This window comes from Bacillus basilensis (assembly GCF_050630465.1).
In the GTDB taxonomy this organism is placed as follows: Bacteria; Bacillota; Bacilli; order Bacillales; family Bacillaceae_G; genus Bacillus_A; species Bacillus_A basilensis.
Map to the genome: position 1 here is coordinate 1 of NZ_JBNTQO010000027.1, position 55,752 is coordinate 55,752.

Sequence of the window (55,752 nt, forward strand, 5' to 3'; positions counted from 1 at the left end):
CCCACAGAAAAATCCCCTCCATAGTAAACAGGTTAATGTGCTTTCTTTTTCCTGTCTACTATAAGGGGATCATATCAAAACAGTAGGCTCTTTCTTATGTTTATTTATTTCACTTCAACCCGCTGTCCTACAGTAAGTGTTTTCGGCTTTATATTTACGAAACAAATACTCACTACAATAAATAATAGTCCGATGAATAGGCTAATAGTAATGGCCTCATGTAAGAAAATTGAACTTACAATTATAGCGATTAGAGGAATGAGAAATGTATAAGCCCCAACTTTACTTGCTTCACCAGCTCCAACGAGTGTGAAGTATGCAAGCCACCCCATTGCAATAACAAAGAATGAAATAAATAGTAGTACACTAACAAATGGCATACTCCAAGCGATACTAGACCAACTTTCAAATTCTGAGCCAAATCCGACTAAACAAAGACCGCCGATCAGAAGCTGAAGTGTTACCATCCAAATGGCATTCACACGGTGACCAGTTTTCTTAATAAATACTGTTCCAAGTGCCCAGCCAATAGCACATCCTAATGCAAGAAGGATTCCAATGACAGAAATATGTCCAGTTAAACTACTAGAGCTAATAACTCCTACACCAATAAATCCGAGTACAAGCCCGAAAATTTTTAAACCGTACATTGATTCTTCAAGCCATATCCACGAGAAAATACCAAGTAAAACAGGTTGTAGAAATACGATGGCGGAAAATAGACCAGCAGGCATATATTGAAGACCAACAGTTTGTAACCCGTAAAATATAATGATGTTAAGTAAAGAAGAAATAACGTATAAATGCCAAGTTTCTTTTAAATGTAATTCTTTATATTTTGGTAGAGCGAAAAGGAGTAAAATGAATCCTCCAATTAAAGTTCGAATGCCTGCAAATAAAACGGGTGGTGTATAATGCAGGGCAAACTTAGATAAAGGCCAATTGATTCCCCACATAAAAACGAGGAAGGTAAGGATTATGGCCGTCTTAGTTCGAGAAAGCTGTGTCACTGTAAGACCTCCTTGATGTTATTCATTTCATTATGATATGATATCGGCTGTGATAAATAAAATGAATCTTTTTTATGAGGAGTATAAGTGATTAGTTATGACCATTACACAACTTCAAGTGTTAATAAAAACTGTTGAGTTAGGTAGTTTTACGAAGGCTGCCAGAGTGTTAAATATGACGCAGCCCGCGGTTAGCCATGCGATTTCAAGTATTGAGTTAGAATTAGGGGTTACGATTCTTATACGGGATAAACGAAAAGGGCTAATCGTTACCGATGTTGGAAATAGAATTCTTGTACATATTAGAGAAATTTTGAACGGTGTTGAGAAGATTGAACAAGAAGTTGCGATGGAGAAGGGGCACGAAGTTGGGACGATTCGAATTGGGAGTTTTCCGAGTGCTTCTGCCCATTTTTTACCCAAAATGATAAACCTTTTTAAGGAGAAGTATCCGAACTTAGAAGTCGTTCTTTGTGAAGGAACAATTAAAGAAGTTGAAGATTGGTTAGTATCGAGAGTTGTTGATATAGGAATTGTTATTTTGCCTAATAAAGATATGGAGATTGTCCCATTAACAAAGGGGAAAATGGTTGTTATCTTAAGAGAGGATCATCCTCTTTGTAAGAAGGACTCTATTGCAATTAATGATTTAGAGAATGAACCGATCATATTATGTAAGGGCGGATATGAACCACCCATTATCGATATGTTTAAACAAGCCAACGTACCACTTCGAGCTGAGTATATAATTTCGACAGTTACTACAGCTTTAAATATGATTCAAGAAGGATTAGGCATTGCAATATTAGCTGAATTATCTTTAACGAATTTACCCAAAAATGTGCAAACAAGAGAATTGGAACCACAAGTATGGAGAGAAATTGCTTTAGCTGTTCCTTCATTAAAGGATTCTTCAATCGCTGTGCAGCTATTTATTGAAGAATTTCAAGCGCTATTTGCAGAATAAAAAGAGGTGTCTCATATATCATAATGGGACACTTTTTAATTTGTTTATAAAAAATCTATGAAAAGGATTGACTTATCTTCTTGTTGTAACTATAATGATTACATCGAGGTGGTGATCATGATGAAAATTAGTAGCCGCTTTTCTATAGCTGTTCATATTTTATCTATTTTGAAAAACAATCCATCTTCAGTTTGTACTTCAGACTATATAGCTGAAAGTGTAAATACGAATCCAGTAGTCATTCGTAAAATTATGTCGTACTTGAAGCAAGTTGGTTTTGTTTACGTAAACCGAGGTCCAGGTGGCGCAGGGTTATTAAAGGATTTACATGAAATCACGTTGTTAGATGTGTATCATGCGGTAAATGTAGTGGAAGAGGATAAATTATTTCATATTCATGAGCAACCAAATCCAGATTGTCCAATTGGAGCAAATATTCAAGCTGTATTAGAAGTTATATTAATACAAGCGCAATCCGCGATGGAAGAAGTTTTGAGAAATATTACGATGGAGCAGCTGTTTGAAACTTTGCAAGAAAAAATGAATGCTTAAATAATATTTATATTTTTTTAATATAAATGTAACCTATACGGTTACAACTATAAAGGTAAGGTGTAAAAGTTATGACTGTAAAAATGAAAGTATACTCAGATTTTATATGTCCATTTTGTTTTTTAGCAAAAGGTCCATTAGATGAAGTAGCGAAAGAGAAAGATGTAGAAATTGAATGGATGCCATTTGAGTTGCGCCCAAGTCCCTATTCAAAAATAGATCCATGGAATGAGCCAGAAAAATTAGGTTCATGGGATGCTTTCATTCTTCCAACTGCGAAGAAATTAGGAATCGATATGCGTTTGCCACGTGTTTCTCCGCATCCATATACACATTTAGCTTTTGAAGGGTGTCAATTTGCGAAAGAACGTGGACTAGGAAATGAATATCATCACCGCGTATTCACAGCATTTTTCCAAGAAGAGCAAAACATTGAAGATATTGATGTGTTAACAAAATTAGCAGTAGAAGTAGGACTTCCTGAAGCTGAATTTAAAGATGCTTTAGTAACTCGCAAATATAAAGAAAAGCATCAAGAAGCAATACAGCATGCATATGATGAAGCGAATATTATGGCTGTTCCAACTGTCATGATTGGGGATGAAGTCATTCAAGGTCTTGCTAGTAAAGAAACGTTACAAAGAGTTATTGATAAAGAAATTGAAAAGGATAAAACAAATTCATTTGAAGGCATGCAATGTAGTACAGATGGATATTGCTAATTCGCTTGTTATGAAATAACAAAATAAATAATAAAACAAATATTTGGAGGAATTATTATGTCAGCAACTACAACAAACTTAAAAGAAGCAATCGTGAACCGTCGTTCCATTCGTAAAGTAACAAAAAATGATGCAATTACGAAAGAAAGAATTGAAGAAGTATTAAAAACAGCTTTACACGCACCAACATCTTTCAATATGCAAAGTGGTCGTATGGTTGTATTAATGGATGGAGAGCATGAAAAGTTTTGGGATATTGTTAAAGAAACACTAAGAGCCCGCGTACCAGCAGAAAACTTTGAAGCGACTGTAGAGAGATTAAAAGGTTTCCATGCAGGTGTTGGGACTGTGTTATTCTTTGAAGATCAAGCTACTGTAGAAAAAATGCAAGAAAATGCACCATTATATAAAGATCAGTTCCCATTCTGGTCTCATCAAGGAAATGCGATGTTACAACATACTGTGTGGATGCTATTATCTGCTGAAGGAATTGGGGCGTCATTACAACATTACAACCCAATCGTAGATGCTGAAGTGAAAGAAACTTGGAACATTCCGGCAGAGTGGAGCTTAGTAGGACAAATGCCATTTGGTGAACCAAACGAACAACCAGGAGAAAGAACGTTCTTGCCTACTGAAGATGTAGTGAGATTTTATTAAGAAATACAATATGTAACGAGAAGGAAGCTGTGCTTAAAAACAGCTTCCTTTTTTGTAGTGGTGTTAATTTATGCGCATTTAGGGAAGAAATATAAGAAATAATCCGGTGAGAAGGGAATTAGAAAAATGAATGATGAGAAAAAATATACAGTGGTAGGTACTGATGTTGAGGAAGTAAAGCGTTTAAATAAAAATTCAGGGTTAACGTATAATCAAGTGAAAGAAATGTTAGCGAAGCAAATGCAAAAAAAGAAGTAATTAGATTGAAATCTTTCATTTTTTCATTTAGCATTTTGATTGGAGAGAGTTAAGTAAAAGGTAACTCTCTTTTTCGTATAGCTAAGCATCTTATAGAGTGGAGGAAGCAACATGAAGAAATGGGTAAAGGTAACGCTGTCTATCGCTGGAGGCATTGTCTTATTAGTGTGTGCCGGCGGATATTACGTGTATAAAATTTTTTTTCCAAAGGAACCTGAGCGTATTGTATATGATAAAGAAAGAGTGTTGAAACCGATACATAATCAGCTTAAAGGAATCAATATAGAAAATGTAAAGATAAAAGAAAAAGAAGTCGTAAATGCGACTGTAGATGAGCTTCAAAAAATGATTGATGATGGAAAGTTGTCATATGAAGAATTAACGAGTATTTATCTCTTTAGAATACAAGAACATGATCAAAATGGAATATCATTAAATTCTGTTACAGAGATAAACCCTAATGCGATGGAAGAAGCAAGAAAGTTAGATCAAGAGCGAGGTAGAAACAAAAAGTCGAATTTATATGGTATTCCTGTCGTTGTAAAAGATAATGTACAGACGGAAAAAGTGATGCCGACTAGTGCAGGAACGTATGTATTAAAAGATTGGATTGCAGATGAGGATGCGACGATTGTGAAGAAGTTGAAAGAAGAAGGTGCTTTTGTTTTAGGAAAAGCGAATATGTCTGAATGGGCAAATTATTTATCCTTTACAATGCCTAGCGGATATAGCGGGAAAAAAGGACAAAATTTGAATCCGTACGGTCCGATTACGTTTGATACATCAGGATCAAGCTCTGGATCTGCTACAGTAGTTGCGGCAGATTTTGCGCCGCTTGCAATCGGGACAGAAACGACTGGATCAATTGTAGCACCAGCGACGCAGCAATCAGTAGTTGGATTACGTCCATCACTAGGTATGGTGAGTAGATCAGGCATTATTCCGTTAGCTGAAACGCTTGATACAGCAGGGCCGATGGCAAGAACGGTAAAGGATGCGGCAACGTTATTTAACGCAATGGTAAGTTATGATGAAAAAGATACTATGACAGAAAAAATGAAAGAAAAAGAAAGAATTGATTATACGAAGGATTTATCAATAGATGGATTGAAAGGGAAAAAAATAGGGGTTCTTTTTTCAATAGATCAACAAGATGAGAATAGAAAGAAAGTAGCAGAAAAGATTAGAAAAGACCTTCAAGATGCAGGTGCGATATTGACTGATGATATTCAGTTAAACAGCGAGGGTGTAGATAATCTGCAAACATTAGAATATGAATTCAAACATAATGTTAACGATTATTTTTCACAGCAAAAAAATGTACCGGTAAAATCGTTAGAAGAGATTATAGCGTTTAATAAAAAGGATAGTAATAGACGAATAAAATATGGACAAACATTAATTGAGGCGTCTGAAAAATCTGTTATAACGAAAGATGAGTTTGAAAAAGTAGTGCAAACGAGTCAAGAAAATGCAAGAAAAGAGCTAGATAGATATTTAGTAGAAAAAGGTTTGGATGCTTTAGTTATGATTAACAACGATGAAGTTCTTCTATCAGCTGTAGCTGGCTATCCAGAATTAGCGGTGTCAGCAGGATATGATAACAATGGAGAGCCAGTAGGTGCAGTGTTTGTCGGGAAGCAATTCGGTGAGAAGGAACTGTTCAATATTGGTTATGCGTATGAACAGCAGTCTAAAAATAGAAAACCACCTGAATTGTAAAAGGGTAAACGAAAAAAAGAGCTCCATTGAAGTAAGTAGGTGGCTAATGTAAATAGAATCTAACAATATAAAAAGAAAAAAAGGATTCTTTCTAATTAGTAAGAAAGATTGTCTATAGAAGTTCATAAAATGTAATATATTCAATTTCCATCCACTGAAGGGGGAGGTTAAATCTTAATGAATGAAGTGAAAAATTTCTTTCGAAGTAGAGGGTTTCAACGGTTTCTCGTTTTAATAATAGTAGCGTTAGTATTATATGGATTAAAAAGTATGATCAATTTAATATTAATTACGTTTATACTGACATTTTTAATGGATCGTTTTCAACGTTTTATTTCAAAGAAATTGAAAGTGAATCGGAAAATTGTTATCGCCTGTTTGTATATCATATTAGTTTCCTTTATTGGCACGACATTGTATAAATATTTACCTGTGTTAACGATACAAATTTCACAATTGATTTATCAATTTAAATTGTTTTTTCAAAACCCACCTGATAATGAAATCATTAAATATGCACTTTCGACAATTAACGGAATGGAAGTATCAAAATATATAGAACAAGGTGTAGATGTCATATATCAATCGATTGCAAATATAGGAAAAGTCAGTTTGCAAATATTACTCTCACTTATTTTAAGTTTATTTTTCTTGTTAGAAAAAGAACGCATAATATCATTTACTTCGAAATTTAAAGATAGTAGTCTGAAGGTTTTTTATGAGGAGATTGCATATTTTGGTGAAAGGTTTGCAAGATCGTTCGGTAAAGTAATTGAAGCGCAGTTTTTAATTGCAGTTGTAAATTGTATTCTTACTGTCATTGCATTAATTGTTTTAGGATTTCCGCAGCTTCTCGTATTAGCTGTCATGATTTTCTTACTTGGATTAATCCCTGTTGCCGGGGTAATCATTTCCTTGTTTCCACTTTGTATTATTGCATATAACGTAGGCGGAGTTATGTACGTTGTATACATACTTGTGTTCATTACAGTAATCCATGCTCTTGAAAGTTATTTTTTAAACCCGAAGTTTATGTCTGCGAAAACGAATTTACCAATCTTTTATACATTTATGATTCTCATCTTTTCAGAACATTTCCTCGGAATCTGGGGGCTTATTATCGGGATACCAATCTTCATCTTTTTCTTAGATGTACTTGATGTAAATAATGAGGAATCGATTAAAAAATAGAAAATAAACAAAAAAGCAATCCAAAATAAATTGGATTGCTTTTTATTATGCATATTAAAGAACTGGAGCCATTGTTTCTTTCAGCACTTGAACAGAGTGATCGAATTTTAATTCTTCTTCTTCGCTTAATTCTACTTCTAAAATTTCACGAACACCGCTGCGATTTAATACAGCAGGTACACCGATATACACATCTTTTTGACCGTATTGACCTTCCAAATATGCTGAGACAGTTAATACACTATTTTCGTCGTTTAAAATCGCTTTAGTAACACGTAAAAGTGACATACCAATACCATAGTAAGTTGCGCCTTTTCGCTCGATAATATGGTAAGCTGCATCACGAACGTTTATGAAGATTTTGTCTAAATCTTCTTGTGTGTATGTGTTGTCTTTATCAAGAAGCGTTTGTAGTTTTTGAATACCAACTGATACGTGACTCCAAACAGGAAGTTCGGTATCACCATGTTCACCGATTATATAAGCATGAATGTTGTGTGGACCAATATTGAAGTACTCACCTAACATATAGCGGAAACGAGCAGAATCAAGTGTTGTACCAGAACCAATTACGCGTTCTTTCGGTAAACCAGATTCTTTCCAAGTTACGTAAGTTAAAATATCGACAGGGTTAGTTGCGATTAAGAAAATACCATCAAATCCGCTATCCATAATGCTACGAACGATTTGTTTGAAGATTTTCGCGTTTTTCTCAACTAAATCTAAACGTGTTTCGCCTGGTTTTTGTGGTAATCCAGCCGTAATGACTACAAGATCAGCATCTTTACAATCTTCGTAGCTGCCTTTCCATACTCTAGTTGGAGCTGGAGCAAATGGAACTGCATGACTTAAATCCATTGCTTCTCCTTCAGCTTTTGCCTCGTTTACATCAACTAAAACAAATTCTTCAGCTACAGCTTGGTTAATCATGCAGTAAGCATAACTACATCCAACTGCTCCTGTTCCTACTAATACAACACGGTTAATACCTTTTTTCATTTCAAAATTCCTCGCAATTTCATTGATTTTATTATGTAAGATAATACGTCTTACTTCTATAGATTTATATCTAGTTTATTACATTTTATAAAAGATATTCAAGTATTTGAAAATGTATCCGTGCAATTTCTTGCATAAAACATAGGAAGTAAGTTAACCGAATATAATGCAATAAAATCCTTTATTGAAGGGGAAAAGGCCATGATGCAGCCATTAACGATGGAAAGAATGCTTCATATTATTAATGTGGGGCTCGTTAAAACGAAGAATCCAAAGCAGATTATTATTGTTGGTGCAGGAATTTCAGGATTAGTTGCAGCATCGTTATTGAAAGAAGCAGGGCATAAAGTAACAATTTTAGAAGCGAATAATCGAATAGGCGGAAGAATATATACGATCCGTGAACCGTTTAGCAGAGGTTTATATTTTAATGCAGGACCAATGCGAATTCCTGATACACACAAGTTAACTTTAGCTTACATTCGTAAATTCAAATTACCGTTAAATCTTTTTATAAATAAAACCGCTTCAGATATTATTTATACGAATAATATTAAAACGAGATTAAGCATATTCGAAAAAAATCCAAGTATACTTGGATATCCTATTTTAGAGAGCGAAAAAGGTAAAACGGCAGAAGAGTTAATGTTAGAGGTATTAGAACCGATTCTAAATTATATTAAGAAAGATCCTAATAAGAATTGGAGTATTGTTGAGAAAAAGTATAAAGCATATTCGCTCGGCACATTTTTAACTGAATATTATTCAGACGGTGCAATAGATATGATTGGTGTACTTCTTGATATGGAAGCGTATATGGGAATGTCTTTAATTGAAGTATTACGAGAAATGGTCTTCTTTACTTCAACGACGAAATATTATGAGATAACGGGCGGGATAGATGCATTACCAAAAGCATTTTTATCGCAGTTAAATGAGAATATATTTATGCGGTATAAGGTTGAAAAAATTATACAAGAAAATAGCAAAGTGATGATGCAAGTAAACCATGAACAAACTATTGAGAGATTTATGGTTACAGGTGATGTTGCAATTGTTACGATCCCATTTTCAGCTTTACGTTTTGTTGAAATTCAGCCTTACAATCTATTCTCTTATTATAAAAGACGAGCAATTCGTGAATTAAATTATATTGCTGCAACTAAAATTGCGATAGAGTTTAAAAGTAGATTTTGGGAAAGAGTGGGGCAATGTGGCGGTAAATCTATTACAGATTTACCTATACGGTTTACATATTATCCGAGTTATGGCATTCATACACCAGGGGCAGCTACCGTTTTAGCGAGTTATACGTGGGCAGATGAGGCGTTAACATGGGATAGTTTACCGAATAGTAAACGCATTCGTTATGTATTAAAAAATTTAGCGGAAATATACGGTGACATCGTTTATAGTGAGTTTGTTACAGGGGCATCTTTTAGCTGGAGTCAAAATCCGTATTCTTGCGGCGCATTTACAGCTTTCGAACCGGGCCAAGAACTCGAGTTATTTCCGTATATTACACCACCATCTGGGAAAGTGCATTTTGCCGGAGAGCATACGACATTAACACATGGGTGGATGCAAGGAGCAATAGAGTCTGGAATTCGAGTTGCATATGAAGTAAATGAACAGTGAAGATATATTTACAAATCACCACTCTTTTAATAAAATAATAAATATAAATCGTAATTATTACGCTTTGAATACGTTTTGAAATAAAGAAATGGATGGTTGATCAAATGAATAAAGTAGAAATTCATATATTAGGTGGCTTTTTAGGTAGTGGAAAATCAACATTATTACAAAATTTATTGTTAGCGGAGAAAAAGAAGAATAGAAAAGTTGCAGTGTTGATGAATGAGATTGGTGAGTACTCAGTAGATACAGATATTATTGGAAAAGAGAATGTTTTAAGGGAGCTTCTTAAAGGGTGTATTTGTTGTACGCTAAAAGAAGAGCTTGAAATACAATTACATTCGTTATATCAGCAAGAAAGACCAGATGTCATTTATATAGAAACGACAGGTGTTGCGCATCCAATTGAAGTGTTAGATGCATGTGTATCACCAATTTTAGCACCTTTCCTAGAAGTGAAATCAATAGTAGTCGTTTTAGATGCAGTAAGGTGGTTAAATCGAAGTGTATTAAGTGCAAACGTTCAGCAATTATTACATGAGCAATTGAAGTTTGGTAGCCATATTTTAATTAATAAATCAGATTTACTAACATTTGCGGATAAGAACAAAGTAATTGAAGAAGTGAAAGCAATAAATAATCATGCGAAATTGTTTGAAACAAAGTATTGTAATATATCTTTAGAGGATATAGAAGAAGTTGAATTTACGAATGATGGGGAACATGAGACACTACATGTAAAACAGCATTTACATATACAAACGATGACATATCAATTTACGAAATCAATTGATCAAGATAAATTATACGAATGGCTTTCGAATTTACCAGATAGTATTTATCGTGTGAAAGGTTTTGTGAAATTTCATGGGGACAAATATCCTCACTTATTCCAATACTCGTTCGGGGTACCGACTTTACTGGAACAAGACTTCGGTTTCCCAACGAACCTGGTAGTAATAGGGGAAGGGCTAGATAAGAAACAATTGGCTGAAGGGTTAGAGAAAGTGGAACTTAATTCTAATTAAGGTTAAAGGAGCTGCTCCACAAGTCGGTGAAACCGACTTGTGGGCAGCCTTTTTATTTCTTATGAGTAACCATTTAGCTACTTGTATTCATGTTAAATAGTCACTCTTTTAGTATTTTCGTTTTCCAAGATAAACATTTACACTAGTACTAGAGTCTCTTCTAAATTCAATTTTGCGACCATCTAATTCTATTGTTCGAGAGCTTGCAGTAGGATTTTTAATTAGACTATACAGATAATCTGCTTTAGTTGGTAGTAGTGTATTTAGGATTTTTTTCACCGGCTCGTTTAATACAGGATCATCACTATGAATAGACATTCTATATGCACTGTCATCATAGGGAGAAAAATTAAAATGCATAATGCCATCATATGTTTGACCAGTTTTACTGAATACATAGCTATAATCGGTTTTTAAAAACCCAGAATCAATCAGTATATTCTCAATTTCTTTATACTTATCCTCATCTTTCGCAGGAATAGAATCAGGAACAAAATGAGGACTTACATTAATTGTGCTATACATAAACTTTGCAAATTGTTCTCTTGTTACATTCAGTTTCCCGCCATATTGATAGTTTCCAATTCCGTTTGTAATACCATTACTATACAATGAACGAACAGAGTTTGTTGCCCAATGATTATTTGGAACATCATAGAAAAGATCGTTTGTTTTTACAGGTAAATGAAACGCTTTTTGTAAGATAACAGCCATTTCATATCGAGTTAATGTATCATCAGGTCTAAACTTGTCAGTGTTATTGTCCCCTGTCATGATTCCTTTTTGAGCAACTGCTTTAATATTGTTTTCAAACATATGCCCATGAATATCAGAGAAATGTTTACTTATAGATCCGGTATTTTCTAGTTTTAAGTATCTTGAAATAATCGCAGCTACTTGCCCACGAGTTACATTGTCCCCAAATCCAAATTTTCCGTTACCATAACCATTCATGACCTTTTGTTCAGTTAAATGGTCAATCGAATCTTCAGACCAATGCCCTTTTGGTACATCGATGAAACGTTCAGTTTGTGCATGAGCATTCGTTGCGCCGAATAATGTGGCGGTAATTAAGCCTGTTGCAAGTACATGTTTAAAATTCATTATGATTCCTCCTAAGTATATAAAACAATAGTTTCTCACTCATATCCGATGCTTATAAGTGATAATCAATTATATATTATATTACTATATTACGGTTTTGTAAAATACGGATTTACTTTCATAATATTGCTTAAATGTATATGTTGTTATGAGAGGGCGGGAAGTGTAAAAAAGTCAACTGACGAGGCATTTATATGTTCTGATTAGGAATGCGTTATAAAATTCTCACTAATTAATAGCTAGTCAAAAAAGCCAATCTTTATTGGGTTATAGAAAAACAGTTGCAGATTTTGTCTAACGATAATAATTGTAAAATTCAGAAATATATTTATAATCAAATCTAAGAGGTGATTCAGGTGTCAGAAAAAACAATAATGGATGTAAAAAACTTAACAACAAAAGGGTTAGAAACGAGAGAGAAGTTATTGTGTGCTGCAGAAGAGGTGTTTGGTAGTAAAGGGTATTACGAGGCTTCTATCGTGAATATTACACAAGAAGCAAAGGTAGCGCACGGAACTTTCTATAATTACTTTCCATCTAAAAAAGATATATTTGATGAATTAATTCGCAGATTGAACCGTGAGTTACGCTTAATTATTAAAGAAGAAATGAAGGGGATATCAAGTTACGAAGAGGCACAAAGAAGAGGTTTTCAAGCATTTTTTCGATGGGTGAAAGATCGTCCTAATCTATATAACATTGTACAACAGGCGGTAGTTGTTGATGATAACTTATATAGATGGTACTATGCAAAGCTCGCAAATGGATTTTTAAAAAGTTTATCAGCTGGTATGGAAGCGGGAGAGTTTAAACAACTTGATAAAGAAACAATTGCGTATTGTCTTATGTCAATTGGTCAATTTCTAGGAATGCGATGGGGTTATTGGGAAGAGAAAGATGTTCCGGAAGATGTATTTGAAGCAGCGATGTCATTAATATTTGAAGGATTGAGAAAGAGATAAGGGAGTGGGGAAAATATGCAAGGCATTGCTTATTGGATTGAAAAACGGGCCTATTTACATCCAGATCGCATTGCCATTATTACAGATGAGGAGGAAATGACATATAAACAGTTACATGAGTATGTAAATAAAGTAGCCGCATATTTAATTTACGATTTACATGTGCAAAAAGGAGAAAGGATAGCTATTTTATCGCAAAATAGCTTGGAATATATTGTGCTTTTGTTTGCTATTGCAAAGGTAGAATGTATTGCTGTTCCACTAAATATACGGTTAACAGAAAATGAGCTTATATTTCAGTTGAAAGATAGTGGAACAACAGTTTTATTTGTAGAGGAAACATTTCAAAATATGGCATTGTCAATGCAGAAGGTATCGTATGTACAAAGAGTTATTTCGATTACAAGTTTAAAAGAAATAGAAGATAGAAAAATTGATAACTTTGAAGAGATAAATGAAAGCGCATCCTTTATTATATGTTATACCTCAGGGACAACTGGAAAACCGAAAGGAGCTGTACTTACACAAGAAAATATGTTTTGGAATGCGCTAAATAATACATTTGCGATTGATCTAACTATTCACGATCGCTCCATTGTATTACTGCCTTTATTTCATATTGGTGGGATTGGCTTATTCGCATTTCCAACTTTATTTGCAGGTGGTGTAATCATTGTTCCGAGAAAATTTGAGCCAACTACAGCTCTTTCCATGATAGAAAAACATAAAGTGACTGTAGTGATGGGAGTACCTACAATTCATCAAGCATTAATGAATTGTGAGAATTTTGAAACTGTAAATTTGCAATCAGTTCGCTGGTTTTATAACGGTGGTGCTCCGTGTCCAGAAGAGTTGATGAGAGAATTTATAGATAGAGGATTTTTATTTGGTCAAGGCTTTGGTATGACTGAAACATCACCAACCGTATTTATGCTTTCAGAAGAAGATGCAAGACGTAAAGTAGGCTCAATTGGAAAACCAGTTTTGTTTTGTGATTATGTACTTATTGATGAAAACAAAAATAAAGTTGAGATTGGTGAAGTTGGAGAGTTACTTATAAGAGGGCCAAATGTAATGAAAGAGTATTGGAATCGGCCAGATGCAACAAAAGAAACGATTCAAGATGGTTGGTTATATACGGGAGATTTAGCTAGAGTTGATGAAGATGGTTTTGTATACATTGTCGGTAGAAAAAAAGAAATGATAATTTCCGGTGGTGAAAATATTTATCCACTTGAAGTAGAGCAAGTCATTAATAAGCTTTCGGACGTATATGAGGTAGCGGTCGTTGGTAGGCAACATGTAAAGTGGGGAGAGACTCCAATCGCCTTTATTGTGAAAAAGAGTAGCAGTGTATTAACTGAAAAGGAAGTCATTGAACATTGTCGTTTATTTCTAGCAAAATATAAAATACCGAAAGAGATTATTTTTCTAAAAGAATTGCCTAAAAATGCAACTGGTAAAATTCAAAAAGCACAGTTAGCAAATCAATTGAAAAGTAGGTGAAGAGATGACGATGTACAGCACGGGTCAAAAGGCGTCATGTAGTAAAACAATAACAGAAACGGATTTTGTATTATTTGCAGGTTTAAGTGGGGATTTTAATCCAATCCATATTGATCATGAGTATGCGAAGCAAACTAGATTTAATCAAAGAATAGCACATGGTTTACTAACTTCTAGTCTATTATCGCAATTGCTTGGTATTCATTTACCTGGAAAAGGATCCGTTTATATGGAGCAAACTATTAAATTTACAGCGCCAGTTTTTATAGGAGATACAATTACAGCAACGGCTACAGTACAAGAATTTATGATAGAAAAGAGAGTTTTGAAATTGTTAACGGAGTGTCATAACCAAAAAGGAGATTTAGTATTAACAGGTGTAGCTACTATGATGGTGCCAAAAGAAGGAGGAGTAGTCTAATGAATATTGGGATTGAAGCGACTGGTGTTTTCTTCCCCAAAGACGTAGAGACGGCTGCAGACCTATCTAAAAAAACAGGTATCCCTGAGCACATTATTATAGAAAAGTTTGGATTATATGAAAAACATGTGGCAGATGAAACGATGCATGCATCAGATTTAGCTATTGCTGCTGCAAAGCCAATATTATTACAAGTAGATCCTCAATCTATTGATGTAGTCATTTATTTTGGCAGTCCACATAAAGATTACCACGTATGGTCTTGTGCCCCAAAAATTCAGCATGAACTTGGATTGAAAAATGCTTATGCTTTTGAAATTATGAATGTTAGTTCTTGCTTTCCAATCGCTCTCAAAGTCGCAAAAGACATGCTTTACTCCGATAACTCAATTGAAAATATATTATTAGTAGGTGGATGCAAAGAATCTCAAATTGTAGATTATGATAACCCACGCTCGCGTTTTATGTTTAATTTCGCTGATGGCGGAAGCGCAGCTTTAGTGAAAAAAGACGCTAAAAACGGTGGAATATTAGAAAGTGCGATTATAACGGATGGTTCATTTCATGAAGATGTTCGTATCCCAGCTGGTGGATCGAAGCAGGTTGCGAGCTATGATACAGTTGAGAATCGACAACATTATATTGATGTAATAGATCCTATTAATATGAAAGAACGTTTAGACCGGGTTTCAACTCCTAATTTCGACAAGGTGATTCGGGAGGCGTTAAGAAAAAGTGGATATACTCTTAAAGATATTAAAGTATTGTTACCATTGCATACAAAACGTTCTATGTTAATAGAATTGATACAGGGGCTAGGGCTAGCGGAAGAACAAGTCGTATATTTAGATCATTATGGGCATATGTCAGCGCTTGATCCGTGTATTGGCTTACACTTTGCAAATGAACAAGGAAAATTACAGGCCGGAGATATTGCAGTAGTAGTTAGTGCAGGGACTGGGTATACGTGGGCAGCTACTGTGATTAGGTGGTAGTAAAGATGAATTTTATCAAAAAAATTATATGTTGTTTTTTCATTGTTACTGTGAGTCTAGGGATATTTGCTTCTTTAGGAAGTGCCTCTGCTGTAAAATATGTGAAATCATGGGGGAGTGAGCTAGATACTTTTAAGTTATTAAGGACACCAGTGGCGATGGCAAGGGATGCAAAAGGATTTTTGTATGTTGTTGATATGGGGAATAATAGAATTTTGAAAATAGATAAGAATGGAGAAGTTGTTGATGCTATAGGAACTTTAGGTGAAGGTCCGGGACAGTTTAATATGCCATTTGGTATTGCTGTTGATAAAGAAAGTAATATTTTAGTTGCGGATACAGCGAATTATCGTATTCAAAAATTTAATGAGGAGTTTCAATTTATTAAAAGTTGGGGTAGGAAAGGTAAAGGAAGTGAGCAGTTCTCGTTTCCTAGGGAAATTGCAGTAGATAGCGATAACAATTACTATATTACGGATGAATACAATCATCGTATTCAAAAATATAGCCCAGATGGGCAGTTTATTCAAACAATAGGGAGTTATGGAAAGGCGAATGGAAAAATGGCTTTACCACAAGGAATCGCGATAAATAAACAAGACGAGGTCTATATTGCAGACACATATAACAATCGTATTCAAGTGTTTGATAAAAAAGGAGAGTTTCAGCGAGTAATTGGAACAGGAATTGCAGGATTAGGTCCATATCAATTCTACCATCCAAGAGGAATAAATTTTGACTCAACATCTGGATCGCTATATGTAGCAGATACGTATAACAATCGGATAATGAAATTTACAAATAAAGATCAATTTTTATATACAGTAGGTAACTTTCCACAGTTTGTTTATCCTAATCAAGTTCTTCCGGATGGTAAAGGGAATATCTATATAACGGATACGGGAAATAATCGTGTGCTTTTATATAATGAGGTAGGCCTAACAGCGGTAATGAAGAAAACCATAGGTAATGAAAGGAATGGAAATACACAATATGCAGGACCTTATGATGTTGAAAGAGACACGAATGGAAATGTTTTTGTATCTGATTCCTTTAATCATCGAATATTGAAATATAATATATCTGGGAAGATTGTTGGGAAGTGGGGAAGTTTATTTGGTATTGGTGGGCCACTTGGGTTTGGAAGTCTTCCAGGGCAATTTTTTGTTCCAAGACAAATTGCAACGGATCGTTACAATAATGTGTATGTATCTGATTCTGTAAATCATCGCATCCAAAAATTCACTAATTCAGGAATAGTGCTTGCTTCATATGGCTCATTTGGAGTATTACCAGGTTTTTTTCAATTTCCATCTGGAATAGCAATTGATAGTAAAGGAAACATATTTATAGCTGATGCAGAAAATCATCGTATTCAAAAATTCAATCCATTCTTTGTATATATGAAAGAATGGGGGAGAAAGGGAAGTGGAGAGGCAGAGTTTTTTCAACCTATGCAATTAGCAATTGATTCAAAAGATAATGTTTATGTTGTTGATCGGATTAATAATAGGATTCAAAAATTTGATAATGAGGGTAAATTTATTACAAAATGGGGTACAAATCATGGGGCTGGAAACTTAGATCCACTAGAAAATTGGAGAGAGGGTCCAGGAGATCTTTTTTTGCCAATAGGGATTGAAATCGATATAAATAATACGGTTTATGTCACAGATGCTTCTAATAATCGTGTGAATATTTATAATGAAAATGGGGATTTTTTAGAGTCTTTTGGAAGTTTTAATGGTATGTCAGGACAGTTTTTCTCACCACAAGGAATAGATGTAGATAGCCAAGGAAATATAATTATTACAGATGGTTTACTCCAAAGAATTCAATTTTTTAAGAAAGCTAATTAATATTGGAGACTCAAAACACTTGTTAGAAAGGATAGAAGTTTAATAGAGTGGGAGTGCGGAATATGTAGGAATAAAATATTTATATCAAATTGTAAAGGGGTTTAATGGAAAGCGGAGAAGATACATTTATGCTAACAATCTTGTCTATATTATTTGAAGAAAAAGTCATAATTACGGGTGGATAACTTTGGCGTGTTTGACTCTATCAGAAAGAAAAGTATGGGGAGGATCACAATGTCGATGAAAAAACGTAAATGGCTAAGAATGATGGCTACTGGTTGTGTTTTAAGTTCGTTATTCATAACGGCAGCTTGTTCAGGAAAGAAAACAAGTACAGAGGATGAAAAGACGATTAAGGTAGGAGTTCTTGCTTCATTAACAGGTCCATTAGAATCATATGGAAAACAAACAGTGAACGGATTTGAATTAGGGTTGGACTATGCCACGGGCGGCACTGGGAAAGTGGAAGGGAAGAAGATTAAGTTTGTTGTAGAAGATACGGAAACGAAAGCAGAGGTAGCGGTTAAAAAAGCTACGAAGTTATTAGAAGAAGAGAAAGTCGATTTTTTAGTCGGATCGTCTAGCTCAAGTGATACATTAGCAGTTTTACCATTAGCTGAAGAATATGAAAAAATAATGGTCGTAGAACCGGCAGTTGCTGATAGTATTACCGGAAAGAATTGGAATAAGTATGTTTTTAGAACAGGAAGAAGCTCTTCGCAAGATGCGATTGGAGGAGCAGCTGCAATTGCAAAAAAAGATGTAAAGATTGCGACGTTTGCCCCGGATAATGCATTTGGCCGTGAAGGAATTGCGGCATTTAAAGCTGGAGCGAAGAAATTAGGGGCAAATATTGTAAACGAGCAATACGCAGATACAAATTCGACTGACTTCACTGCAAATATTCAAAATATCATTAGCTCAAAACCAGATTATTTATTTATCGTTTGGGCAGGGGCAAACTCACCTTGGAAACAGTTAAAAGATATGAATGTGGAAGCGCAAGGTATTAAAATTTCTACAGGTGCACCAGATATACCGGCATTAAAAACGATGGATGCGTTAGTAGGAATGCAAGGTTTTTCTGTTTATTATCATACACTCCCGAAAAATAAGGTGAATGATTGGTTAGTGGAAGAACATAAAAAACGATTTAATGGTGCGGTGCCAGATTTATTTACAGCAGGAGGAATGTCAGCGGCAATTTCAATTGTAGAAGCTTTAAAGAAAACAAAAGGTGATACAGATGTAGATACATTAATTAAGAAAATGGAAGGAATGGCATTTGATACACCGAAAGGAAAGATGAAGTTTAGAGAAAAAGATCACCAAGCGATGCAGACACTGTATTCTATCACATTGAAAAAGCAGGATGGTGTTGATTATCCAGTGCCAGTATTAGAGCGAGAATTAACGATGAAAGAGACAGAACCACCAGTTCAAAATAAATAGACTGAATTTTCTGTTGTTTTTGTATAAAGAGGGGCACACCCTCTTTATACGTATTTCTTTCATACTTAAAGCTTTATAGGGAGGGATTTCGTGACACATTTGCTAGAAACGAAAAATCTTAGCGTATCTTTTGGTGAGCATCATGTTATTAAAAATGTGAATGTAACAGTACAAAAAGGAAAGCTCATTTCCATTATTGGACCAAATGGTGCAGGAAAGACAACGTTATTTAATTTACTAAGTGGACAAATTTCTCCAACAAAGGGTGAAGTATATTTTAAAGGACAAGAGATTACAAAGTTATCAATTTCAGATCGAACTCGATTAGGAATGGGTCGTTCTTTTCAACTTACAAATATATTCCCGGAGTTAACGGTACTTGAAAATGTTCGTTTAAGTGTTCAATCATTCGTGCAAGATTACTATAGTTTTTTTCCGAGTTCGGCAAAATTTAAGCAACAAGTTGGAGAGGCGAGACGTTTCTTAAAAACAGTATTACTTCAGGAGAAAGAACATGTATTAGCGAAAGATTTAGCGCATGGAGAAAAACGAAAGTTAGAGCTTGCGATGTTATTAGCTTTGAAAACGGATGTGTTACTACTTGATGAGCCGACGGCAGGTATATCAGTTGAAGAGGTACCGGCTATTTTACAAGTGATTGAAAACATTAAGAAACATCCAGAGAGTACAATTGTACTTATTGAACACAAAATGGATATGGTACTAGGTTTGTCAGACCATCTTATCGTTTTATTCCATGGAGAGTTATTGGCTGAAGGTTTGCCCGAAGAAATTATGAAAGATGAGCGTGTACAAAGTGCTTATTTAGGAGGATTATATAGTGGCACTATTACAAGTGAATAATATAGAGACGTATTTAGATCAGTTTCATATTTTACAAGGGGTATCTCTTGCTGTTGAAAAAGGAACGATTACTGTACTGTTTGGAAGAAATGGGGCAGGGAAGACTACGACATTACGTTCGGTTATGGGATTTCATCATATCGCACAGGGTGAAATTTATTATGATAGTGCACAAGTAAATGGACTATCTACACATTTAATTTCAAGAAAAGGAATAGGGTATGTACCAGAAAATCAAGGTATTTTTCACGATCTGACAGTAGAAGAAACATTCGCTCTTGCCAGAGGGAAGGGCAAAGAAGCGGAAGAGAAAATTGAGTGGATGCTTGAACTATTTTCAGATTTAAAGCAGTTTTGGCATAAAAAAAGCGGACTATTAAGCGGAGGACAAAAGCAAATGCTAGCAATTTCAAGAGCATTTATTAATAGTGATGGTTTATTACTTATTGATGAGCCGAGTAAAGGCTTGTCCCCCATTATGATAGAAAAGTTAATGATAGCTATTTTGAAAATGAAGGAGAAAACAACAGTTTTACTCGTTGAACAAAATTTTATGATGGCTAGTCAAATTGGTGATTACTTTTATATTATGGATAACGGAAGAATTGTTCATAACGGTTTTATGCATGAATTAAAAGAGGATAAGGAAATGTGTCACAAATATTTAGGAATCTCTTAACATGAATCCGGGGTGAGAAGGATGGATGTGTTAATCAATTTATTTGTAAATGGGATTTCAACAGGGATGCTCATTTTTTTATTAGCATCAGGTCTTTCACTTATTTTCGGTTTAATGAGTGTTCTAAACTTTGCACATGGTGGTTTATTTGCATGGGGAGCGTTTACAGGTGTTTGGCTATTTAATATGACAGGTAGTTACGTATTAGCGTTAATTGGAGCAATTGCTATGGGGATGTTTCTTGGATTCATTTTAGAAAGATTCCTTATTAGACCAGTATATGGAAATCATGTTCGCCAGCTTCTTGTGACGCTTGGAGGAATGCTTGTACTTAGTGAATGTATTAAAGTATTTTGGGGACCAAATCCAATTGGGGCAAAGTTACCGTTATGGCTACAAGGAAGTTTTACATTCGAAGGCGTTATATTAATTAAATATCGTCTATTTGTTATTTTAATTGGGATTATTATTTACGTTGCCTTACTAATATTGCTCAAAAAAACAAAGATAGGTCTTATGATACGCGCAGGTGTAATAGATAAAGAGATGGTTCAAGCGCTCGGTATTAACGTAAAAGCGATATTTTCTTTCGTCTTTTTATTAGGAGCAGGGATGGCAGCGTTGGGAGGTTTCTTATTAGCACCGTATTCAGGTGTTATTTTCGCCGAAATGGGTATGCAGTATGCGATTTTAGCTTTCATAGTAGTAATCATTGGAGGATTAGGAAGCGTACAAGGTTCAGCAATCGCTTCTTTAATTGTCGGATTAGCTGGTGCTTTTACAGCGTATTTTATACCGGATTTATCACTTGCAATCAATATGTTAATGTTACTATTTTTCTTAATAGTGAAGCCAAATGGACTTGTTGGTGAAAAGGGGTGAAATGGTGAACAGCACATCAAATCGAATTAAAGTATACTTCGGAGTATGTATGCTCATTTGTTTAAGTGTATTTCCATTCGTAAATGATTCACGGAGCTTGTTAATTTTGTTCACTCAAATCTTCATCTTTGCTATTTTTGCAATGAGTTTTGATGTATTGCTTGGATATACCGGAATTGTATCGTTCGGCCATTGTATGTTCTTTGGTATAGGAGCATATGGAGTAGCACTTTTATTTGATCGGCAAGGAGTATCCATAACGAACTTTTTAATAGGGATAGTAGCTGCAATTATCATTTCAGCAATTGTTAGTTATATAATCGGTTTGCTTTCTTTACGGCTGAAAAGTCATTTTTATGCAATGTTAACACTTGCTATTTCACAGTTGTTTTTCGTACTTGCTGAAAAATGGCGTGGGCTCACTCACGGAGGGGATGGTTTTACATTTGGTGTACCAGACTTATTCCGTGATCGTTTTACGTTTTATTATGTAACACTTATATGTTTAATTGTCATTTTTATTCTGTTACGTCTTTTCACAAAATCTTCTATTGGAAAAGTATTAAAGGCAATTTCGCAAAATGAGCAACGTGTTGAAGCATTAGGATATAAAGTTCTTCATTATAAAATTATTGCTAGTATTGTTGCAGGAGTAGTAGCTGCAATTAGCGGTGGTTTATTTGTTATTACACTGCGCTTTGTTAATACAACTGTATTTTCAATTGAAATGACATTAAATGCATTATTGATGACAATGATTGGAGGTGTGGGAACGTTAATAGGGGCAATTGCTGGGGCTGGAATTATTGAATCACTGAAATATTATTTATCAGAACTAGCTACAGAGTATCCGATTTTTGAACGATGGACGATTATTCTTGGTTTATTGTACATTATCGTATTGCTAGCTTTTCCGAAAGGATTAGTTGGCTCGGTTAAGCGGTTGAAGAATATGAAACGGAGTAAGAAGGAGAAAAGTGCAGAAGTGGAGCAAAACGTTTGAAAAATCGATTGCATAAAATATGAAAATCCCTCTTTTAGATTCGTAAAGGAGGGATTTTTATTGGTGTATGTAATTAGTTAGTTTGATAGCTATTCTATTAATCAAATAGTTCATCAGGGATTTGTTTTAAAGAGTTTTGATTCGTAAAGAAATGAACAGCTAATTTCTCAACTGGAACATCTTCAATTGGTTCCAATTTATCATTTCTAATCGGTAAAAAGGCTATTCCGTTGCCATCGTTTATAAAATCTTCAATGAGTGAATAAGAATCTAATTGTTGAAGTTGATGCTGAGATAGATTATTTTCTTTTAGAAATTGTATAGTCTTATTTCTAAAAGGGCACTTTTTGTCATTGCTAACGAAGAAGAGTTCCTTTGAATAGTCAACTGTACACTTTTCTTTCGCTTTTAATAAACCTATAGAAATTGAAGTGGAAAATACTTTTTTAAACGCTGTGTCCGAGTAATCCTCATAAGTAATGACCATATCAACTTTTTGTTGCTGCAGTAATTTTTGCAAATGACTACTATTTTCTACATATATTTGATAATTCCTGAAATTTTCTTTAATGCGCTTACTTAAATAATTAGTCAAAATCGATTGTGACGTCGCGATTATATAAGAAGAACCACACATTTTAATTTTATCTTTCGCTTCTTCTACTAGCGTTAATATTTGATTTGTGTAGTCTAGTAAAATGTCACCAGAAGGTAACAACGAAACGCCTTTGTTATCTCTATGTAGTAAAGGTGTTTCTAATTCTAGTTCTAATTTTTTGATTCGCTCAGTTACGTTTGGTTGAACATATCCTAACTCTTTCGCAGCTTTACTAATAGAACCTTCGCTAGCTACAGTTTTGAATATAATAAGATCATTTATTTCCATTTATCACAGCTCCTTATACGATATCATTATAAATGATACCAAGCATAAGTTATACCTATTTTACGTTAGTCAGTCATCGCTTTATCATTATGTATATAGGATAGAAAGTGAGTGATAAACATGATTGGAATGCAATATAAGGTCATTTTGCCGAAAGATTATGATATGGAGATTATTAGAAATAGGGTAAAGGAAAATGGGCATAAAACTGATGGTTTTCAAGACCTAAATTTTAAAGCCTATTTAATTACTGAGGCAGGTAAGGACGGGAATTTCTATAACTGTTATGCACCTTTATATATTTGGAATGGTCATGAAGGGATGAATAAATTCATATTTGAAGGGTATTACGATAATATTTTACAATCGTTTGGGTGGCAACAAATAAATATAGGTGTTCCATTAGTTGTCAATGTAAAGGATGATTTTAAGAAATGTAGATATGTTGTTGAATATGAAGGAAGTATTTCTCAAAGTAAATCATTGATTGGGACTCAATCTACCATTATGGATCAAAATGTAGAAAATTGTTTAGGTAATTTAAAAGTATATAATCCAGATAAGTGGGGATATAGTCAGTTTAATTTTTATGAAGAGAAGCCTAACATTACAGCGAATAAGGGTGTTACAATATATGAGATTTTACACATTTCACGATAAAATTTGGTTCCAAATTAAAAATAAGAAAAGGAATGAAAATCTATGCCCTTTGTGAATATTCATTATCCTGAAAACATATTAAATAAAGAAGGGTTGAAAAAGATAGGTGAATGTATCCATCTTTCATTAATTGAACATTTTAACATCCCTGAAAATGATTACTTTCAAATGTTTTTACCTTATCAAAAAAATCAATTTTTATATAATCCATATTATTTGTTGGAAAGAGGAGAAAAGAGAACAGAGAATATGATTTATGTTTCTATTACATGTGGACCTGGAAGAACAGTGCAACAGAAAAAAAGTTTGTATCAATCTGTATCCTTAAAGATTTCGGAATGTTCCGACGTAAGGGGGTCAGACGTTTTTATTACACTAAATGAGACAGTTGCTGAAAATTGGTCATTTGGTCAAGGGATGGCACAACTGGTAAAAATGAAGGGAGCAAAATGATGAATGAACCAATTGAATTTTATATTCAAAAGAAAATGAGAGAAATAGCACCTGCATTTGCTCAGTATAGTGAAAAGATATTGTTTGAGGAAGTGTGGCGTGATGCTACTTTAACATTAAGAGAAAGAAGTTTATGTACTGTGTCGGCACTAATCAGTCTCGGTAATACAGAACAATTACCATTTCACTTGAAGTTAGCTAAACAAAATGGGATTATGGAGAATGAATTGGTTACATTAATAACACATATGGCTTTTTACGTTGGTTGGCCAAAAGCTGTGGCAGCTTTAAATCTAGCAATGAATGAAATGAAAAGTTAAGAATAAAGATAAGAAAGAATTCATGTTTATATGAATTCTTTCTTATCTTTATTTATGCAAAACTCTATTGCAATATTTTTTTGCATTTTTCCTTGCTTTTTTATCACTTGCGTAGTAAATTGATAATAAGATTCACGATAGGAAGTGATCAAAGATGCGTGATAATACGATTGGATCATTAATATGGTTACGTTTAATACGATTTACGAACCAAAGTAATCAGATGTCAAATGAGTTTTTAAAACGTTTTGATTTAACGACAGCTCAATTTGATGTGCTTTTGCAAATACGTACGTATCAGCCGCTAACACAAATGGAGTTAGCTGAAAAGGTAACTGTTACACAAGGCGGTATTTCTAGAATGTTAACTCGTCTTGAAAAAGAAGGATATATTGTACGAAAACAAGATTGGAAAACGAAAACAATTAGTCTTACAGAGCAAGGAGAAGCGGCCTTAGAGAAAGCATTGCCAGAGCAACTTGCATTTCAATCTTCGTTTTTTGATGATGTATTAAATGAAGAAGAGCAGAAAATATTATACGAGCTAATGACGAAAGTTCATAAGCATAGTGAAAAAAAAGAATTACCGCAAGAGTAATTTTTTTTACAACATCAATTGACTAATCAAGTGATGTTGTAAGTAATAGAGAAACATTTGAATTACCAACGTTTTTAGAAGAGAAACTAATAGGGCATCATTAAAGGAGAGAGTAATTATGGAAAAATACCGTATGGATACAAGTAAAGGAATGGAGTTTGGATTATATTCAATTGGGGATCACGTTTTAAATCCGCATAATGGAGAGAAAATTAGTGCAGAACAAAGAATTCATGAATTAATTGAAACAGCTAAGTTAGCGGATGAAGCTGGACTTGATGTATTTGCTGTCGGTGAAAGTCATCAAACGCATTTTACAACGCAAGCTCATACAGTTATTTTAGGAGCTATTGCACAAGCTACGAAAAATATAAAAATTGCAAGTTCAGCAACGATAATAAGTACTTCTGATCCGGTACGAGTATATGAGGACTTTGCTACAATTGACTTGATTTCTAATGGACGTGCAGAAATCGTAGCTGGTCGTGGATCGCGTATTGGGGGATATAGTTTACTTGGTTATGATGTAAATGATTATGAAGAGTTATTTGAAGAGAAGATGGATCTTTTATTAAAAATTAATAAAGAGGAACATGTAACATGGAATGGACAGTTCAGAGCACCGCTTGCACACGCATCGGTTATTCCAAGAGCTAAAAATAATAACTTACCAATTTGGCGTGCAGTTGGTGGCCCGCCAGCTAGTGCAATTAAAGCAGGACGCGCGGGTGTACCAATGATGATAACAACACTAGGTGGTCCAGCTATTAACTTTAAAGGATCAGTAGATGCTTACCGTGAGGCTGCTGAGCAAAGTGGATTTGATCCAGCAAGCTTACCAGTTGCAACTACAAGTTTATTTTATACAGCAAAAAATTCACAAGATGCATTTAGCGAATACTATCCTCATATTAATGCTGGTATGCTTACACTACGCGGTGGTGGGTATCCGAAAGAACAATTTACAAATGCAGTAGATTACCGTGACGCATTAATGGTTGGTAGCCCGCAACAAATTATTGAGAAAATGCTTTACCAATATGAATTGTTTGGGCAACAACGTTTTATGGCACAAATTGATTTTGGTGGTGTACCACTTAATCAAATTGAGAAAAATATCGAATTAATTGCTACTGAAATTTTACCGGCTGTTAGAAAACATACAGCAAAATAATATAAAAAATACCGAGAGTCTAATCGATTCTCGGTATTTTTTTATGTATTAATTTAGTTTGGAAAAATGACAAAAAAATGAATTTTCAGGTCTAGGAAGAGGGGAGGGTTTTCTATTTTTGAATAACATTATATTGTATTTGAATTTTGGGAATACATTTTTCTCTTGACAAAAAACAATTGATTTTCTATTTGTTTCAGAGGACATTTTTTAGGGTGAAAGTCAAGCGCATGAAGAGAAATATGATTATTTTATTGATATGAAAGTAAGTCTTATATTAAAAAAACACATTTTATTAATGAGAAAAATCTAATTCAAAAAAATACCAAAAGACATATTTCAGACAAAATGATGTCAATAATACGTCAAAAATCAGCTGAATTTACTATGCAGGTATATTATACAATTCGATTAACGGATAAAACACTACTGAAATAGTGAAAAGGTAAATTTTATGAAAAAGTTCTTTTGTAATTATCTCAAAAACTGAAAATTTATATTTTCTAAAAGTACATAAACAAATTTATCTTTCTATATTTCTAAGATTTGGGTTGTTTTATTCATACAACTCAATTGAAATTACGATATAAAAAATTATGAAGGAAGTGATTGTAGTATGGAAACGCTTGAATTGGCACGAATACAATTCGCATCAACAACGATTTTCCATTACTTTTTTGTTCCGCTGTCTATTGGTTTAGCTTTTATCATTGCGTTAATGCAAACTTTGTATGTGGTAAAGGGACAAGAAATTTATAAGAAGATGACGAAATTTTGGACACAAATATTCCTTGTAAATTTTGCGGTAGGTGTAGTAACTGGTATTTTACAAGAATTCCAGTTTGGAATGAACTGGTCAACCTATTCACGTTTCGTAGGTGATGTGTTTGGTCCATCACTTGCTATTGAAGGTTTATTAGCATTTTTCATTGAGTCTACATTCTTAGGTTTATGGGTATTCGGTGAGGATAAATTACCGAAGCGCATTCACCTATTATGTATTTGGCTCCTTTCAATTGGAACAATGTTATCAGCGTTTTGGATTTTAACTGCAAGTGCATTTATGCAATCGCCAGTAGGATATGAAATGGCAGCAGATGGACGTGCACAAATGAATGATTTCTTAGCAATTATCCAAAACCCACAATTATGGGTACAATTCCCGCATACAATTACAGCGGCGATTGCAACTGGTGCATTCTTTATTGCAGGTGTGAGTGCATGGAAAATAACGAAAGCGCAAGAAACTGAAGTGTTTAAAAAATCGTTCCGCATTTCTATCATTGTTGGAACACTTACAACTGCGCTAGTATTATTCTTCGGTCATGCGCAAGCACAACAATTAATTAAGACACATCCAATGAAAATGGCAGCAGCTGAAGCGTTATGGAATACGAGTGAAGATCCAGCGCCATTTACAGTATTTGCGAAAATTGATGCAGAGAAGCAAGAAAACTCGTTTGAAATTCAAATCCCTTATATGCTAAGTCTATTATCATTTGATAAATTTAGCGGTCAAGTAGAAGGGATGAATCAAATTCAAAAGCAATATGAAGAGAAATATGGGCCTGGAGACTATATTCCACCAGTACACACTATGTTCTGGAGTTTTAGAGCGATGGTAATGAGTGGAACATTTATGCTTCTTCTAGGAGCGTACGGATGGTTCTTATCAAGAAAAGATCGTTTAGCTGAAAAAACGTGGTATTTAAAATTAATGGTGTATGCAATTTCACTACCGTTTATCGGTAATACAGTAGGATGGATTATGACTGAAATGGGACGTCAGCCTTGGGTAGTTTTCGGTGTTATGAAAACGGAAGATGCTGTATCTCCAAATGTTACGTTCGGAGAAGTATTATTCTCTTTAGTTTCGTTCACATCACTATATTTAATTATAGGAGGAATCACTGTTTACTTATTCGTTCGTATCATTAAAGGACATGAGAATAAGAAAACGAAACAGGATTCTCAAAGCCATGATCCATTTGATAAGGAGGAAGAGTATGTTATCTCTTAATGAGTTGTGGTTTATCATTATTGCAATTTTATTCGTAGGCTTCTTTGTACTTGAAGGTTTCGATTTCGGTGTAGGTATAGTTTCAAGGTTTTTAGGGGAAAACGATTTAGAGAAAAGAATATACTTAAATACAATTGGTCCATTTTGGCACGCGAATGAAGTATGGCTTGTTTGTGCCGGTGGTGCTATGTTCGCGGCATTCCCACACTGGTATGCAACTTTATTTAGTGGGTTTTACATTCCTTTTGTGTTTATGCTTCTTGCTTTAATTATAAGAGGTGTTTCCTTTAAATTCCGTGCGAAAATAGATAATCATAAATGGAAAGGTTTTTGGGATTGGGGTATGTTTTTAGGAAGTTTACTACCGCCTATCCTTTGGGGAGTTGCCATTGCTAACTTTATGGTAGGTATTCCAATTGATGAGACGAAAAATGCTGTAGGTGGATTCTTACAATTACTTCATCCATTTGCATTACTTGGAGGAGTTATGTTCCTTCTGCTATGTATTGTTCACGGATTGCAATTCCTTACTATACGTACAACTGGTAAGTTAAGAGAACGTGCACGTATTGCTGCGTTGAAAATTGCACCGCTTGCAATTACAGCACTTCTTATTTTTGCCGGTGTAGGGTTATGGAAAACAGATATATTCACTGGTCATGGTACAGAGTGGATTATGGTTCCGATCGGAGCTTTTGTAGCATTATGTGCGTCAACATTATTAAATAAAAGAAGAAGAGATGGTTGGGCTTTCGTTATGACGAGTTTAACAATCATTTTACTAAGTGCGAGTGTGTTTGCCGGCATGTTCCCACGTGTCTTAATTAGCTCGTTAGGGTCAATATACGATTTAACAATTTATAATGCAGCATCGGGAGATTATGCACTAAAACTGATGACGTATTTTTCAATTGCTATATTGCCATTTGTTTTGGGAAGTCAAATATGGAGTTTCTATGTGTTTAGACAACCTGTTAAGTCAGATAAAGATTTGGAGTACTAATGAAAAGAAAAAGAGGACTTCCGTCGTATCCTGGTAGCCGAGTTTTATATGTAGTGTTAACAATCATTAGCGTTTTAGAAGCTATTAGTATTATTGCACAAACAGTGTTTTTAGCGCGGGCTATTACGTTTTTATTTCAGGGAGAAACAGTGCAATCTGTGTTAAATGAAACGGTGTATTTTGGAATCACGTTTGCAGTTCGTCACATGCTGGTTCGCATATCGCAAGTATTAGTTGAACGTTTTGCTGAAAAAACAGGGTCACTACTGAGAAAACAATTAATAGAGGCGTATTTCACATTAGGTCCACGGTATGTTCAAACTGCTGGAACAGGTCATCTGGTTACCTTATCGATAGAAGGTATTGAGAAATTTAAAACATATATTGAATTAACAATTCCTAAAATGATTAGAAGTAGTATCGTACCGGGGCTAATTGTACTATATGTTTTTACGCTAGATATTGAGTCTGGAGTCATTTTAGTTGTAACGATTCCTATCGTAATTATATTTATGATCCTACTAGGATTAGCAGCGCAGAAAATGGCGGATAGCCAATATGAAACATATCGTGTTCTTTCTAATCACTTTGTAGATACGTTAAAAGGGGTAGAAACATTAAAGTATTTAGGTAAAAGTAAACAGCATGAAGGAAAGATTGAGAAAGTAAGTAAAAGGTATAGAAAAGCAACGATGCGTACTTTGCGAGTTGCTTTTCTTTCTTCTTTTGCATTAGATTTCTTTACGAGTTTATCAATCGCATTTGTGGCGGTCGGATTAGGGATACGTTTAATAGACGGGACAATTGTACTATTGCCAGCCCTTACGATTTTAATTTTAGCTCCGGAATACTTCTTGCCGATTAAACAAGTTGGAGCGAATTATCATGCTACGTTAGATGGGCAACTTGCAATGGAGCAAATAGAAGAGATTTTACAGCAACAAAAAGAAATAGAAACGAAAGAATCAAATGTCGATATCATATGGAATTCCACAAGTAACTTAAAATTACAAGATGTAAAAGTAAAGATTGATGAATCTGAAAAGGCAATATTAGAAGGAATTAACTTTACTTGGGAAGGCAGTGGCACTATAGGTGTAATTGGTGAAAGTGGGGCGGGGAAATCGACGTTAATCGACGTATTAGCAGGATTTTTAACTCCTTCGGGTGGAAAGATGATAGTAAATGGTGTGGAAATTGACGGGGCTACTCGTGAAGATTGGCAAAAGAATATTGCTTATATTCCGCAGCAACCTTATATTTTCCCGCTTTCATTAAAAGATAACATTTGTTTCTATGAAACAAATACAACTGATGAAGAAGTGGAAAGAGTCATTAATGAAGTGGGTCTTCATTCACTCGTTACATCGCTTCCAAATGGGCTGTACGAAAGAATTGGAGAAGGCGGGCGTATGCTTAGTGGCGGACAAGAACAACGTGTCGCAATGGCACGTGCACTTTTAAGTAAAAAGCCAATTATTTTATTAGACGAACCTACAGCACATCTTGATATTGAAACTGAATTTGAAATAAAGCAATCGATGTTACGTCTGTTTGAAGGTAAATTAGTATTTCTTGCAACACATCGTCTTCACTGGATGAAACAGATGGATCATATTCTTATTTTAAATAAAGGGAAAATGATAGAGAGTGGAACATATGAAGAACTTTTAAAGAATGAGGCATTACATTTTCAAAGGAAAGAGAGGGATAGAGATGAGTAACTGGATTAAACCTTATATACAGCAAAATAAAAGTAGAATGACTTTAACTATTTTCCTTGGTCTTCTTGGAGTTAGTTCAGGTGCGATGCTACTTTTTATTTCAGGTTATTTAATCTCTAAATCTGCTCTTAGACCAGAAAATGTAATGGCTGTATATGTTCCTATCGTTGCAACGCGTGCGTTTAGTATAGGACAAGCTGTGTTTCATTATATAGAGCGTTTAGTCGGACATGACGTTGTACTACGCATATTAGAAAAAATGAGAACGAAACTATATAGGATAGTAGAACCACAGGCGTTATTTTTCCGTTCGCGATTTCAAACGGGTGATATGTTAGGGGTATTATCCGAAGATATAGAGCATTTGCAAAACCTATATTTACGTACAATATTTCCAAGCATATTAGCATTAGTTGTATATAGCATATTCGTACTTGTTATCGGTGCATTTGACGTGATGTTTGCACTTATTGCAGCAAGTATGTTGGCTATTATCGTTTTTCTTCTTCCACTTGTATCATTACTTTTAATGAAGCAACATCATGTTACATTAAAGCAAGGAAGAAGCCGTTTGTATCAACAACTAACAGATGCTGTTTTTGGATTATCTGATTGGCAAGCAAGTGGTAGAAAAGATGAATTCATTGATAAGTATGTAGAACAAAATGCTCAGTTGTTAAAAACGGAGAAAAGAATGAAGCGCTGGAATCATATTCGAGATAGTATCATTCAATTAGTAGTGGGGATTGTAGTTATTTCAATGATCATATGGACTGGAAATGAGGCAGCCAGTGAACAGATTGCACCTACCGTTATTGCGGCTTTCGTCTTAATGACGTTATCGGTCACAAACGCGCTTATTCCTCTTTCAGATGCAATCGATCGAATTCCATCATATGTAGAATCTGCTCATCGTCTCAATCAAGTAGAAGGTAATGATGTTTTGCAGGATGAAAAGGAATTACATGAAGATAAAGATTATGTTGCATCAAAACATATAGACATTGAATTAAATCATGTATCGTATAGTTATCCAGATAGTAATGAATTTGTATTGAAAGACGTATCATTACAAATAAAAGCAGGGAAGAAAATCGCCATTTTAGGAAGAAGCGGAACAGGGAAATCTACTTTATTAAAACTGTTAACAGGTGCGATAAGCCCGTTACATGGTGAAGTTTTATTGAATAGTGAACATGCTCATACGAATCTTTTAGCAAAATATATTTCTGTATTGAATCAAAAGCCACATTTATTCGATACGACAATTGGAAATAATGTGCGGATCGGCAAACCAGAGGCTACAGATGAAGAGATATGGACAGCGTTAGAGAAAGCACAATTAGCTTCGCATATTGCTTCTCTTCCAGATGGACTACAAACAAAAATGCATGAAATGGGAAAAAGGTTTTCTGGCGGGGAAAGACAACGGGTTGCTTTTGCTAGAACGCTAATGCAAGAAGCGCCAATTATTGTACTTGATGAACCTACGATTGGCTTAGATCCAAAGACAGAATTATCTTTAATCGAAACAATGTTTTCTGCAACGGAAGAAAAGACAGTTATTTGGATTACACACCATCTTGTAGGAATTGAACATGTAGATGAAGTTATATTCCTTGATCGTGGTCAAATCGTAATGCAAGGTAGTCATGAACAACTTCTTACAGAAAATGAGAAGTATCGAAAGCTTTATGAACTAGATAAAGGAATATAGTTTGAATAAGTAATAATTGTAAAAATAGCTAAGCCAAATGGTGAAGCTATTTTTTTGTTTTGAAATGAATATTCTATTCTTTTTCATGTTGGATTGCAGATGTATATGATTGTTACGAATGAAAAATGAATTTCATATTATACATATAATGGAGGGGATGTACATGGAGAGGCAGTATAAAATTATTATTTTAAGTGATGAATTATCAGAGGGGCGGATTCGAAATGTATTAGACAAAAATAAATGTAAAACAATAGTTCATGTTGTAGACGTTACAGATATTGTTCATATAGAAAATTCTTTTCAATATATAATCATTTGGAGAGTGGATGCAGAAAAACTTACAAATGAATTGAGAAACAGAGGCGTGCAAAGTTCAAAACTTATTAATTTAACAAAATACATGTATGAATGGAAGAATAAATTGATTTCTATATATCAAATAAATCCGGATCTTATGTCTATATACATTTCTATGAAAAAAGCAAAGAGTGATCCGACGTATGAATTGTTTGCGACAGGTTTGTCTTATCCGCATTGTGGCATAAGTACGGAGCTCCTCTTAAAAAAGTCAATGAAATTAACACTTCCATCGCAAGATCTATACTATGATTATTTAATAGCGTCACAACTTCTATCAAACGATCATTCATTTCAATATTGTTTGATAGGAATAGCTTATTTCTCGTTTTACTTTGATATGTCGTTATCATCTGAATCCTATAGAATTCACAAAGTATATTATCCATTGTTTCAAGACGGTCATCATACTGTAGTTCATTCTCCTCTACCCACTGATGGATTCGCACATCTAGATACCCCGAAACCACTTTTTTCTATTTTTAATTTGCATTTTGAATATGTTTTATTAGACGAACTAAAAGATGAATCATTGATACTGCCCTGGATAAATGCTGAATGGAATACCACTCCTCTTCACATTCCTTTTGAAGAACACGGCAAAATAAGAGCAACTTCGCATGCTAAGTTGTCATATCCTCATACTTTAGTTGAAAATAAAACGATTTTTAAAAAATATTTAGAACTACTGTTAAAACATGATATAAAACCAATAATTGTTGTATTCCCAGTTACTTCACATTATTTCAATTGTAGTAGTAAGAAATTAAAAGAAGATTTTTATAAAGTTATAAATGATTTTCAAACTCAATATTCTTTTCGGATTATAGATCTATTTGATTCACCATTATTTTGTGATGATGATTTTTATGATAGTGATCATATGAATAAAAAAGGTGCAAATAAAATGTCTGCGTTATTAAATATGTTTATTCAGGAACGAAAAGTATGATATTTTATTTCATGTTTGCATAAAAGTATATAGGCTCCATACAGTTAAAGTAATGTGATTTTTGTGTCGCGTATATAAATAATATGCGAAGAGGTGAAAGAGTAAAATGGGAACTCGTATTGAAAGAACTGAAGAGATGGTAGATCAACTTCCATTGGTAAGTGTTTTAATTCCTACATATAATCGTCCTCGCTACTTTGAAGAGGCGTTATGTAGTGTGTTAGAACAAACGTACCCTAATATAGAAATTATAGTTGGAGATGATAGTACGAATGATGAAACAGAAAAGGTGTTACAAAAATACTTATGTGATCATTCAAATATTATTTATATAAAAAACAGGTCAACTCTCGGACAATTTGAAAATGCGCTAATGTTATTTAATGAAGCGAACGGAGAGTATATAAACTTTTTAATGGATGATGATATATTTCATGTGAATAAAATTGAAAAAATGATGAAGTATTTTTTCAATGATCTAGATAATGAAATTAAGCTTGTAACATCTCATCGTCAAGTAATTGATGATAAAGGAGAAGAACTACGCCATATTTATTCAACTGTTCGTTTATTTGAAGAGGATATGATTATAGAGGGAACAGAATTAGGGAATAGGGTAATTATAGATCAAAAAAATTATATCGGAGAACCGACAACAGTTTTATTTCGTAAAAATGATTTACAAGAACCGTATGGGATTTTTGATAAGAGGAGGTATCTATGCAACGTAGATATAGCTTCATGGTTATCTTTATTAAGTAAAGGAAAAGCAGTATATATAGCAGAGACACTTAGTTACTTTCGATTACACCAAGATCAACAGCTAAATGAATCTAATAAAATGATGGATGGATTAGAAGATTTTTCACATAGTATTATAGCAGGAGAAAAATATGGTTTCTTATCCACCGAAAAAGAGTTAGACAAAGCGATAACTAATTTTCTAGATTATGCAAGAAGGATAGTTCCATCATCGATATTATATACATTAGACTATTATCAAAAAATTAGGGGAAAGAAAATAAACATAGAAAAGAAAAAACAACATATAAATAATAATTCTTCATTACCGAAAGTAAGTATACTGATTCCAGCGTACAATAGACCTTATTACTTGGAATTGGCACTCAACAGCGCTCTGAATCAAACATATGAAAATATTGAAATTGTTATTTCTGACGACAGTACAAATAATGAAGTCAATGCTATGATTCAACCGTATTTACGTGAATATGATTGTGTTACATATGTTAAAAATGAAACACCGTTAGTTGCTGAAAACTTTAATAAGTGTATAGAACTTGCGAACGGAGAGTATATAAACTTTTTATTAGATGATGACTTATTTCACCATGAAAAAATCCAGAGAATGATGGAATACTTTTTGAAGTTAGAAAATATTTCATTTGTGACGTCATATCGTGAACTGATTGATGAGAATGGGGAGATATTACCACCTACAACATTGAATATGAAAATTGCGAAAGAAACTACACTTTTTGAAGGAAAAGAATTAGGGAATTATATATTAAAAAACTTAAAAAATATAGTTGGTGAGCCGACAACTGTTCTGTTTAATCGAGATTTGTTTGAAGGGAGGTTTGGGTATTTTAAAGGGAAGGCGTATTCTGCTATTAACGATATTGCAACTTGGTTAGATATGATGAGGAGAGGAAAAGTAGTTTATATACAAGAACCTCTCAGTTATTTTAGACAACATAGTGGACAAAATCAAAAACAAATGCACTTTATTTTAATGACAATTGAAGAATGGATTGAATTAATTATAGATGCGTATAATAGTGGATTTTTAAGTTCTGAAAGAGATTATAAAGAGAGCTTATCTTATTGTTTAGAAAATGCGGGATTTATAGTTAAGGATGCAGTAAGAAATGGCGAACTAGATAAAATTTATAATGAAAAGATAGAAAAAGGGTTAAACAAGCTAGTTGCTCATATGTTTGAGAAAGAATGTTGTTATTGTCAATATTGCAATCAACAATTTGAAAAATTTTCCCCATGGCCAGCACATTATGATTTTCCGAAATATAAATTCGAGATGTGGAATAAAGATACAGGGATATGTCCAGTTTGTAGTTCGATGGATCGTGAAAGATTGTATCGTGCGTACATTGAAGCAGAAACGGACTTGTTAAGTAGAAAATATACTATACTTCATATTGCACCTGAAGCAAATTTAAGAGATTGGTTTAACGAGTATAAAAATATTACGTATGTATGTGGGGATTTAGAGCCAAAGGATCCACTAATGAAGGAAATTGATGTTACAAGAATTACATATGATAGTAATACTTTTGATGTGATTTTATGTAGCCACGTATTAGAACACGTTCCTGATGATGACAAAGCAATGCGAGAGTTATATAGGGTTCTAAAGCCAGGTGGATGGGGAATTATTCAAGTACCAATCGTAATGAATGTGGATTCTATTATAGAGAATGAATTAATTGTAACTCCACAATTGAGGAAATTAGCTTTTGGTCAAGAAGATCATGTGCGAATTTATAATCAATCAGGATTCATTCAACGATTAATAAATGCGGGATTTAAGGTAGAATTATATAACATAGCTGAAAAACAAGGAATGAAAAGTGCTAGGAAATTTGGACTATCTGAAACAGATATGCTCTATATTGTCCGAAAATGATAGGAAGGAATAGATAGATATGGAGAATATTCCTTTTTTACGTGCTTCAACTGTACCTGTAATTGAGTATTTGGAAGAATTGAAGGAAATTGATACATCTCATATATATACGAATTATGGACCCATAAATCAACGTTTTGAAGAAATAATTATGTCGGATTTTTTTCAGAACAGGGGAGCTGTTACAACAGTAGCAAACGCAACGTTAGGGTTAATGGCGGCCATTCAACTTAAGAAAAGAAAAAAAGGAAAGTATGCCCTCATGCCTAGTTTTACATTCCCTGCGACTCCATTAGCGGCTATTTGGTGTGGATTGGAACCTTATTTTATTGATATTTCAATAGATGATTGGTATATGGATAAAACAGTACTTTTGGATAAAGTTGAAGAATTAAAAGAAGAGGTTGCGATTGTTGTCCCGTACGCAACTTTTGGATCATGGATGAACTTAGAAGAATATGAAGAATTAGAGAAGAGGGGTGTTCCGGTTGTCGTAGATGCGGCACCGGGATTCGGATTAATGAATGGAAGTATGCATTATGGACAGGATTTTAGTGGAATGATCGTATATAGTTTTCATGCAACAAAGCCTTTCGGAATTGGTGAAGGAGGGCTTATATATAGTAAAAATGAAGAAGATATACAACGTATTAAAAGAATGGGGAATTTCGGATTTGATAAAAATCGTGAATGTACGATGATGGGGTTTAATTGTAAAATGTCTGAATATGCAGCCGCTATTGGGATTGCAACTATGAAAAAATGGGATCAAAAATTAAAAGAACGCACTCGTATTTCTGAATGGTATAAACAGTTGTTACAAAATACTAGGTTAATACAAAAAGGGTGGCAAGTCCAAAAGACAGAAGTAGTTATTCAACAATTTATGCCTATTCTTTGTCCAGAAGAAGTTCACAACATACAAGTAATAGAAGAACTGAAAAAACAGAACATAGAAGCTAGATTATACTTTTCACCATCTTGCCACCAACAAGTACTTTTTAGAAACTATAAATCTACAGATTTAACAAAAACGAATAAAATAGCAAAACGAATAGTAAGTTTACCTTTATGGGAAGGAATGACGAAAGAAATAGTAGAACAAATTGTAAGCTGTTTAGGGCAGAAGGTGGTTTGGGCAGATGAATAGTTTTTATAGTTTAGAAGAACTAAAGAAAATTGGTTTTTTGTCTGTTGGGAAAAATGTATTGATTAGTAAAAAAGCAAGTATATATAATCCAGGTGTTATATCAGTTGGTAATCATGTAAGAATTGATGATTTTTGCATTTTAAGTGGCAAAATCACAATTGGAAGTTATTCGCATATATCAGCGTATACAGCGTTATATGGAGGAGAAGTTGGAATTGAAATGCATGACTTTGCAAATATCTCAGCTAAAACAATAATATATGCAGTACTTGATGATTTCAGTGGAAATACATTAATGGGGCCAACCGTCCCGAATCAATATAGGAATGTGAAAACAGAAAAAGTTATTTTAAAAAAACATGCGATTATTGGTGCTGATTCTATTATTTTTCCAAATGTAACTATAGGAGAAGGCACGGCAGTCGGTGCGATGAGTATGGTAAAAGAGAGTTTAGATGATTGGTATATTTATGCGGGAGTTCCCGTAAGAAAAGTAAAACCTCGTCAACAAAAGATGCTAGAGTTAGAAATTGATTTTTTAAAAAGCATTCATTCTTAATAAAAAAGAATGAATGCTTTTTATTTTTATCCCGCTATTTGCCGGGCAGTAAAACCCCATCTCAAAATTGAGCGAAAGCAAAGAAGTTAGGTTGGGGCCTCGCTGTCAGTGAGGGCTGATTAAAGTTTCACTTTACGATTAAACAGAATGTATCTTAACTTATTATGTTTTAAATTTTGCTAACCAAGGCAATACTGAGCCATAGTGAATGTAAAGTTGGAGGGCGAGCGTATATGTTTGATGAGGATGGGATTGTTTTAATTATGGAACCAGCTGATGAAAGGAACTTGAGGAGATTTATTTTTTCAGTGCCAAAGTCAGTGTATGAAAAGAAGGGGCTTACATTACACTATGGAACAGCTATAGGACAAGGATATATGGATATAATTGAAGATATTATTAGCGTACATATAGAAATAGATGTTGTAACTGTAATCGGGCATGTAAGAGGATAAATAGCTATTTGAAAAAAGGTTTTAAGTAATTTAGCTAGAAGTTATGATAGAGAAAATTGCAGACAATTATAAAGACGAAGGGAGCCTAAAATGAAAATAAAATCAATTTTATTAGCATGTATAGCCTCAATTGGATTAATGGGATGTTCACTAGTAGAGGAAGGAAAGAACTCCCTAGATTATGCGCAAAAAGCGACGGACTATGTAAATGAAATAAGTGCATTTGCAAATGATGCACCAGCATTAGCTGAAAAGGCCGTTAATGATAGCGAAGCTCGAAAAGAATTAGAAACGAAGCTTAGTGAAATTAAACAAGATATACCCGCTTTCAATGAATTAACGCCACCTGATGTAGCGAAGGATCTTCATCAGCAAATCGTCGGATATAACGAAAAGTTAAATACGTTAATTGATACGGCGATGACAAAGATAGAAGAAGGAAAAGTGGATGTAGAGCAATTTAAAAACTCTGAGCTTATGCAGACGGTTGATCAAGTTCGAGATTTGAAAGATAAGATACAAAATTTAGGCCAATGATGAAAAGCTCCGTTTGTAATAACGGAGCTTTTTTATGTTGTCTAATGGGAAAGTCCATTATATTTTCTTCCTATAGTATAAGCATTTTTAATTCCGCTATTTGCTGGACGGCTCAATTGGTGAGGGCTAATTAAAGTTTCACTTTATATGTTCCATTTTTCTAAAATATGTATCGTTTTATTGGTTACATCCATGTTCACTTGAACACCTATAGGCATAGTGATCATCGGATGGGTATGACAACAATCGAAGTCAGCTAGTAAAGGGATTCTTTGGTTTTGCAGTATTTCTAAAAGTATTTCGTAAGGTTTGCGATTTGTACCACAATCATCAAATTGCTCATGTTTTCCAAGAATAATGCCTGAAACTTTGTCAAATACACCGTTAATTTTAAGTAATGAAAAGCTTCTTTCAATAGTAGCTGCATCTTTTGAGCTATCCTCAATAAATAGAATATCGCCTTCTTGAATACATGGCATATAAGAGCTGCCCCAAATTCCTTGTATTGTATTTAAGTTGCCGCCAATAACACGTCCAGTAGCTTGTCCATTTGTTACAGAAATCCAATTATTTGGTCTAAGTTCTTTTTCTTTCGTTTTCTCTTCCCAATTAATAAATTCATCTGACCAAAATAACGGTTGTTTTATGTTGTAAGGAAGAGGCGGATCGTTTTGTAATGTTTCTGAGAAATATTTGTATGTGTCATCTACAAAAGGTTCAAATTCTCCAAAGGAAGGTACGAGTGCCGGACCGTAAAATGTAGGAATTCCTGTTTTTGCATAAATCCCTAGTAATAAAGCTGTTGCATCTGAATAGCCAATCATTATTTTAGGGTTATTTTGAAAAGCTTCATAATCAATATAAGGTAATAATGAATTAGAATTCATACCACCAATTGTTGACATTATACAAGAAACATCAGAGTTTCTTATCAAGGCGTTTAGTTCCTCAGCACGTTCTTGGATGCTACCTGAACGATAATAATCATATCGACCTGTTAGTGAACCTTCTAATATGTGAAATCCTTTCTGTTGTAAGAAAGATTTCGCTCGTTCAAATCTTTTGGGAGAAGTGTAGGTTACTGGAGAAGAAGGTGAGTAAATCCCAATTGTGTCTCCGTATTTTAAAGATTTTGGAAGTATCATTTGTATGAATCCCTTCTATTAAATAGTTTATTTATGAGGTTTTATCATTGAATATTCTTATATTTCAGTATTGTTATTGTAACATACATACATTGAAATAATAATTGCTGTAGATGAATAAATATGCTTTTTACCTTGACGATATAAAGGGAAAGTTGTTATGGTTGAGTGTGAGTGTATAAAAGGTTTGCTAAAGGAGTTTTGAAATGAAGCAGTTAAAATGGGGAAGGATAACGATCCTATTAGTTATTATTTTAGGGGTATGTTGGTTCTTATTCCAAGGAACTCAAAAGAGTACAGCAAGTGTAGAGGGACCACCTTTACAAGTGGCAGAACTACCTGAAACAGGATTAACTGAAAAGGTAGTACCGCCAAAGTACATCCCACCGGAAATTGATGCAAAAGCAGCTATGATTATCGATGCGAGTAATGGAGATATTATTTATCAACATAATGAAAATGAAGCTTTTGCGCCAGCTAGTATGTCCAAGATGATGACAGCGTACCTTTTATTAGAAAATGTACATAACGGGAAAGTTCGCTGGGAAGATCCAGTGAAAATGAGTGCGAAAGCGGCACAAACAGAAGGTGCAAGAATCCCAGTTCAAGTGAATGACACATTGACTGTTAAAGATCTGTTCCATGCATTAATGATTGAATCAGCAAATAATTCGGCTGTGGCGTTAGCGGAACATATGGCAAAAACGGAGGAAGATTTCGTTCAGCTTATGAATGCAAAAGCGAAACAGTTAAAAATGTCGGATTATGCTAAATTCGCAAATGCATCAGGACTACAGGAACCTGATGGAAGTGAGACGAAGATGACAGCTGCTGATGTAGCAAACTTGGCATATCATCTTATAAAAGATTATCCAGAAATATTAGAAGTGACTCACTTACGTCAAAGTCAGTTAGCATTTAATAATATTAATGTTATAAGTACAAATGATATGTTAAATAAAAATAATAAAGCTTTATATATAGAAGGAATAGACGGATTAAAAACAGGATTCACAGATAGCGCAGGGTATTGTTTTACGGGTACGGCCAAACAAGGGGATACTCGTATTATTACAGTTGTAATGGGAACGAAAGGTAAAACGAAGCGTTTTACAGAGACGAATAAGCTAATGTCTTATGCATTTGGCTTAGTTAAGTAAGTAAAATATTGAGTTAGATCATCATATAAGAAAGGCAATTTGTTGTTACTTATTATCGGTAACAATAAATTGCCTTTTTATTTCTAGCATTATGAAATAAAAAGGTAAAATATGTGAGTGTTATTATTTGAGTTTAGTATTGTTTGTTGATAGTATAAAGTTAGAAACTTATTAATGATAAGTTTTGAGAGGCGTAATATGAAGTATACATATGAAAAAGCCTCAAATGAAAATTGGAGGGAATTATGATGGCAAAAGATTTTTACTCAGCAATTGAAGACCGAAGATCTATTTATGCGATTAGTAAAGAGCAAGTAGTTTCTGATGAGAAAATTCAAGAAGTGATTTATCATGCTGTAAAACATACACCTTCAGCCTTTAACTCTCAGAGTGCTCGTGTTGTCGTCTTGCTAGGAGAACAACACGATAAATTATGGGATATTACGAAAGAAACGTTACGAAAAATTGTACCTGAAAATAACTTTGCATCTACTGAAGAAAAAATGAATGCATTTAAAAGTGGTTATGGAACGGTTTTATACTTTGAAGATAATCAAGTAGTGGAAGAACTGCAAGAAAACTTTGCATTATATAAAGAGAATTTTCCGATTTGGTCTCAGCAATCCTCAGGAATGTTACAATTTGCAATTTGGACAGCTTTAGAAATAGAAGGATTTGGTGCTACATTGCAGCATTACAATCCATTAATTGATGAAGAAGTGAGAAAAGAATGGGCAGTTCCAGAAACCTGGAAACTTACTGCGCAAATGCCGTTTGGTAAACCAGTGGTACCTGCAGGCGAAAAAGAATTTCAGCCATTAGAAAACCGTGTGAAAATTTATAAATAATATAGAAACGATAAAAGGTGAACAGAAATATAATCTGTTCACCTTTTTTATATGTAATAAGGATTTTTTTGTTCGGTATTTTTCATCTGATGTTTTAATTCGCTTTTACGTGTTTCAATAGTTGATATTTTTTGTAAGGTGATAAATGAAGCGAATTGAAAAAAAGCATAGTACAGTTCTATATTTTTATTTATCGGATCATCTATTATATTTTTCATAAATATACCTCCTTTTTTATCCGATTATTTGCGGTCAATAAAACTTGTATGGATTAAAATACCACTATATATATGATAATATGAATATCCTAAAACTTCCATAGATAGAGAAAAATACTTAGTAGAATGTGCCTTTTCGTCAAATTAAAACAGAATTTTTGATGTTAAATCTTACAAATCGTCAAATCTTTTAGAAACGATAGATAGTATCAAAAATAGTTTTCTGAAAATATTATACTATTGATAAAAAAAGCATTTTTTGTCATGATAAGAGTATCCTTCATGGAAGGAACTTTACTAGGGAATACATTCATTGCACTGTATTAGATTAAGAGAGTTTTTAAAAGTGGATAGAAATATATATTAAGATAATGAATGGAATGTCGAATTTTCAATGAAATACATAAGGAATTTGAAAAAATCATTGCAAAAGCATTGAGTTTAATGGTAAAGTTCACATGAAGTTCACACGGAATTCACTTCATGCATTTAAAATGAACTCTGTGTGAAAAATAAAACTCTTGTTAAAAAATGGAACTTAATGAATATTTTACTTTGATAATATTGTAAAGTATTAAGTTTATAAGTTTTTTAAAGAGGATAGTAGGGAAAGGAAGTAAAGACAACTTATGAAAAAAGTAATTGCAGGTTTAGCAGCAGCTTCTGTAGTAGGTGTTGCAGTTCCAGGTATGGATTCTGCTCATGCACAAGTTTCAAACGAAGCGCTAAAAGAAATTAATGGACAAACTCAAACTCAAACGACTGTAACTGAAACAAAAACTGTAGAAACAAAATCTGACTTAAAATACACAGTAACTGCTGATGTATTAAATGTTCGTTCAGGTGCTGGTACAGGGCATAATGTTATTTCTAAAGTGAAATCAGGTCAAGTACTACAAGTAATTGGACAAGAAAACGGTTGGTTCAAAGTAACTGTAAACGGTCAAACTGGTTATGTAAGTGGTGACTTCGTAACGACTGGTGATCAAAAAGGAACTTCTACTGTTCAACAAGGAACAGGTACTTACACAGTAAACGTTTCTTCACTTAACGTACGTACAGGCCCAAGTACATCTCATACAGTATTAGGCTCTGTAAATAAAGGTAAAACAGTACAAGTTGTTAGTGAAGTACAAGATTGGTTTAAAATCAACTTCAATGGTGGAACTGGATACGTAAGCAAAGACTTCGTAACAAAAGGTGGTTCTGCTGTATCTAACCAAACACAACAACCAACTACAAACAACAATACTACTACAGTTCAAACTGGTGGTTCTTATGTTGTTAACACTGGTGCTTTAAAAGTACGTACAGGTCCAGCTACATACAACGCTGTAATCGGTGGCGTAACAAACGGTAAAGTATTAAACGTTACTGGCGCTGAAAATGGTTGGTACAAAATTAACCATAACGGTCGCACAGGTTACGTAAGTGCAGACTTCGTTAAGTTTGTAAAAGGCGGAGTAAACAACGTTACGAATAACGTTCAACAACCAGTTAAAGATGTACAAAAACCAACAACAGGTGGAGATACATCTTCAATCGCTGGATTCGCTAGATCTTTAAATGGTTCACCATACAGAACTGCTGGTACAACACCTGCTGGTTTTGACTGCAGTGGATTCATTCACTATGTATTAAATCAAACTGGTCATAAAGGCGCTCGTCAAACAGTTGCTGGATACTGGAGCTCTAAAACAAAAACTAGCAATCCACAACCAGGTGATTTAGTATACTTCCAAAATACTTATAAATCAGGTCCTTCTCACATGGGTGTTTACTTAGGAAACGGTCAGTTCATTAGTGCAGAAACTGATGCAACTGGTGTACGTATTAGTTCTGTAAGTAACTCTTACTGGAGCAAGCACATGTTAGGTTACACAAAAGCATACTAAGAAAAAGTAGTTTTATATACTTTTCGTATAGAGAAAAGGCTTTCCAGGGAAACTTGGGAAGCCTTTTTATAGTTGAATAGATCGGGAATGTAGTAGTTTTTACTGTAACTTCCCATTTAAAAATCGAGCGTATAGGTCATGAAAGTAGTTGGGACGAAATAAGTTTGCTGCATGTCCTGCTAACGGTATTTCTTTATATAAAACGTTAGGGAGAATGGACTTTAAATCAAAAAGACAAGATTTATAGAGATGATCATGTTCGCCCATTACCCATAGAATAGGGTGGGGAAGTGATTTTAATTTAGATTTTAAATCAAATTCTAAACGGTGTCGTAATGATTGGGCAATAATTGATGAGTGTAATTGCAATCCGAAACGGTAATAAATATTTCTTGAAATGACTGCGAACGGATTTGCCTTTAGTATGCCACTTGGAAAAATGGTATTTGCGTATTGAGAGAGCCATTTAGAGTAATTGTCTCCTCGCTTCTCCCAAAACTTTTGAAATACATTATATAAAAGGGAAGGATTATTATAATGTCCACCAATATGACAAATGCTTAATACTTTTTCTGGGTGCATTTGTGCAAAAATGGTAGAGATATAACAGCCGTAGCTTAAAGCGCAAATATGAGCTTTTTGAATGCCTTCTTTTTCGTATAAGTTCAATAATTGATCCACGAGACGCTGTAATGAAAATTCGATAGCTTCTCCTTTATCATCGCCGTGACCTAATAAGTCATAAGTAATAATGTTGTAAGAGGCAGAAAATCGTTTATGCTCTTTTTTGAAGGCACGACGATTGCCGACTAATCCATGAATAAAAATAATTGTTTCCTTTTCGGAATGTATATTTGTTTGCAAAAAGGATACTCCTTTCAATAACGGGAGATTTATATAGTATTGTAAATTGGTTATCTATCATTCGCATAGAATAATATTAAGTACCAGGTAATAATATCAGATGTTTACATCTGTTGTAAAGATGCGTTTTTATGTATATTTTGTAAAAATAGAAAAAGTGTGTTTACATTCAGTTTACATTCGTATTGTATTCTACTTTTAGAAAGAACAGTTTGGTTTAACACGAGGAGATGAACAGGAATGGAAGTTAAAAATGAAATAAAGAAAAAAGGGAGCTGGAGGCAGTTTTTACGCCTTATTCAAGATACAAATCCTCCGAAAGGGATTCTTGTTTTTGCGTTATTAATGAGTTTGCTTTCTACGGGAGCAAGTTTGTTTATTCCAATGTTAACAAAAGGATTAGTAGATAATTTTTCACTTTCATCAATTAGTACAGGACAAATTGTTGGGCTAGTTGCATTCTTTATTATGCAAACTGTAGCTGCAGGATTATCTATATATTTACTAAATTATATAGGACAGAAGATTGTAGCTGGACTGAGAGAACGTTTGTGGAAAAAGGTGCTTATATTGCCAGTATCTTATTATGACCAAAATAGAACAGGCGATACAATTAGCCGAATGACAAATGATACAGGAGTTGTGAAAACATTAATTTCTGAGCATTTGTCAAACTTATTAACAGGTGGTATTTCAATCGTCGGATCATTAATTGTACTATTCGTTTTAGATTGGAAAATGACACTTTTACTTTTAACGGTTATCCCATTATCAGTACTAATTTTAGTTCCACTCGGACGAAAAATGTATAAGATTTCAAAAGCACTTCAAGATGAAACAGCTTCTTTTACAAGTGTGCTAACGCAAGTATTATCAGAAATTCGTTTAGTGAAATCTTCAAATACAGAAAAAAGAGAATATGAAACAGGGAATACAGGTATACAAAAGTTATTGCAATTTGGTTTGAAAGAGGGAAAAGTGCAAGCGTTAATTTCACCAGTTATGTCGTTTGTTTTAATGGCACTGCTTGTTATTATCGTAGGGTATGGTGGAATGCGTGTTTCTAGCGGTGTGTTAACAACAGGGGAACTAGTAGCGTTTATTTTATATTTAGTTCAAATTATCATGCCGATGAGTCAATTATCTATGTTCTTTACACAATTCCAAAAGGCAATTGGTGCAACGGAAAGAATTAATACGATTTTAGAATATGAAGTAGAAGACCATGAAACTGGTGTGAAGGTTACAAACGCTAAGCAGCCAATCGTTCTGGAAAATGTACATTTTGAGTACAACGAAGAAGAGCAAGTCTTAAAAAATATTGATTTCACAATTGAATCAGGAAAAGTAACAGCGATTGTAGGGCCAAGTGGTAGCGGGAAAACGACGTTATTTTCATTATTAGAACGTTTTTATGAGCCGACTAGCGGTGCCATTAAATTAGGAAAAGACTCGATCACGAACTATTCATTACAGTCATGGCGACGTCAAATTGGTTACGTTTCACAAGATAGTCCGTTAATTGATGGAACGATTCGTGATAACATTTGTTACGGTGTTGAGGGTGAAGTAACAGATGAAGAAATCGAAAAAGTAGCAGCGATGGCATATGTTGATGCATTTATTCATGACTTACCAAACGGATATGCAACAGAAGTAGGAGAGCGCGGTGTGAAGCTTTCCGGAGGACAAAGACAGCGAATTGCGATTGCACGAGCTTTACTTCGAAACCCACAAATTCTTATGTTAGATGAAGCAACTTCAAGTTTAGATAGTAAATCAGAGTCTGTCGTTCAAAAGGCATTAAATAACTTAATGAAAGGCAGAACAACGTTAGTTATTGCACATAGGCTTTCTACAGTTGTAGATGCAGATAAAATTATCTTTATTGAAAAAGGGAACCTTACAGGAAGTGGTACGCACGATGAATTATTACGTACACATGACATGTATCGTGACTTTGCAACGCAACAATTGAAAATTAAAGAGGGCGCATTATAAAATATAAGGATGTTAAGTAGAAAGGAAATGGTTCCTTTGATACCTAAAATTTTAATAGTAGACGACGATCCGCATATTAGAGAACTTGTTACTGTATTTTTAGAGCGGGAAGGTTTTCAAACATATGAGGCAATTGATGGACTGGATGCTCTTCAGAAAATAGATGAAGTGAAAGTTGATATGGTTATTCTTGATATTATGATGCCGAATATGGATGGATTTGATGTATGTTTTGAATTAAGGAAATACTATGATATTCCGATTTTGATGCTAACTGCTAAAGGGGAAACATCTCAAAAAGTAAAAGGATTTCACCTTGGCACGGATGATTATCTTGTAAAACCATTTGATCCGATAGAACTAGTAGTGAGGGTAAAGGCACTACTGAAACGTTACCAAATTACAGTGTCGCAATCGATTCAAGTTGGAGATGTACAGTTAAATCGTAAAACATTTGAAGTTTCAGTTGGAGAACAAACGGTTACGTTACCGTTAAAAGAATTCGAATTGCTCTTTACTTTAGGTTCTAAAGCAGGAAGAACGTGTTCGAGAGAGCAATTAATTGAAGCTGTATGGGGATATGATTTTGAAGGAAATGAACGTACATTAGATGTTCATATAAATCGGTTACGTGAGAAGTTCCAAGAAGAGAAGTCGAAATTTAGTATTAAAACGATAAGAGGATTAGGGTATCGTTTAGAGGTAAGTAAATGAGAAAAAGAAAACGAATGAGTAAGTTGAAGATGCTGAAAGTAATTGGAGCGGTAATAGCACTTTTTTCTTTTCTCACTATAATTTGGTCTATAGCTTTTTATATATCATCAAGTGTAATGAATGCGCTTGAAATACAAGTATCGCCTTTTGTTACTTTTCTAATTAGTGATATGGTCGGCTTTATATTTATTGTTCTTATCTGGGTATTGATCGGGGTATTAATGAGACCCAAGCGAGAGGCAATGATTTGGACTATTATTGAACCGATACAAAAAATTGCAAAAGGGGACTTCTCGGTAAAAATACGAAATGAAGAGAAATATGATGGAGAAATTGGTGTGCTCGTAAAAAGTATAAATGATATGACAGATGAACTGAATACGATGGAGAAAATGCGCCAGGAATTTGTATCGAATGTTTCTCATGAAATACAGTCACCATTAACTTCTATAAAAGGATTTGCTAGAGCACTACAAGATATTAATCTTCCTGAGGAAAAAAGAATGCATTATCTTACCATTATTGAAACAGAAACGACGAGATTATCTAAACTAAGTCAAAACTTACTGAAACTCACCCTATTAGAGTCAGAAGAATATACACCAGAAAGAGCGACTTATCGATTAGATCAACAGTTAAAGCAAATTGTGTTAAATAGTGAACCGCTCTGGGCTGAAAAAGAAATTGAGTTAGACCTTGATTTAGACAAAGTGCATATTACTGCTGATCAAGAAAGTATGAGTCAAGTTTGGATTAATTTAATTCATAATAGTATTAAATTTACTCCAAGTGGTGGTACGATTTCAATCAAGTTAAAAGAATATGAGACATTAGTGGAAGTGCGTATTCGTGATTCGGGAATTGGAATATCCGAAGAACAGAAACAACATATTTTTGAACGTTTTTATAAAGCGGACTCTTCACGAAATCGTGCTTATGGAGGAAGTGGCTTAGGATTGGCCATCGTAAAAAAAGTACTCGACCTTCATCAAGGAGAAATAAAAGTCGAAAGTGAGGAAGGGAATGGGACAGAATTTATTGTGTGTATTCCTAAATATAAAGAGAAATGGTGTTAGGAGGATATCTTCTAACACTATTTCTCTTTATAAATACATTTACCATTGCTGCAGCTATATTGATAAGCTTTTCCTTCGCTATTCATACGGTATGAGTAATCAGATTCTTTATCTTTCTTAAAGTTAACGTATGCTTCTGCACCGTTTTTATCATTGTCTATATCAATGAATTGAACGCTTCGTATAGAATAATCTCTTTTTTCACTTAAACCTTTTTCTTCTAAGTTTGTATGAATATCCTCTACTAACTCGTCAAACAATAACCAGTTTAAATTAAGATTTTCAAAGGACTCAGTATGTCTTCCTAAAATGCCGTTGTCTTGTATTATTTTTTTATTATTATCGTATGTATAAGAGTATGTAAAATAAGGTTCGTCTTTATATACTACTGTTGCATAATAGCCGATATTATAAAGAGGAGTATATTTTCCGGTTATGCTTTGTATTTCTTTTTGTTTATATCCTTTTATTGTATGGACATAATCGCTAGTATCTTTTTCTATTACTTTATAATGTAGTGGATTACCAAATATAAAGTACATAGCCAAAAATATGATACATAGTCCGACTGCAGTTAGTGACAAGAACCATTTTTTTCTTTTCATACACATATCCTCTCCTATGGTGGATTTATTTTATTTTACATAAATAATGGCAAAAAGATGAGACTTATAAATAAAAACTTTCTATAGTTACCTACAAGTAACCTACGCACATGAAAGTGCATCATTGCCTTTTTACATAAACATAGATACAATTTTAATATAATACATAACAGAGATCATTAAGGAGTGTTATACTTGGCAGAATTATTACAAGGTAAAAATGCTTTAATTACAGGAGCAGGTAGAGGTATTGGTCGTGCTGTAGCGATTGCATTAGCGAAAGAGGGCGTAAATGTAGGTCTTTTAGCTCGTTCAGAAGAAAACTTAAAAGCAGTTGCAAAAGAAGTAGAAGCAGAAGGCGTAAAAGCTGTTATTGCGACTGCTGATGTTTCTTCATATGAAGAAGTGACTACTGCGATTGAGACGTTAAAAAGCGGTTTAGGATCTATCGATATTTTAATTAATAACGCTGGTATTTCTAAATTTGGTAAGTTTTTAGAATTAGACGTTGCTGATTGGGAAAAAATCATTCAAGTAAACTTAATGGGTGTATACTATGCAACTCGTGCAGCTTTACCAAGTATGATTGAACAACAATCTGGTGATATCATTAACATTTCATCTACAGCAGGACAAAAAGGTGCACCGGTAACAAGTGCATATAGTGCTTCTAAATTTGGTGTTCTTGGCTTAACAGAATCGTTAGCGATGGAAGTTCGTAAGCATAACATTCGTGTAACGGCTTTAACACCAAGTACAGTAGCAACTGATATGGCTGTAGATTTAGGATTAACTGATGGAAATCCGGATAAAGTTATGCAAGCAGAAGATATTGCAGAGTTTATCGTAGCGCAGCTGAAATTAAATAAACGTACATTTATTAAATCAGCAGGACTTTGGTCTACTAATCCGTAAGGGATACATGTATAAACAAAAGAAGGGATATCTATTTTGTAATGAAGTAGATGTCCCTTCTTTATTTTTTGTATACGAGACGGAATTTTCGGTATAATCAAAAGTGAATAGTAGAAATGCATTGAAAAATTGAAGGGATGGTATTTTCATGAGTATGGTTGAGAAATGGACGGCCGTTGATCAATATGTGAGTGATGTATTAATACCGAAAGATTCTATATTAGAAGAAGTTCTTCAAGCAAATGCTACAGCTAATTTACCGGCACATGAAGTATCGCCAACGCAAGGGAAGTTTTTACAACTATTAGTACAAATTCAAGGAGCTCGTAACATTTTAGAAATTGGTACTCTAGGCGGATATAGCACGATATGGCTTGCAAGGGGATTGTCATCGGGAGGACGAGTTGTTACATTGGAAGCAAGTGAAAAGCATGCTGACATTGCGCGTAGCAATATTGAGCGTGCTAGTTTGAATGATAGAATTGAAGTGCGAACAGGATTAGCTTTAGATTCTTTACAGCAAATCGAAAATGAGAAGTATGAACCATTTGACTTTATTTTTATAGACGCTGATAAACAAAATAACCCTGCTTATTTTGAATGGGCACTGAAATTATCACGACCGGGGACTGTAATTATTGGAGATAACGTAGTACGTGAAGGAGAAGTTATTGACAATACTAGTAATGATCCTCGCGTACAAGGGATACGTCGTTTCTATGAGCGAATAGCTGCTGAGCCGCGTGTAAGTGCTACAGCGCTTCAAACGGTCGGTAGTAAAGGGTACGATGGATTTATAATGGTGGTCGTAAAAGAATAACGAAAGGAGATAAATAGAATGAAAAAGATGTTTGGAAAATTATAATATGTATCGTATACAACGCAGTTAGCTCGTGGACCTCCTATATATATCACTATATTTTATATGAAAAAATTGGAGGTTGTGAGTAGATGAGAACTGAAAAAGAAATGTTAGACTTAATTATAAATACAGCAAAAGAGGATGAAAGAATTCGAGCTGTTATCATGAATGGATCGCGTGTGAATCCAAATGTGAAAAGAGACTGTTTTCAAGACTATGATATTATGTATGTTGTAAAAGATATACGCTCTTTTACGTCTAATCATAATTGGATACGTAGATTTGGAGAAATAATGATTGTACAAATGCCAGAAGAAATGTCATTAGTTCCTGCGGACGAAGACGGGAAATTTCCGTATTTAATGCAGTTTATGGATGGGAACCGAATCGATTTAACGTTAGTTCCAGTTGATTTAATAGATATATTTGTAGGGCAAGATAGTTTAAGTAAACTGCTTCTTGATAAAGATGATTGTATGGATGAATTTCCACGAGCAAGCGATAGGGATTACTTAATAAAAAAGCCTACAGAAAAAGAGTTTTTGGATTGCTGTAATGAGTTTTGGTGGTGTAGTACGAATGTGGCAAAAGGAATATGGAGAGAAGAACTTTCTTATGCGAAAGGGATGATTGATGGTCCAGTGCGAGATATGTTCATCGTAATGCTAGAATGGCATATTGGTATGAAAACAGACTTTACAGTTAATGCAGGGAAGTTTGGAAAGCATTTCGAGCAATATATTGAAAAAGATATGTGGGTGCAATTTAAAAGGACATTTTCTAATGCAGAATATGAAAACATATGGGAGTCATTCTTTGTCACGTGTGATTTATTTAGAGAAGTGGCGAATGAAATTGCTAACACATATGGATATCAATATCCGCAAGATGATGATAAAGTGACGAACTATTTAAAACATGTGAAAGCTTTGCCAAAAGATAGTACATCGATTTATTAATAATATAAAGCAGTAAGACTGTCCTAATTAAGGACAGTCTTATTTTTGTTTATGAATAACAATTTCTCTAACAAAGTGCAGATGAATCACATATGAAAATTTAGGGAGGTTTTTTATCATGTATTATTTTTATTCGCCAGAAATGTTTGCTCCATATCAATGGGGACTAGAACGAGATGTTTCGTATGCGTATATGCCATATAACTCATTTTATTATGGAGACTATATAAGCACATTGCCATACGAATATATCCCTCAAAACTATGAAGTACAAATGAAAGCAGATGAGCGTGGATCGTGGACACCATTTTTATGGGTCGAAAAATATGCGTACGCATTTTCAGGACCGTACAATAAAGCGGAAGTCGCTCTTACATTTGATGATGGACCGGATTTAGAATTCACGCCAAGAATATTAGATAAGTTAAAACAACATAATGTAAAAGCTACTTTTTTCCTGCTTGGTGAAAATGCAGAAAAGTTTCCGAATGTAGTGAAGCGTATTGCGAATGAAGGGCATGTAATTGGCAATCATACGTATAGCCATCCAAATTTAGCGAAAGTAAATGAGCCTGAGTACCGTAATCAAATTATAAAGACGGAAGAAATATTAAATCGTTTAATTGGTTATGCACCGAGGTTTATACGTCCGCCGTATGGTGAAATACTTGAAAATCAATTGAAGTGGGCAACTGAGCAAAATTTTATGATTGTACAGTGGAGTGTTGATACGGTTGATTGGAAAGGTGTAAGTGCTGATACGATTACAAATAATGTGTTAGGAAACTCATTTCCGGGTAGTGTCATACTTCAACATTCAACTCCAGGTGGGCATTTGCAAGGATCTGTAGAGGCACTAGACAAAATTATTCCACAGTTAAAAACGAAAGGGGCACGCTTTGTAACACTTCCAAGTATGTTTCAAACATCGAAAGAGAGAAAATAAAGTGGAATTTAATTGAGTCGGGTTTTGTCAATTATCCATTGAGTATAAGCTCTCGTTAATCGGACTTGTACGGGCGAACCATGCCTTTGCAGAAATTTGAGGTAAGATTATTATTGCTCGCACGTAAATAGTAAGATAAAGAATAGGACTCCTGAGTAATGTACGCTGAGAGTCCTATTTTATTTACAAGCTATTATTTTTTAGTAATTCTTTTCCTTGTTCTACAACAAATTCATAGTACGCAAGATCATACGGATAAATATCTTCAAATGTTATCGTAATCGGGTTACTGTTTAAAACTGAAATAGTCGTTAAAGATGAAATCTCTCTTTTTAATAGTTGTAGAAAAGAAGTTGCATGTATTTTCATCATATCGTCTACTTCTTCACCTGGTGCGAATGGAAGTGGCTGGATGACATTGTGAAAATACATATGACAAAACTCGCGATCCGTAAGATTTGAAATTTCATAATCTATTGTAAAGATTCCTTTGTATGCTAAATCAGTCGTTTGAAAGGAAAGTCCTAATTCTTCTTCAATTTCACGAAGACCACCAATTTGTACATCTTCATCATGCATAATATGTCCAGCTGAAGTAATATCCCATATAAGTGGAGCTTCTTTCTTATTTTTAGAGCGTAATTGGAAATATAAAAACATATCTGCATCATCTTTTTCTACAAACCAACAATGAAATGTTTCGTGCCAATCACCGTCACGGTGCGCTTCATCACATAATTTCTTCCCAAGTATGTTTCTTTCAGTATCAAATATAGTTAACCACTCTGCCATTTAAATTCCCCTTTCTGCAAATTTTATTATACAATATTTGTATTGAATTTTGGGAAAATAAAGAAAAAGGGGTCGTTATTAGTGGGAATAGAGGGTAAGGAAATAAAATCGATTATTTCAACAGAGAAGGAATTACGGGAAATATTGGGGCAACCAAGTGAACGAGCTTTAAAAAAAGTTATTTCATCATTAGACCACCATTGCGTAGATTTTCTGTCTAAATCTCCTTTTCTAGTATTATCTACGGCAAATAAATTAGGAGAGTGTGATGCTTCGCCGAGAGGAGATGCACCTGGATTTGTATACGTATTCAATAATAATAAAATTATCATTCCAGAAAGACCAGGCAATCGTCGTATAGACTCCATTTTGAATATTATTTCCAATCCACGTGTAGGATTAATCTTTTTTATTCCAAGTCTTGGGGAGACACTCAGAATAAATGGCCCAGCGTATATTACAAACGACGAAGAAATTTTGCAAGAAATGCAGGTGAATGGACGCAATCCGTTACTTGGAATTGTTGTTGAAATAGAAGAGTGTTATATTCATTGTGCAAAAGCTTTTATTCGTTCTAAGATGTGGGATCCAGAATCTTGGTTGAATAAAAAAGAGTTACCTTCAGCAGCAAAAATGTTGCTAGAGCATGCGAAAGTGAATGCTTCAGAAGAAGATGTTGCACGTTCTTTAGAAGAAAGTTATACGAAAAGATTGTATTGAAAATTTTATTGCTATAATTTTTTCGAGGTGAATATGTACGTGTTTTAGAATGGAATATTTATATATGAACCGTTGATTTACAAACTGGAGAAATAACCAAATAGGTAAATTGAGTGGCAGTTACATAATGCTATTGTGAAATACAATAAAAAAATGTCTTGAAAATAGTTAGGAAAAATAGGCTTGCTTTTTAAAAAATTGATAACTATAATAAGTTAACAAATAGACATGAACGAAAAAGTAATGATAAGGACACGAAATCATTTTTACGGTTTACAGAGAGGGAAGTCAAGGGTGTGAGCTTCCTAACACGAGAAATGGT

At 34.2% G+C, this 55,752-nt stretch carries 54 protein-coding genes; 45 read left to right on the forward strand and 9 right to left on the reverse strand.

Annotation, left to right across the window (positions count from 1 at the left end):
• Positions 1-104: 104 nt before the first annotated feature.
• Positions 105-1,010 carry a DMT family transporter gene (locus tag ACQVV1_RS27825; protein ID WP_242251524.1) on the reverse strand — a complete coding sequence of 302 codons (906 nt, stop codon included), beginning with the start codon at positions 1,008-1,010 and terminating at the stop codon, positions 105-107.
• 97 nt (positions 1,011-1,107) lie between these two features.
• Between ACQVV1_RS27825 and ACQVV1_RS27830 the strand changes: the two genes are divergently transcribed.
• The 7 genes from ACQVV1_RS27830 (at position 1,108) to ACQVV1_RS27860 (ending at position 7,082) form a co-directional block, all read left to right on the forward strand.
• Positions 1,108-1,977, forward strand: coding sequence for a LysR family transcriptional regulator (locus tag ACQVV1_RS27830; protein ID WP_063224229.1), 870 nt, complete (start codon positions 1,108-1,110; stop codon positions 1,975-1,977).
• A 120-nt stretch (positions 1,978-2,097) separates the two neighbouring features.
• Positions 2,098-2,529 carry an Rrf2 family transcriptional regulator gene (locus ACQVV1_RS27835; protein ID WP_242251525.1) on the forward strand — a complete coding sequence of 144 codons (432 nt, stop codon included), beginning with the start codon at positions 2,098-2,100 and terminating at the stop codon, positions 2,527-2,529.
• A gap of 71 nt (positions 2,530-2,600) precedes the next feature.
• Positions 2,601-3,251 carry a DsbA family oxidoreductase gene (locus ACQVV1_RS27840; protein ID WP_063224227.1) on the forward strand — a complete coding sequence of 217 codons (651 nt, stop codon included), beginning with the start codon at positions 2,601-2,603 and terminating at the stop codon, positions 3,249-3,251.
• 57 nt (positions 3,252-3,308) lie between these two features.
• Positions 3,309-3,911 (forward strand): nitroreductase family protein, encoded by a 603-nt coding sequence (locus ACQVV1_RS27845; RefSeq protein ID WP_063224226.1) that lies wholly within the window; start codon positions 3,309-3,311, stop codon positions 3,909-3,911.
• 126 nt (positions 3,912-4,037) lie between these two features.
• Complete coding sequence (locus ACQVV1_RS27850; protein WP_000997344.1) at positions 4,038-4,169, forward strand: hypothetical protein; 132 nt, start codon at positions 4,038-4,040, stop codon at positions 4,167-4,169.
• Positions 4,170-4,280: 111 nt separating this feature from the next.
• Complete coding sequence (locus ACQVV1_RS27855; protein ID WP_431169819.1) at positions 4,281-5,891, forward strand: amidase family protein; 1,611 nt, start codon at positions 4,281-4,283, stop codon at positions 5,889-5,891.
• A 177-nt stretch (positions 5,892-6,068) separates the two neighbouring features.
• Positions 6,069-7,082 (forward strand): AI-2E family transporter, encoded by a 1,014-nt coding sequence (locus ACQVV1_RS27860; RefSeq protein ID WP_098721736.1) that lies wholly within the window; start codon positions 6,069-6,071, stop codon positions 7,080-7,082.
• A gap of 54 nt (positions 7,083-7,136) precedes the next feature.
• On the opposite strand, the gene ACQVV1_RS27865 is transcribed toward ACQVV1_RS27860, so the two are convergent.
• Positions 7,137-8,081, reverse strand: coding sequence for an L-lactate dehydrogenase (locus ACQVV1_RS27865; RefSeq protein ID WP_060630460.1), 945 nt, complete (start codon positions 8,079-8,081; stop codon positions 7,137-7,139).
• 201 nt (positions 8,082-8,282) lie between these two features.
• Here ACQVV1_RS27865 and ACQVV1_RS27870 point away from each other — a divergent pair, with 201 nt between their 5' ends.
• Positions 8,283-9,719, forward strand: a complete 1,437-nt coding sequence (locus ACQVV1_RS27870) for a flavin monoamine oxidase family protein (protein ID WP_431169821.1) — start codon at positions 8,283-8,285, stop codon at positions 9,717-9,719.
• Between the two features lie 104 nt (positions 9,720-9,823).
• The gene (locus ACQVV1_RS27875) at positions 9,824-10,747 is read left to right on the forward strand and encodes a CobW family GTP-binding protein (protein WP_063224222.1); all 924 of its coding nucleotides are present in this window, start codon (positions 9,824-9,826) and stop codon (positions 10,745-10,747) included.
• A gap of 108 nt (positions 10,748-10,855) precedes the next feature.
• On the opposite strand, the gene ACQVV1_RS27880 is transcribed toward ACQVV1_RS27875, so the two are convergent.
• Positions 10,856-11,851 (reverse strand): S-layer homology domain-containing protein, encoded by a 996-nt coding sequence (locus ACQVV1_RS27880; RefSeq protein WP_242251529.1) that lies wholly within the window; start codon positions 11,849-11,851, stop codon positions 10,856-10,858.
• A 356-nt stretch (positions 11,852-12,207) separates the two neighbouring features.
• On the opposite strand from ACQVV1_RS27880, the gene ACQVV1_RS27885 reads away from it, so the two are divergent.
• The 10 genes from ACQVV1_RS27885 to ACQVV1_RS27930 all read left to right on the forward strand — a co-directional run bounded on the left by ACQVV1_RS27885 (position 12,208) and on the right by ACQVV1_RS27930 (position 22,474).
• Positions 12,208-12,813, forward strand: coding sequence for a TetR/AcrR family transcriptional regulator (locus ACQVV1_RS27885; protein ID WP_242251530.1), 606 nt, complete (start codon positions 12,208-12,210; stop codon positions 12,811-12,813).
• Positions 12,814-12,828: 15 nt separating this feature from the next.
• The gene (locus ACQVV1_RS27890; RefSeq protein WP_431169823.1) at positions 12,829-14,319 is read left to right on the forward strand and encodes an o-succinylbenzoate--CoA ligase; all 1,491 of its coding nucleotides are present in this window, start codon (positions 12,829-12,831) and stop codon (positions 14,317-14,319) included.
• A 4-nt stretch (positions 14,320-14,323) separates the two neighbouring features.
• Positions 14,324-14,740, forward strand: a complete 417-nt coding sequence (locus ACQVV1_RS27895; RefSeq protein WP_029141103.1) for a MaoC family dehydratase — start codon at positions 14,324-14,326, stop codon at positions 14,738-14,740.
• On the forward strand, positions 14,740-15,735 hold the full coding sequence (locus ACQVV1_RS27900; RefSeq protein WP_431169825.1) for a 3-oxoacyl-ACP synthase: 996 nt from the start codon (positions 14,740-14,742) through the stop codon (positions 15,733-15,735). Before ACQVV1_RS27895 ends, ACQVV1_RS27900 begins: the two co-directional genes overlap by 1 nt.
• A 62-nt stretch (positions 15,736-15,797) precedes the next feature.
• Positions 15,798-17,594, forward strand: a complete 1,797-nt coding sequence (locus ACQVV1_RS27905) for an NHL repeat-containing protein (protein ID WP_431169843.1) — start codon at positions 15,798-15,800, stop codon at positions 17,592-17,594.
• 234 nt (positions 17,595-17,828) lie between these two features.
• The gene (locus ACQVV1_RS27910; protein WP_431169827.1) at positions 17,829-19,046 is read left to right on the forward strand and encodes a substrate-binding domain-containing protein; all 1,218 of its coding nucleotides are present in this window, start codon (positions 17,829-17,831) and stop codon (positions 19,044-19,046) included.
• A 90-nt stretch (positions 19,047-19,136) separates the two neighbouring features.
• Positions 19,137-19,910: an ABC transporter ATP-binding protein gene (locus tag ACQVV1_RS27915; RefSeq protein WP_431169828.1), complete on the forward strand. Its 774-nt coding sequence runs from the start codon at positions 19,137-19,139 to the stop codon at positions 19,908-19,910.
• The gene (locus tag ACQVV1_RS27920; RefSeq protein ID WP_242251538.1) at positions 19,888-20,589 is read left to right on the forward strand and encodes a branched-chain amino acid ABC transporter ATP-binding protein; all 702 of its coding nucleotides are present in this window, start codon (positions 19,888-19,890) and stop codon (positions 20,587-20,589) included. Before ACQVV1_RS27915 ends, ACQVV1_RS27920 begins: the two co-directional genes overlap by 23 nt.
• Before the next feature lie 21 nt (positions 20,590-20,610).
• Complete coding sequence (locus ACQVV1_RS27925) at positions 20,611-21,471, forward strand: branched-chain amino acid ABC transporter permease (RefSeq protein ID WP_431169830.1); 861 nt, start codon at positions 20,611-20,613, stop codon at positions 21,469-21,471.
• A gap of 49 nt (positions 21,472-21,520) precedes the next feature.
• Positions 21,521-22,474 carry a branched-chain amino acid ABC transporter permease gene (locus ACQVV1_RS27930; RefSeq protein WP_116867913.1) on the forward strand — a complete coding sequence of 318 codons (954 nt, stop codon included), beginning with the start codon at positions 21,521-21,523 and terminating at the stop codon, positions 22,472-22,474.
• 97 nt (positions 22,475-22,571) lie between these two features.
• On the opposite strand, the gene ACQVV1_RS27935 is transcribed toward ACQVV1_RS27930, so the two are convergent.
• Complete coding sequence (locus ACQVV1_RS27935) at positions 22,572-23,360, reverse strand: LysR family transcriptional regulator (protein WP_242251540.1); 789 nt, start codon at positions 23,358-23,360, stop codon at positions 22,572-22,574.
• 120 nt (positions 23,361-23,480) lie between these two features.
• Here ACQVV1_RS27935 and ACQVV1_RS27940 point away from each other — a divergent pair, with 120 nt between their 5' ends.
• From ACQVV1_RS27940 to ACQVV1_RS28010, 15 genes are all read left to right on the forward strand, one after another.
• The gene (locus ACQVV1_RS27940) at positions 23,481-24,020 is read left to right on the forward strand and encodes a DUF4865 family protein (RefSeq protein ID WP_431169831.1); all 540 of its coding nucleotides are present in this window, start codon (positions 23,481-23,483) and stop codon (positions 24,018-24,020) included.
• Positions 24,021-24,062: 42 nt separating this feature from the next.
• The gene (locus ACQVV1_RS27945) at positions 24,063-24,473 is read left to right on the forward strand and encodes a tautomerase family protein (protein WP_275718791.1); all 411 of its coding nucleotides are present in this window, start codon (positions 24,063-24,065) and stop codon (positions 24,471-24,473) included.
• Positions 24,470-24,793 (forward strand): carboxymuconolactone decarboxylase family protein, encoded by a 324-nt coding sequence (locus ACQVV1_RS27950; RefSeq protein ID WP_242251543.1) that lies wholly within the window; start codon positions 24,470-24,472, stop codon positions 24,791-24,793. Before ACQVV1_RS27945 ends, ACQVV1_RS27950 begins: the two co-directional genes overlap by 4 nt.
• Before the next feature lie 154 nt (positions 24,794-24,947).
• Complete coding sequence (locus ACQVV1_RS27955) at positions 24,948-25,391, forward strand: MarR family winged helix-turn-helix transcriptional regulator (RefSeq protein WP_001205517.1); 444 nt, start codon at positions 24,948-24,950, stop codon at positions 25,389-25,391.
• A gap of 118 nt (positions 25,392-25,509) precedes the next feature.
• Positions 25,510-26,565 (forward strand): LLM class flavin-dependent oxidoreductase, encoded by a 1,056-nt coding sequence (locus tag ACQVV1_RS27960; RefSeq protein WP_242251544.1) that lies wholly within the window; start codon positions 25,510-25,512, stop codon positions 26,563-26,565.
• 616 nt (positions 26,566-27,181) lie between these two features.
• On the forward strand, positions 27,182-28,585 hold the full coding sequence (cydA, locus tag ACQVV1_RS27965) for a cytochrome ubiquinol oxidase subunit I (protein WP_242251545.1): 1,404 nt from the start codon (positions 27,182-27,184) through the stop codon (positions 28,583-28,585).
• Positions 28,572-29,588, forward strand: coding sequence for a cytochrome d ubiquinol oxidase subunit II (gene cydB / locus ACQVV1_RS27970; RefSeq protein ID WP_309260021.1), 1,017 nt, complete (start codon positions 28,572-28,574; stop codon positions 29,586-29,588). The genes cydA and cydB overlap by 14 nt, the downstream gene beginning before the upstream one ends.
• Positions 29,588-31,312 carry a thiol reductant ABC exporter subunit CydD gene (gene cydD / locus ACQVV1_RS27975; protein ID WP_309260022.1) on the forward strand — a complete coding sequence of 575 codons (1,725 nt, stop codon included), beginning with the start codon at positions 29,588-29,590 and terminating at the stop codon, positions 31,310-31,312. The genes cydB and cydD overlap by 1 nt, the downstream gene beginning before the upstream one ends.
• Positions 31,305-33,029 carry a thiol reductant ABC exporter subunit CydC gene (cydC, locus tag ACQVV1_RS27980; RefSeq protein ID WP_242251549.1) on the forward strand — a complete coding sequence of 575 codons (1,725 nt, stop codon included), beginning with the start codon at positions 31,305-31,307 and terminating at the stop codon, positions 33,027-33,029. The genes cydD and cydC overlap by 8 nt, the downstream gene beginning before the upstream one ends.
• A 163-nt stretch (positions 33,030-33,192) precedes the next feature.
• On the forward strand, positions 33,193-34,341 hold the full coding sequence (locus ACQVV1_RS27985; RefSeq protein ID WP_242251551.1) for a hypothetical protein: 1,149 nt from the start codon (positions 33,193-33,195) through the stop codon (positions 34,339-34,341).
• A 106-nt stretch (positions 34,342-34,447) separates the two neighbouring features.
• Entirely contained in the window at positions 34,448-37,009 is a 2,562-nt protein-coding gene (locus ACQVV1_RS27990) for a glycosyltransferase (RefSeq protein ID WP_242251554.1), read from the forward strand.
• Between the two features lie 19 nt (positions 37,010-37,028).
• Positions 37,029-38,159 carry a DegT/DnrJ/EryC1/StrS aminotransferase family protein gene (locus tag ACQVV1_RS27995; protein WP_242251555.1) on the forward strand — a complete coding sequence of 377 codons (1,131 nt, stop codon included), beginning with the start codon at positions 37,029-37,031 and terminating at the stop codon, positions 38,157-38,159.
• Positions 38,152-38,718, forward strand: coding sequence for an acyltransferase (locus ACQVV1_RS28000; protein WP_431169832.1), 567 nt, complete (start codon positions 38,152-38,154; stop codon positions 38,716-38,718). Before ACQVV1_RS27995 ends, ACQVV1_RS28000 begins: the two co-directional genes overlap by 8 nt.
• Before the next feature lie 233 nt (positions 38,719-38,951).
• Positions 38,952-39,173: a hypothetical protein gene (locus ACQVV1_RS28005; RefSeq protein ID WP_063224199.1), complete on the forward strand. Its 222-nt coding sequence runs from the start codon at positions 38,952-38,954 to the stop codon at positions 39,171-39,173.
• 90 nt (positions 39,174-39,263) lie between these two features.
• The gene (locus ACQVV1_RS28010; RefSeq protein WP_063224198.1) at positions 39,264-39,710 is read left to right on the forward strand and encodes a DUF6376 family protein; all 447 of its coding nucleotides are present in this window, start codon (positions 39,264-39,266) and stop codon (positions 39,708-39,710) included.
• A 143-nt stretch (positions 39,711-39,853) separates the two neighbouring features.
• Here the strand turns inward: ACQVV1_RS28010 and ACQVV1_RS28015 are convergent, their stop codons facing one another.
• Positions 39,854-40,855 (reverse strand): S66 family peptidase, encoded by a 1,002-nt coding sequence (locus ACQVV1_RS28015; RefSeq protein WP_242251557.1) that lies wholly within the window; start codon positions 40,853-40,855, stop codon positions 39,854-39,856.
• 206 nt (positions 40,856-41,061) lie between these two features.
• On the opposite strand from ACQVV1_RS28015, the gene ACQVV1_RS28020 reads away from it, so the two are divergent.
• Positions 41,062-42,015, forward strand: coding sequence for a D-alanyl-D-alanine carboxypeptidase family protein (locus ACQVV1_RS28020; protein ID WP_309260024.1), 954 nt, complete (start codon positions 41,062-41,064; stop codon positions 42,013-42,015).
• Positions 42,016-42,260: 245 nt separating this feature from the next.
• Positions 42,261-42,863, forward strand: coding sequence for a nitroreductase family protein (locus tag ACQVV1_RS28025; RefSeq protein WP_431169833.1), 603 nt, complete (start codon positions 42,261-42,263; stop codon positions 42,861-42,863).
• A gap of 47 nt (positions 42,864-42,910) precedes the next feature.
• On the opposite strand, the gene ACQVV1_RS28030 is transcribed toward ACQVV1_RS28025, so the two are convergent.
• Positions 42,911-43,081, reverse strand: a complete 171-nt coding sequence (locus ACQVV1_RS28030; RefSeq protein WP_242251560.1) for a DNA mismatch repair protein MutT — start codon at positions 43,079-43,081, stop codon at positions 42,911-42,913.
• Between the two features lie 629 nt (positions 43,082-43,710).
• Between ACQVV1_RS28030 and entFM the strand changes: the two genes are divergently transcribed.
• Positions 43,711-44,976, forward strand: a complete 1,266-nt coding sequence (gene entFM, locus ACQVV1_RS28035) for an enterotoxin EntFM (RefSeq protein ID WP_242251561.1) — start codon at positions 43,711-43,713, stop codon at positions 44,974-44,976.
• 99 nt (positions 44,977-45,075) lie between these two features.
• Here entFM and ACQVV1_RS28040 read toward each other — a convergent pair whose 3' ends face one another.
• Positions 45,076-45,840 (reverse strand): alpha/beta fold hydrolase, encoded by a 765-nt coding sequence (locus ACQVV1_RS28040; protein ID WP_431169834.1) that lies wholly within the window; start codon positions 45,838-45,840, stop codon positions 45,076-45,078.
• A gap of 240 nt (positions 45,841-46,080) precedes the next feature.
• Here ACQVV1_RS28040 and ACQVV1_RS28045 point away from each other — a divergent pair, with 240 nt between their 5' ends.
• The 3 genes from ACQVV1_RS28045 to hitS are packed head-to-tail and all read left to right on the forward strand — an operon-like array spanning position 46,081 to position 49,631.
• Entirely contained in the window at positions 46,081-47,841 is a 1,761-nt protein-coding gene (locus ACQVV1_RS28045; protein ID WP_431169835.1) for an ABC transporter ATP-binding protein, read from the forward strand.
• 36 nt (positions 47,842-47,877) lie between these two features.
• Positions 47,878-48,555, forward strand: a complete 678-nt coding sequence (gene hitR, locus ACQVV1_RS28050; protein WP_242251919.1) for an envelope stress response regulator transcription factor HitR — start codon at positions 47,878-47,880, stop codon at positions 48,553-48,555.
• Entirely contained in the window at positions 48,552-49,631 is a 1,080-nt protein-coding gene (hitS, locus tag ACQVV1_RS28055) for an envelope stress sensor histidine kinase HitS (protein WP_431169836.1), read from the forward strand. Before hitR ends, hitS begins: the two co-directional genes overlap by 4 nt.
• Positions 49,632-49,648: 17 nt before the next feature.
• Here hitS and ACQVV1_RS28060 read toward each other — a convergent pair whose 3' ends face one another.
• Positions 49,649-50,236 (reverse strand): DUF3139 domain-containing protein, encoded by a 588-nt coding sequence (locus ACQVV1_RS28060; RefSeq protein WP_431169838.1) that lies wholly within the window; start codon positions 50,234-50,236, stop codon positions 49,649-49,651.
• Between the two features lie 195 nt (positions 50,237-50,431).
• Between ACQVV1_RS28060 and ACQVV1_RS28065 the strand changes: the two genes are divergently transcribed.
• The 4 genes from ACQVV1_RS28065 to ACQVV1_RS28080 all read left to right on the forward strand — a co-directional run bounded on the left by ACQVV1_RS28065 (position 50,432) and on the right by ACQVV1_RS28080 (position 53,918).
• On the forward strand, positions 50,432-51,151 hold the full coding sequence (locus tag ACQVV1_RS28065) for a 3-ketoacyl-ACP reductase (protein WP_026591950.1): 720 nt from the start codon (positions 50,432-50,434) through the stop codon (positions 51,149-51,151).
• A 148-nt stretch (positions 51,152-51,299) separates the two neighbouring features.
• Positions 51,300-51,971 (forward strand): O-methyltransferase, encoded by a 672-nt coding sequence (locus tag ACQVV1_RS28070; protein WP_309260026.1) that lies wholly within the window; start codon positions 51,300-51,302, stop codon positions 51,969-51,971.
• Between the two features lie 131 nt (positions 51,972-52,102).
• A complete protein-coding gene (locus tag ACQVV1_RS28075) occupies positions 52,103-52,972 on the forward strand; it encodes an aminoglycoside 6-adenylyltransferase (RefSeq protein ID WP_431169840.1) in 870 nt (289 codons plus the stop codon).
• 118 nt (positions 52,973-53,090) lie between these two features.
• Positions 53,091-53,918, forward strand: a complete 828-nt coding sequence (locus ACQVV1_RS28080) for a peptidoglycan-N-acetylglucosamine deacetylase (protein WP_063224186.1) — start codon at positions 53,091-53,093, stop codon at positions 53,916-53,918.
• A 183-nt stretch (positions 53,919-54,101) separates the two neighbouring features.
• On the opposite strand, the gene ACQVV1_RS28085 is transcribed toward ACQVV1_RS28080, so the two are convergent.
• Positions 54,102-54,710 (reverse strand): NUDIX hydrolase, encoded by a 609-nt coding sequence (locus ACQVV1_RS28085; RefSeq protein WP_431169842.1) that lies wholly within the window; start codon positions 54,708-54,710, stop codon positions 54,102-54,104.
• Positions 54,711-54,791: 81 nt separating this feature from the next.
• Between ACQVV1_RS28085 and ACQVV1_RS28090 the strand changes: the two genes are divergently transcribed.
• Positions 54,792-55,430, forward strand: coding sequence for a pyridoxamine 5'-phosphate oxidase family protein (locus ACQVV1_RS28090; protein ID WP_242251568.1), 639 nt, complete (start codon positions 54,792-54,794; stop codon positions 55,428-55,430).
• Positions 55,431-55,752 lie beyond the last annotated feature (322 nt).

Bases quoted from the DNA above. Each gene is read 5' to 3' on its own strand.
- entFM (WP_242251561.1), top strand. From the start codon at position 43,711: ATGAAAAAAGTAATTGCAGGTTTAGCAGCAGCTTCTGTAGTAGGTGTT.
- ACQVV1_RS28080 (WP_063224186.1), top strand. From the start codon at position 53,091: ATGTATTATTTTTATTCGCCAGAAATGTTTGCTCCATATCAATGGGGA.
- ACQVV1_RS28005 (WP_063224199.1), top strand. From the start codon at position 38,952: ATGTTTGATGAGGATGGGATTGTTTTAATTATGGAACCAGCTGATGAA.
- ACQVV1_RS28025 (WP_431169833.1), top strand. From the start codon at position 42,261: ATGATGGCAAAAGATTTTTACTCAGCAATTGAAGACCGAAGATCTATT.
- ACQVV1_RS27945 (WP_275718791.1), top strand. From the start codon at position 24,063: ATGCCCTTTGTGAATATTCATTATCCTGAAAACATATTAAATAAAGAA.
- ACQVV1_RS27830 (WP_063224229.1), top strand. From the start codon at position 1,108: ATGACCATTACACAACTTCAAGTGTTAATAAAAACTGTTGAGTTAGGT.
- cydD (WP_309260022.1), top strand. From the start codon at position 29,588: ATGAAAAGAAAAAGAGGACTTCCGTCGTATCCTGGTAGCCGAGTTTTA.
- ACQVV1_RS27925 (WP_431169830.1), top strand. From the start codon at position 20,611: ATGGATGTGTTAATCAATTTATTTGTAAATGGGATTTCAACAGGGATG.
- ACQVV1_RS28030 (WP_242251560.1), bottom strand. From the start codon at position 43,081: ATGAAAAATATAATAGATGATCCGATAAATAAAAATATAGAACTGTAC.
- cydA (WP_242251545.1), top strand. From the start codon at position 27,182: ATGGAAACGCTTGAATTGGCACGAATACAATTCGCATCAACAACGATT.
- ACQVV1_RS28060 (WP_431169838.1), bottom strand. From the start codon at position 50,236: ATGAAAAGAAAAAAATGGTTCTTGTCACTAACTGCAGTCGGACTATGT.
- ACQVV1_RS27880 (WP_242251529.1), bottom strand. From the start codon at position 11,851: ATGAATTTTAAACATGTACTTGCAACAGGCTTAATTACCGCCACATTA.
- ACQVV1_RS27990 (WP_242251554.1), top strand. From the start codon at position 34,448: ATGGGAACTCGTATTGAAAGAACTGAAGAGATGGTAGATCAACTTCCA.
- cydC (WP_242251549.1), top strand. From the start codon at position 31,305: ATGAGTAACTGGATTAAACCTTATATACAGCAAAATAAAAGTAGAATG.
- ACQVV1_RS27960 (WP_242251544.1), top strand. From the start codon at position 25,510: ATGGAAAAATACCGTATGGATACAAGTAAAGGAATGGAGTTTGGATTA.
- ACQVV1_RS27835 (WP_242251525.1), top strand. From the start codon at position 2,098: ATGAAAATTAGTAGCCGCTTTTCTATAGCTGTTCATATTTTATCTATT.
- ACQVV1_RS28070 (WP_309260026.1), top strand. From the start codon at position 51,300: ATGAGTATGGTTGAGAAATGGACGGCCGTTGATCAATATGTGAGTGAT.
- cydB (WP_309260021.1), top strand. From the start codon at position 28,572: ATGTTATCTCTTAATGAGTTGTGGTTTATCATTATTGCAATTTTATTC.
- ACQVV1_RS28015 (WP_242251557.1), bottom strand. From the start codon at position 40,855: ATGATACTTCCAAAATCTTTAAAATACGGAGACACAATTGGGATTTAC.
- ACQVV1_RS27995 (WP_242251555.1), top strand. From the start codon at position 37,029: ATGGAGAATATTCCTTTTTTACGTGCTTCAACTGTACCTGTAATTGAG.
- ACQVV1_RS27895 (WP_029141103.1), top strand. From the start codon at position 14,324: ATGACGATGTACAGCACGGGTCAAAAGGCGTCATGTAGTAAAACAATA.
- ACQVV1_RS27900 (WP_431169825.1), top strand. From the start codon at position 14,740: ATGAATATTGGGATTGAAGCGACTGGTGTTTTCTTCCCCAAAGACGTA.
- ACQVV1_RS28085 (WP_431169842.1), bottom strand. From the start codon at position 54,710: ATGGCAGAGTGGTTAACTATATTTGATACTGAAAGAAACATACTTGGG.
- ACQVV1_RS27875 (WP_063224222.1), top strand. From the start codon at position 9,824: ATGAATAAAGTAGAAATTCATATATTAGGTGGCTTTTTAGGTAGTGGA.
- ACQVV1_RS27870 (WP_431169821.1), top strand. From the start codon at position 8,283: ATGATGCAGCCATTAACGATGGAAAGAATGCTTCATATTATTAATGTG.
- hitS (WP_431169836.1), top strand. From the start codon at position 48,552: ATGAGAAAAAGAAAACGAATGAGTAAGTTGAAGATGCTGAAAGTAATT.
- ACQVV1_RS27850 (WP_000997344.1), top strand. From the start codon at position 4,038: ATGAATGATGAGAAAAAATATACAGTGGTAGGTACTGATGTTGAGGAA.
- ACQVV1_RS27855 (WP_431169819.1), top strand. From the start codon at position 4,281: ATGAAGAAATGGGTAAAGGTAACGCTGTCTATCGCTGGAGGCATTGTC.
- ACQVV1_RS28000 (WP_431169832.1), top strand. From the start codon at position 38,152: ATGAATAGTTTTTATAGTTTAGAAGAACTAAAGAAAATTGGTTTTTTG.
- ACQVV1_RS27845 (WP_063224226.1), top strand. From the start codon at position 3,309: ATGTCAGCAACTACAACAAACTTAAAAGAAGCAATCGTGAACCGTCGT.
- ACQVV1_RS27860 (WP_098721736.1), top strand. From the start codon at position 6,069: ATGAATGAAGTGAAAAATTTCTTTCGAAGTAGAGGGTTTCAACGGTTT.
- ACQVV1_RS27985 (WP_242251551.1), top strand. From the start codon at position 33,193: ATGGAGAGGCAGTATAAAATTATTATTTTAAGTGATGAATTATCAGAG.
- ACQVV1_RS27890 (WP_431169823.1), top strand. From the start codon at position 12,829: ATGCAAGGCATTGCTTATTGGATTGAAAAACGGGCCTATTTACATCCA.
- ACQVV1_RS27910 (WP_431169827.1), top strand. From the start codon at position 17,829: ATGTCGATGAAAAAACGTAAATGGCTAAGAATGATGGCTACTGGTTGT.
- ACQVV1_RS27935 (WP_242251540.1), bottom strand. From the start codon at position 23,360: ATGGAAATAAATGATCTTATTATATTCAAAACTGTAGCTAGCGAAGGT.
- ACQVV1_RS28045 (WP_431169835.1), top strand. From the start codon at position 46,081: ATGGAAGTTAAAAATGAAATAAAGAAAAAAGGGAGCTGGAGGCAGTTT.
- ACQVV1_RS27865 (WP_060630460.1), bottom strand. From the start codon at position 8,081: ATGAAAAAAGGTATTAACCGTGTTGTATTAGTAGGAACAGGAGCAGTT.
- ACQVV1_RS28010 (WP_063224198.1), top strand. From the start codon at position 39,264: ATGAAAATAAAATCAATTTTATTAGCATGTATAGCCTCAATTGGATTA.
- ACQVV1_RS27930 (WP_116867913.1), top strand. From the start codon at position 21,521: ATGCTCATTTGTTTAAGTGTATTTCCATTCGTAAATGATTCACGGAGC.
- ACQVV1_RS27840 (WP_063224227.1), top strand. From the start codon at position 2,601: ATGACTGTAAAAATGAAAGTATACTCAGATTTTATATGTCCATTTTGT.
- ACQVV1_RS27940 (WP_431169831.1), top strand. From the start codon at position 23,481: ATGATTGGAATGCAATATAAGGTCATTTTGCCGAAAGATTATGATATG.
- ACQVV1_RS28075 (WP_431169840.1), top strand. From the start codon at position 52,103: ATGAGAACTGAAAAAGAAATGTTAGACTTAATTATAAATACAGCAAAA.
- ACQVV1_RS27955 (WP_001205517.1), top strand. From the start codon at position 24,948: ATGCGTGATAATACGATTGGATCATTAATATGGTTACGTTTAATACGA.
- ACQVV1_RS28020 (WP_309260024.1), top strand. From the start codon at position 41,062: ATGAAGCAGTTAAAATGGGGAAGGATAACGATCCTATTAGTTATTATT.
- ACQVV1_RS27950 (WP_242251543.1), top strand. From the start codon at position 24,470: ATGATGAATGAACCAATTGAATTTTATATTCAAAAGAAAATGAGAGAA.